Annotated in this window: 41 protein-coding genes and 1 riboswitch; of the genes, 19 read left to right on the top strand and 22 right to left on the bottom strand. The window is 66.4% G+C overall.

The window, feature by feature from the left end; genetic code table 11:
• Positions 1–109 precede the first annotated feature (109 nt).
• The 7 genes from ABIB45_RS20775 to ABIB45_RS20805 form a co-directional block, all read right to left on the bottom strand.
• The gene (locus ABIB45_RS20775) at positions 110–1522 is read right to left on the bottom strand and encodes an L-serine ammonia-lyase (protein WP_354217745.1); all 1413 of its coding nucleotides are present in this window, start codon (positions 1520–1522) and stop codon (positions 110–112) included.
• A gap of 101 nt (positions 1523–1623) precedes the next feature.
• Positions 1624–2949, bottom strand: coding sequence for a serine hydroxymethyltransferase (glyA, locus tag ABIB45_RS20780; RefSeq protein ID WP_354217746.1), 1326 nt, complete (start codon positions 2947–2949; stop codon positions 1624–1626).
• The gene (gene gcvH, locus ABIB45_RS20785) at positions 2946–3329 is read right to left on the bottom strand and encodes a glycine cleavage system protein GcvH (RefSeq protein ID WP_354217747.1); all 384 of its coding nucleotides are present in this window, start codon (positions 3327–3329) and stop codon (positions 2946–2948) included. The genes glyA and gcvH overlap by 4 nt, the downstream gene beginning before the upstream one ends.
• 83 nt (positions 3330–3412) lie before the next feature.
• Complete coding sequence (gene gcvT, locus ABIB45_RS20790) at positions 3413–4540, bottom strand: glycine cleavage system aminomethyltransferase GcvT (RefSeq protein ID WP_354217748.1); 1128 nt, start codon at positions 4538–4540, stop codon at positions 3413–3415.
• A gap of 12 nt (positions 4541–4552) precedes the next feature.
• Positions 4553–7417 (bottom strand): aminomethyl-transferring glycine dehydrogenase, encoded by a 2865-nt coding sequence (gene gcvP, locus ABIB45_RS20795; RefSeq protein WP_354217749.1) that lies wholly within the window; start codon positions 7415–7417, stop codon positions 4553–4555.
• Positions 7418–7576: 159 nt separating this feature from the next.
• Positions 7577–7674, bottom strand: a riboswitch (glycine riboswitch).
• A gap of 195 nt (positions 7675–7869) precedes the next feature.
• A complete protein-coding gene (locus ABIB45_RS20800; protein WP_354217750.1) occupies positions 7870–8454 on the bottom strand; it encodes a histidine phosphatase family protein in 585 nt (194 codons plus the stop codon).
• A gap of 66 nt (positions 8455–8520) precedes the next feature.
• Positions 8521–9264: a PAS and ANTAR domain-containing protein gene (locus tag ABIB45_RS20805; protein WP_354217751.1), complete on the bottom strand. Its 744-nt coding sequence runs from the start codon at positions 9262–9264 to the stop codon at positions 8521–8523.
• Positions 9265–9532: 268 nt separating this feature from the next.
• Between ABIB45_RS20805 and ABIB45_RS20810 the strand changes: the two genes are divergently transcribed.
• From ABIB45_RS20810 to ABIB45_RS20825, 4 genes are all read left to right on the top strand, one after another.
• The gene (locus tag ABIB45_RS20810) at positions 9533–9715 is read left to right on the top strand and encodes a hypothetical protein (protein ID WP_354217752.1); all 183 of its coding nucleotides are present in this window, start codon (positions 9533–9535) and stop codon (positions 9713–9715) included.
• 56 nt (positions 9716–9771) lie between these two features.
• Positions 9772–11922 (top strand): copper-translocating P-type ATPase, encoded by a 2151-nt coding sequence (locus tag ABIB45_RS20815; RefSeq protein WP_354217753.1) that lies wholly within the window; start codon positions 9772–9774, stop codon positions 11920–11922.
• Positions 11923–12106: 184 nt separating this feature from the next.
• Positions 12107–12481, top strand: coding sequence for a hypothetical protein (locus ABIB45_RS20820; RefSeq protein ID WP_354217754.1), 375 nt, complete (start codon positions 12107–12109; stop codon positions 12479–12481).
• Positions 12482–12548: 67 nt separating this feature from the next.
• Complete coding sequence (locus ABIB45_RS20825) at positions 12549–13181, top strand: DUF305 domain-containing protein (protein WP_354217755.1); 633 nt, start codon at positions 12549–12551, stop codon at positions 13179–13181.
• 127 nt (positions 13182–13308) lie between these two features.
• Here ABIB45_RS20825 and ABIB45_RS22670 read toward each other — a convergent pair whose 3' ends face one another.
• Complete coding sequence (locus tag ABIB45_RS22670) at positions 13309–13563, bottom strand: hypothetical protein (protein ID WP_502909263.1); 255 nt, start codon at positions 13561–13563, stop codon at positions 13309–13311.
• Between the two features lie 151 nt (positions 13564–13714).
• Between ABIB45_RS22670 and ABIB45_RS20835 the strand changes: the two genes are divergently transcribed.
• From ABIB45_RS20835 to ABIB45_RS20845, 3 genes are all read left to right on the top strand, one after another.
• Positions 13715–14356: an arsenate reductase/protein-tyrosine-phosphatase family protein gene (locus ABIB45_RS20835; RefSeq protein WP_354217756.1), complete on the top strand. Its 642-nt coding sequence runs from the start codon at positions 13715–13717 to the stop codon at positions 14354–14356.
• Positions 14357–14593: 237 nt separating this feature from the next.
• Positions 14594–15598 (top strand): LCP family protein, encoded by a 1005-nt coding sequence (locus ABIB45_RS20840; RefSeq protein WP_354217757.1) that lies wholly within the window; start codon positions 14594–14596, stop codon positions 15596–15598.
• 117 nt (positions 15599–15715) lie between these two features.
• The gene (locus ABIB45_RS20845; protein ID WP_354217758.1) at positions 15716–17401 is read left to right on the top strand and encodes an alkaline phosphatase D family protein; all 1686 of its coding nucleotides are present in this window, start codon (positions 15716–15718) and stop codon (positions 17399–17401) included.
• A 12-nt stretch (positions 17402–17413) separates the two neighbouring features.
• On the opposite strand, the gene ABIB45_RS20850 is transcribed toward ABIB45_RS20845, so the two are convergent.
• Together ABIB45_RS20850 and ABIB45_RS20855 are read right to left on the bottom strand one after the other, a co-directional pair.
• A complete protein-coding gene (locus ABIB45_RS20850; protein WP_354217759.1) occupies positions 17414–17620 on the bottom strand; it encodes a hypothetical protein in 207 nt (68 codons plus the stop codon).
• Positions 17621–17709: 89 nt separating this feature from the next.
• Positions 17710–18123, bottom strand: coding sequence for a hypothetical protein (locus tag ABIB45_RS20855; protein ID WP_354217760.1), 414 nt, complete (start codon positions 18121–18123; stop codon positions 17710–17712).
• Between the two features lie 604 nt (positions 18124–18727).
• On the opposite strand from ABIB45_RS20855, the gene ABIB45_RS20860 reads away from it, so the two are divergent.
• From ABIB45_RS20860 to ABIB45_RS20875, 4 genes are all read left to right on the top strand, one after another.
• A complete protein-coding gene (locus ABIB45_RS20860; RefSeq protein WP_354217761.1) occupies positions 18728–21001 on the top strand; it encodes a S9 family peptidase in 2274 nt (757 codons plus the stop codon).
• 108 nt (positions 21002–21109) lie between these two features.
• Entirely contained in the window at positions 21110–22006 is an 897-nt protein-coding gene (locus tag ABIB45_RS20865; RefSeq protein ID WP_354217762.1) for a hypothetical protein, read from the top strand.
• 223 nt (positions 22007–22229) lie between these two features.
• A complete protein-coding gene (locus ABIB45_RS20870) occupies positions 22230–22436 on the top strand; it encodes a hypervirulence associated TUDOR domain-containing protein (protein WP_354217763.1) in 207 nt (68 codons plus the stop codon).
• Positions 22437–22439: 3 nt separating this feature from the next.
• On the top strand, positions 22440–23639 hold the full coding sequence (locus ABIB45_RS20875) for an NAD(P)/FAD-dependent oxidoreductase (RefSeq protein WP_354217764.1): 1200 nt from the start codon (positions 22440–22442) through the stop codon (positions 23637–23639).
• Positions 23640–23687: 48 nt separating this feature from the next.
• On the opposite strand, the gene ABIB45_RS20880 is transcribed toward ABIB45_RS20875, so the two are convergent.
• Positions 23688–24851 carry an acetate kinase gene (locus ABIB45_RS20880; RefSeq protein ID WP_354217765.1) on the bottom strand — a complete coding sequence of 388 codons (1164 nt, stop codon included), beginning with the start codon at positions 24849–24851 and terminating at the stop codon, positions 23688–23690.
• Between the two features lie 115 nt (positions 24852–24966).
• Between ABIB45_RS20880 and ABIB45_RS20885 the strand changes: the two genes are divergently transcribed.
• A complete protein-coding gene (locus ABIB45_RS20885) occupies positions 24967–25236 on the top strand; it encodes a hypothetical protein (protein ID WP_354217766.1) in 270 nt (89 codons plus the stop codon).
• Positions 25237–25327: 91 nt separating this feature from the next.
• Here ABIB45_RS20885 and ABIB45_RS20890 read toward each other — a convergent pair whose 3' ends face one another.
• Together ABIB45_RS20890 and ABIB45_RS20895 are read right to left on the bottom strand one after the other, a co-directional pair.
• Positions 25328–25588, bottom strand: a complete 261-nt coding sequence (locus tag ABIB45_RS20890; RefSeq protein WP_354217767.1) for a DUF8691 family protein — start codon at positions 25586–25588, stop codon at positions 25328–25330.
• On the bottom strand, positions 25585–26259 hold the full coding sequence (locus ABIB45_RS20895; protein ID WP_354217768.1) for a hypothetical protein: 675 nt from the start codon (positions 26257–26259) through the stop codon (positions 25585–25587). The genes ABIB45_RS20890 and ABIB45_RS20895 overlap by 4 nt, the downstream gene beginning before the upstream one ends.
• Before the next feature lie 396 nt (positions 26260–26655).
• On the opposite strand from ABIB45_RS20895, the gene ABIB45_RS20900 reads away from it, so the two are divergent.
• Both ABIB45_RS20900 and ABIB45_RS20905 read left to right on the top strand, forming a co-directional pair.
• Positions 26656–27564 carry an ABC transporter ATP-binding protein gene (locus ABIB45_RS20900; RefSeq protein WP_354217769.1) on the top strand — a complete coding sequence of 303 codons (909 nt, stop codon included), beginning with the start codon at positions 26656–26658 and terminating at the stop codon, positions 27562–27564.
• Complete coding sequence (locus ABIB45_RS20905) at positions 27564–29183, top strand: efflux permease Rv1217c-related protein (RefSeq protein ID WP_354217770.1); 1620 nt, start codon at positions 27564–27566, stop codon at positions 29181–29183. The genes ABIB45_RS20900 and ABIB45_RS20905 overlap by 1 nt, the downstream gene beginning before the upstream one ends.
• A gap of 137 nt (positions 29184–29320) precedes the next feature.
• On the opposite strand, the gene ABIB45_RS20910 is transcribed toward ABIB45_RS20905, so the two are convergent.
• The 3 genes from ABIB45_RS20910 to ABIB45_RS20920 form a co-directional block, all read right to left on the bottom strand.
• Positions 29321–32134 (bottom strand): winged helix-turn-helix domain-containing protein, encoded by a 2814-nt coding sequence (locus ABIB45_RS20910; protein ID WP_354217771.1) that lies wholly within the window; start codon positions 32132–32134, stop codon positions 29321–29323.
• 194 nt (positions 32135–32328) lie between these two features.
• On the bottom strand, positions 32329–34398 hold the full coding sequence (gene pta / locus ABIB45_RS20915) for a phosphate acetyltransferase (RefSeq protein ID WP_354217772.1): 2070 nt from the start codon (positions 34396–34398) through the stop codon (positions 32329–32331).
• A gap of 49 nt (positions 34399–34447) precedes the next feature.
• Positions 34448–34696: a hotdog family protein gene (locus ABIB45_RS20920; RefSeq protein WP_354217773.1), complete on the bottom strand. Its 249-nt coding sequence runs from the start codon at positions 34694–34696 to the stop codon at positions 34448–34450.
• A gap of 186 nt (positions 34697–34882) precedes the next feature.
• Between ABIB45_RS20920 and ABIB45_RS20925 the strand changes: the two genes are divergently transcribed.
• The gene (locus tag ABIB45_RS20925; RefSeq protein ID WP_354217774.1) at positions 34883–36235 is read left to right on the top strand and encodes an MFS transporter; all 1353 of its coding nucleotides are present in this window, start codon (positions 34883–34885) and stop codon (positions 36233–36235) included.
• An 89-nt stretch (positions 36236–36324) separates the two neighbouring features.
• Here the strand turns inward: ABIB45_RS20925 and ABIB45_RS20930 are convergent, their stop codons facing one another.
• From ABIB45_RS20930 to ABIB45_RS20940, 3 genes are all read right to left on the bottom strand, one after another.
• The gene (locus ABIB45_RS20930; RefSeq protein WP_354217775.1) at positions 36325–36732 is read right to left on the bottom strand and encodes a VOC family protein; all 408 of its coding nucleotides are present in this window, start codon (positions 36730–36732) and stop codon (positions 36325–36327) included.
• 169 nt (positions 36733–36901) lie between these two features.
• Positions 36902–39052, bottom strand: coding sequence for a S1 family peptidase (locus ABIB45_RS20935; protein WP_354217776.1), 2151 nt, complete (start codon positions 39050–39052; stop codon positions 36902–36904).
• Between the two features lie 94 nt (positions 39053–39146).
• A complete protein-coding gene (locus ABIB45_RS20940; protein ID WP_354217777.1) occupies positions 39147–39863 on the bottom strand; it encodes a tyrosine-protein phosphatase in 717 nt (238 codons plus the stop codon).
• A gap of 177 nt (positions 39864–40040) precedes the next feature.
• On the opposite strand from ABIB45_RS20940, the gene ABIB45_RS20945 reads away from it, so the two are divergent.
• Positions 40041–40901: an SGNH/GDSL hydrolase family protein gene (locus ABIB45_RS20945; RefSeq protein ID WP_354217778.1), complete on the top strand. Its 861-nt coding sequence runs from the start codon at positions 40041–40043 to the stop codon at positions 40899–40901.
• Here the strand turns inward: ABIB45_RS20945 and ABIB45_RS20950 are convergent.
• The gene (locus tag ABIB45_RS20950; protein ID WP_354217779.1) at positions 40888–41376 is read right to left on the bottom strand and encodes a GNAT family N-acetyltransferase; all 489 of its coding nucleotides are present in this window, start codon (positions 41374–41376) and stop codon (positions 40888–40890) included. The genes ABIB45_RS20945 and ABIB45_RS20950 overlap by 14 nt on opposite strands.
• 76 nt (positions 41377–41452) lie before the next feature.
• On the opposite strand from ABIB45_RS20950, the gene ABIB45_RS20955 reads away from it, so the two are divergent.
• The gene (locus tag ABIB45_RS20955) at positions 41453–41686 is read left to right on the top strand and encodes a DUF6480 family protein (RefSeq protein ID WP_354217780.1); all 234 of its coding nucleotides are present in this window, start codon (positions 41453–41455) and stop codon (positions 41684–41686) included.
• Between the two features lie 16 nt (positions 41687–41702).
• Here the strand turns inward: ABIB45_RS20955 and ABIB45_RS20960 are convergent, their stop codons facing one another.
• Both ABIB45_RS20960 and ABIB45_RS20965 read right to left on the bottom strand, forming a co-directional pair.
• Positions 41703–42365, bottom strand: coding sequence for a pentapeptide repeat-containing protein (locus ABIB45_RS20960; protein ID WP_354217781.1), 663 nt, complete (start codon positions 42363–42365; stop codon positions 41703–41705).
• On the bottom strand, positions 42365–42823 hold the full coding sequence (locus tag ABIB45_RS20965) for an SRPBCC family protein (RefSeq protein WP_354217782.1): 459 nt from the start codon (positions 42821–42823) through the stop codon (positions 42365–42367). The genes ABIB45_RS20960 and ABIB45_RS20965 overlap by 1 nt, the downstream gene beginning before the upstream one ends.
• 134 nt (positions 42824–42957) lie before the next feature.
• On the opposite strand from ABIB45_RS20965, the gene ABIB45_RS20970 reads away from it, so the two are divergent.
• Positions 42958–43134, top strand: coding sequence for a CsbD family protein (locus ABIB45_RS20970; protein WP_354217783.1), 177 nt, complete (start codon positions 42958–42960; stop codon positions 43132–43134).
• A 101-nt stretch (positions 43135–43235) separates the two neighbouring features.
• Complete coding sequence (locus ABIB45_RS20975; RefSeq protein WP_354217784.1) at positions 43236–43961, top strand: dienelactone hydrolase family protein; 726 nt, start codon at positions 43236–43238, stop codon at positions 43959–43961.
• Positions 43962–44212 lie beyond the last annotated feature (251 nt).

A 44212-nucleotide genomic window follows, 5' to 3' on the forward strand; every position in this document is an offset into this window, starting at 1 on the left:
CTTGGCCTTGATCCACTCCGGCTTCCGCTCCACGGGTACAGCCGCGTTACGCTGCTCAACGCGCAGCAGCTTCCGGCCTTCTGGTGCCAATGTCATCAGTACTCTTTCCTTAGCATTCCACGACGTTGACGGCGAGGCCGCCCATGGCTGTTTCCTTGTACTTGGAGCTCATGTCCCTGCCGGTTTCCCGCATCGTCACAATCACCTCGTCCAGCGACACCCGGTGGGTACCGTCCCCCCAGAGCGCCATCTTTGCCGCGTTGATGGCTTTCGCCGCCGCGATGGCGTTCCGCTCGATGCAGGGAACCTGCACCAGGCCGCCGATCGGATCGCACGTCAGGCCCAGGTTGTGTTCCATCGCGATTTCCGCGGCGTTCTCCACCTGCTGGGGTGTGCCGCCCATGACCTCCGCGAGCCCTGCCGCCGCCATCGACGATGCCGAGCCCACCTCGCCCTGGCAGCCCACCTCGGCGCCCGAAATGGACGCCTGTTCCTTGTAAAGCACCCCGATGGCACCCGCCGTGAGGAGGAACTTGACCACAACGTCGTCGCGGTCTTCCTGCGTGGCTTTGTCCATCCCGGGTGCGAAATGCAGTGCGTAATACAGGACCGCGGGGATGATCCCGGCGGCGCCGTTCGTGGGGGCGGTGACCACCCGGCCGCCGGACGCGTTCTCCTCGTTGACCGCCAGGGCGATCAGGTTCACCCATTCCTGCCAGTACTTGGGGTCCCGGTCCTTGTCCTCCTTGAGGAGGCGTTCGTGCCAGTCAGGCGCACGACGGCGGACCTTCAGTCCGCCGGGCAGCAGCCCCTCGCGCTTGAGGCTGACTTCCACGCACTCCTCCATGACGGAGTAGATGTGCAGCAGCCCTTCGCGGATCTCTTCCTCCCTGCGGGAGGCGCGTTCGTTGACGAACATGATCTCGCCGATGGACAGGCCCTTGGACTGGCAGCGGCCCAGGAGTTCAGCGGCCGTACGGAACGGCAGCGGGAGTTCCTTTTTGGACTCGTCGAGTTCCTTCAGGGCAGCGTCTTCCTCGCCTTCGCGGATAATGAAGCCGCCGCCCACGGAGAAGAACGTGGCTTGGTGCAGGGCCTCGCCATTTTTGTCCGAGACCGTGAAGGTCATGCCGTTGGTGTGCCGCGGCAGGACGGTCAGCGGGCGCAGGATCATGTCCGTCACGCCGTAGGGAAGCTGCACGCCTCCCCCTTCACCGGCGCCGGCGAGCTGCAGCATCCCGGTTTCGGCAATCGCGGCGAGCCGCTCCTCCACCTCGGCCGGCAGGATCATTTCGGGGTGGAACCCCTCCAGGCCCAGCAGGATGGCCGTCATGGTGCCATGGCCGTGGCCTGTTGCGGCGAGCGACCCGTACAGGTCCACCCGCAGTCCCGCCACCTTCTCCAGGACACCGGCGCCCCGAAGTTCTTCGGCGAACACAGCAGCAGCCCGCATGGGCCCAACAGTGTGCGAGCTCGACGGTCCGATCCCGACGGAGAACAAATCAAAGACGCCAACGGCCATGTGCGTTTCCTAACTAAAAAATCGCGTACAAATCAGGAGTTTTTGTCCAGATAACAGGCCTAAATCAGCTGAAAAGACCCATTATCTGGACAAAAACTGCGTCAGCTGACGTTGGCGACTGACGGGTAAAGCGGGTGGGCGGCGGCGAGTGCCTCGACCCGGTGACGCAGGCCGGAAAGGTCCGCGTCGGCGTCGGCAATCAATGCCTCGGCGATGATGTCCGCAACTTCACGGAACGCAGCCTCGCCGAAGCCACGGGTGGCCAGGGCGGGGGTGCCGATGCGCAGGCCGGAGGTGACCATCGGCGGGCGCGGGTCGAACGGCACGGCGTTGCGGTTGACGGTGATGTCAATCGCGGCCAGGCGGTCCTCGGCCTGCTGGCCGTCGAGCTCGCAGTTGCGCAGGTCAACCAGGACCAGGTGCACGTCGGTGCCGCCGGAGATCACGTTGATGCCCTTGGCGGTGACGTCCGGCTGGACCAGGCGGTCGGCCAGGATGCTGGCGCCCGCCAGGACGCGCTCCTGGCGTTCCTTGAACTCCGGTGATGCGGCGATCTTGAAGGCCACAGCCTTGCCGGCGATGACGTGCTCCAGCGGGCCGCCCTGCTGGCCCGGGAAGACAGCCGAGTTGATCTTCTTGGCGATCGCCGGATCGTTGGAGAGGATAATGCCGCCGCGCGGACCGGCGAGGGTCTTGTGCGTGGTGGTTGTGACGACGTCGGCGTAGGGCACCGGGTTCGGGTGCAGGCCAGCCGCCACCAGGCCGGCGAAGTGGGCCATGTCCACCATCAGGTACGCACCCACCAGATCGGCGATCCGGCGGAACTCGGCGAAGTCGAGCTGGCGGGAGTAGGCGGACCAGCCGGCCACGATCAGTTTGGGTCGGTGTTCCAGGGCCAGCGCTTCGACTTCGGCCATGTCTACCCGGAGGTCGGATTCACGCACGTGGTAGGGGACCACGTTGTAGAGCTTGCCGGAGAAGTTGATGCGCATGCCGTGGGTGAGGTGACCGCCGTGAGCCAGATTCAGGCCCATGATGGTATCGCCCGGCTTGATCAGCGCGTGCATGACTGAAGCATTGGCCTGTGCGCCGGAGTGCGGCTGCACGTTGGCGAACTCGGCACCGAACAGGGCCTTGACGCGGTCGATGGCCAGCTGCTCGATGACGTCCACGTGCTCGCAGCCACCGTAGTAGCGCTTGCCCGGGTAGCCCTCGGCATACTTGTTGGTCAGGACCGAGCCCTGGGCCTGCATGACCGCAACGGCGGTGTGGTTCTCCGAGGCGATCATCTCCAGGCCATCACGCTGGCGGCCCAGTTCGTCGTCGATCTTGACCGCGATTTCCGGGTCCAGGACCGAAAGGTCGACATCCAGGCTGGCGGAGACTACCTGCTCAAAGACTGCGGTGCCTGCTGCAGCGGCGCTCACAGCTCGCCACCGTTTGCTTCCGCGTATTCCTGCGCGGACAGCAGCGGGCCCTCGGACTCGACGGTGACCTTGAACAGCCAGCCGGCACCGTACGGATCGGAGTTGATCAGTGCGGGATCGCTCACGGCGCCATCATTGATTTCCGTGACCTCGCCGGTGACCGGGGAGTACAGGTCAGAAACGGACTTGGTGGACTCGATCTCGCCACACGTCTCGCCAGCAGTGACGGTGGAGCCAACCTCGGGCAGGTCCACGTAGACGATGTCGCCCAGTGCCTCGGCGGCAACGGCGGACACGCCAACAACGGACGGGCCAGAGCCATCAGTGGAAATCCACTCGTGCTCGGCGGAGTACTTCAGTTCAGCGGCAACCTTAGCCATGTGTGTTCCTTACGTTTGAAATCTGTGGGTGGTCGGGTGGGGTGGCTGCAGATCCGGTGGGGCTGGCATCCGGCACCCGAAAACTACTTCTGGCGCTTGTAGAACGGGAGGGCGATGACCTCGAAAGGCTCTACCTTGCCGCGCAGGTCGATGTCCAGGGCGGTGCCCAGTTCGGACTGCTCGACGTCGACATAGGCCATGGCAACCGGGTAGCCCAGGGTGGGTGAGGGCTGGCCGGAGGTGACTTCGCCAACCACGTTGCCGTCCTTCAGGACCGGGTAGCCGCCACGGCCGGCACGGCGGCCAAGGCCCTTCAGGCCGACAAGCTTGCGCTTGGATCCGGCTTCCTTGGCAGCTTCCAGGGCGGAGCGGCCCACGAAGTCGCCTTCCTTGCTCTTGAGCGCCACAACGGGGCCCAGGCCGGCGTCGAACGGTGAACGCTCCAGAGATAGCTCGTTGCCGTACAGCGGCATGCCGGCTTCCAGGCGGAGCGAGTCGCGGGCCGCGAGGCCGCACGGAATGATGCCGAACTCTTCCCCTGCAGCGGCGATGGACGCCCACAGGGAAGCTGCGGCGTCGTTCGGGACAAAGAGTTCGAAGCCGTCTTCGCCGGTGTAGCCGGTGCGGGCCAGGATGACGTTGTGGCCGGCGATGGTGAGCTCGTTGAACGCGTAGTACTTCAGGTCGGTGACCAGTGCGTGCTGGGCCTCGTCGGTCAGCTTGAGCAGGATGGCCTCGGCTTTGGGACCCTGGACCGCGACCAGGGAGGTTGCTGCGGAAGCGTCCTCCACCTTCACGTCGAAGTTCCCCTCTTTGCCGGAACCGGCCCGTTCCTCCATCGCAGCAGCAACGGTGGGTGCGTTGCCCGCGTTGGGGACCACGAGGTACTTCTCGTCACCGAACCGGTAGGTGATGAGGTCATCGATGATGCCGCCGTCGGCGTTGCAGATCAGCGAGTACTTGGCCTTGCCGTCCGCGATGGCGGAGAGCTTGCCCACGAGGGCGTAGTCCAGGAACGCACCGGCGTCGGGGCCGGTGACCCAGACTTCGCCCATGTGGGAGAGGTCGAACAGGCCGGCGGCGTTGCGTACGGCGTGGTGTTCGGCGAGCTCGGAGCTGTACTTCAGGGGCATCTGCCAGCCACCGAAATCGGTGAACGAGGCGCCGAGTTTCTTGTGCTCTTCGTAGAGCGCCGTGTAGTTCTCAGTCATTGTCAGGGATCCTTAGTCTTCGAACTCGGACAGCGGCGGGCAGGAGCAGATCAGGTTGCGGTCTCCGGCGGCGCCGTCGATGCGGCCCACGGGCGGGAAGTACTTGTCCTGCTTGAGGTGGTGGACCGGGAAGACGGCCTGCTCGCGGGTGTATTCCTTTGCCCAGTCGGAACTGACGACGGCGGCCGCAGTGTGCGGTGCGTTGCGCAGCGGGGAGTTTTGCACGGTGAAGTCGCCGTCGGCCACCTGGTCGATTTCCTTGCGGATGGTGATCATCGCGTCGATGAACCGGTCGATCTCGGCCAGGTCCTCGGACTCGGTGGGCTCCACCATTAGGGTGCCAGCTACCGGGAACGCCAGGGTGGGTGCGTGGAAACCGTAGTCGATGAGGCGCTTGGCCACATCTTCCGCGGTCACGCCGGTCTTCGCCGTCAGGTCGCGCAGGTCCAGGATGCACTCGTGCGCCACCAGCCCGCCGGCGCCGGTGTAGAGGACCGGGAAGTACTCGTTCAGGCGTGCCGCCACGTAGTTGGCCGCCAGCAGCGCCGACTTGGTGGCTTCGGTCAGGCCTTCGCCGCCCATGAGCTTCACGTAGGCCCAGGAGATGGGGAGGACACCGGCGGAGCCGTAGTTCGAGGCGCTGATGGCCACGCCTGTTGATCCGGCAGAGCCGGAGTCGTGGGCTGCCTTGTTCGCATCGCCGGGCATGAACGGTGCCAGGTGGGCCTTGGCTGCGACCGGGCCAACGCCGGGTCCGCCGCCGCCGTGCGGGATGCAGAAGGTCTTGTGCAGGTTCAGGTGCGAGACGTCGCCGCCGAACTTGCCCGGCTGCGCCAGGCCCACCAGGGCGTTCAGGTTCGCGCCGTCGACGTAGACCTGGCCGCCCGCGGCGTGGACCGCGTCGCAGATGTCGGTCACGTCGGCGTCGTATACGCCGTGCGTGGAGGGGTAGGTGATCATGATCGCCGAGAGGGCGTCCTTGTTCGCTTCGATCTTCGCGTTCAGATCGGTGTGGTCGATGGTGCCATCGGGTGCGGTGGCGACGACGACAACCTTCATGCCGGCCAGGACCGCGGACGCGGCGTTGGTGCCGTGCGCCGAAGCCGGGATCAGGCAGATGTTGCGCTGCGTGTCACCGTTGGAGCGGTGGTAGCCGCGGATCGCCAGCAGGCCAGCGAGCTCGCCCTGGGAGCCGGCGTTCGGCTGCAGGGAGACCTGGTCGTAGCCGGTGATCTCGGCGAGGTCAGCTTCGAGGCCGCTGATCAGTTCACGCCAGCCCACGGTCTGGGATTCCGGGGCGAACGGGTGGATGGAGGCGAACTCCGGCCAGGACATGGCTTCCATCTCGGCGGTGGCGTTCAGCTTCATGGTGCAGGAGCCCAGCGGGATCATGGTGCGGTCCAGTGCCAGGTCCCGGTCGCTCAGCTTGCGGATGTAACGCAGCAGCTGGGTCTCGGAACGGTGCGTGTTGAACACCGGGTGCTCCATGTAGCCGGAGGTGCGGAGCGCTGATTCGGGCAGTTCAAAGCCCTTCGTGTCCCCCACCGGGCCGGCGCCGAAGGCGACAGCGATCGAGGACAAAATATCCGGCGTCGTGGTTTCATCCACGGAGACGCCGATGGTGTCATCGTCGATGTGGCGCAGGTTGATCCCGCGTGCTTCGGCGGCGGCGATGACCTTGGCGGCCTTGCCCGGGACGCTGACCGTGACGGTGTCGAAGAAGGTCTCGGTGGCCAGTTCGCGGCCGGCGGCCTTCAGCGTGGTGGCGAGGGTCCGGGCGTGCGTGTTGACGCGCTCGGCGATCGCCTTCAGGCCGTCCGGGCCGTGGTAGACGGCGTAGAACGAGGAGACGATGGCCAGCAGAGCCTGCGCGGTGCAGATGTTGGACGTGGCCTTCTCGCGGCGGATGTGCTGCTCGCGGGTCTGGAGGGCCAGGCGGTAGGCGGGGAGGCCGGCGTCGTCCTTGGACACGCCCACGAGGCGGCCGGGCATGGAACGCTCCAGGCCCTTCGCGACGGCCATGTACGCGGCGTGCGGGCCGCCGAAGAACAGCGGCACACCGAAGCGCTGGGTCGAGCCGACGGCGATGTCCGCGCCCTGCTCGCCCGGAGGGGTGATCAGGGTCAGCGCCAGCAGGTCAGCGGCGACGGTCACCAGCGCGCCGCGTTCCTTGGCGGCGGCGATGACTGCGGCGTGGCCGTACACGCGGCCGGACGCGCCGGGCTGCTGCAGGACGATGCCGTTGATGTCACCCTCGGGCAGGCCCTGGGACAGGTCAGCGACCTCCACCTCGAAGCCGAGGGCTTCGGCGCGGCCCCTGACGATGGCGATGGTCTGCGGGAGAACGTCCGCGTCCAGGACGGTCTTGCCGTCGTGGGCGGCCTTGTTCTTGTTCGCGCGGCGCATCATCAGCACGGCCTCGGCAACGGCGGTGGCTTCGTCCAGCAGGGAGGCGTTGGCGATGGGCAGGCCCACGAGGTCCTGGACCATGGTCTGGAAGTTCAGGAGTGCTTCGAGGCGGCCCTGGGAGATCTCTGGCTGGTACGGCGTGTACGCGGTGTACCAGGCCGGAGCTTCGAGGATGTTGCGGCGGATCACGGCGGGCGTGACGGTGTCGTAGTAGCCCTGGCCGATCATCTGCACAGCCATCTGGTTCTTGGCAGCGAGCGTCCGCAGCTCAGCCAGCACTTCAACCTCGCTCAGGGCGTCCTTGAGGGCCAGCGGCTTGGCCTGGCGGATGGAATCGGGGACGGCAACGTCAACGAGGCCATCAACGTTGTCATAGCCAACCGCCTTGAGCATGGTGTCGATATCGGCCTGGCGGCGCGCACCAATATGCCGGTCGGCGAAGACGGTGGGGGACGACTGAATGGTCATGAAGGAACTCCATAATTCAGGTGGCGCGCTGGGTACGCCACATTGATTCGGGTTCCTCCCCGCTCTGTATGGGACCTGAGAGTTTCCGCGCCGCCTGCCTTTACAGAATGACGCTTGCACCGTCGGTGAGCCCGTTGCCGGACTGCTTTCCAGAGTTGCCTAACCGCGGCGGTACGTGGGCCTGAGAGATTCCCGGAGAGGATTTGCTCCTACGGCGCCTGCTAAACGTACTGGCAGGACTCTCCCGCCGCAGATCAAAAGCTGTGCCACCTCGTCAGTGACACGGCCCACAGCTTACTCGGATTCCGAATCATGCGCAAACGTTGCGAGTCGACGCAGGTCAGCCCTGGGACAGGCATCACATCCCGCGCCCCCACCACAACGCGGGGTCACTTCCGGCCCAATTCCGGCGGCTGATTGGGCGTGAAGTGACCCCGCGTGGCTCTGTCGGGTCAGGCCCGGACGTCAGCCGCCAGCCGCTCGCCGTTGTAGTACTCCAGCTGCCAGCCCTCGTGGACGTGGTGGTGGGCCAGGTTGAGCACGGCGTTGTCAATGCCGTGCAGGGTCCGGCCGATGGCGCGGCTGAGGCTTACCCGCAGGAGGGTGCCATGGGCGACCACCAGAACCCGGCGGCCGCGGAACTCCTCCGCCAGAGCTTCCAGCGCCGTCAGCCCGCGGCTGGCGGCCTCATCTTCGCTTTCGGCGCCCCGGAAACCGCCGGGGATGCGCAGCGCCTCCAGCTCGGGGCCGGCCTGCAGGCCTTCCGCTTGTCCGAAGCTGCGCTCGGTGAGCTCCGGAACGTGCCGGGCCACGCTGAGCCCGAGCCCCGCGGAAATCAGACTGGCGGTTTCCGCGGCACGGCTCAGCGGCGAGGACACCACGGCGTCCCATTCGAGACCGTCAAGGGCGGCGACGGCGTCGCGCGCCTGGTCGCGGCCGACGTCGTTCAGGGGAATGTCAGTAGCTCCTTGGAGCCGGCGCTGCGCATTCCAGTCAGTCTGGCCATGGCGGACGAGGGCGAACGTCGTGAGGGTCATGCCTTCCATTGTCCCCGACGGCGGGAAGGCCACGCGGCCACCGGCAGCGCCACGGTGAGCAGATCCTCAGCTGAGGCCACCGGCTGGACCGCTTCCCGCCACTGGAACCACGGTCATCGAGCCAAGGTTGCCCCAGAGGCCGCGGGCCTTGAGCTTTTCGGAAGACGTTTCCGCCACGGCGTGCATTGCCTGCAGGGCCGCATCCAGCGCAACCGTTCCTTCCGGGCGTTCGGCCAGGCGCAAAATCTCGGCGGCCAACGCCGCAAGCTTGATGTTGCGGTGGCTGCTGGTGGTGACCAGCAGCTCGAAGGCAGTCTCGGAACCGATCAACAGCCGGCCCATCAGAATGCCGCGGGCCTGGTCAATGATGCTGCGCGTTGCCGTGGCTGCAATTACCGCGTCACGGGCCACCTGCTCTGTCTCGCGCCGCAAAGTGGAGGACAGGTCCAGCATGAGGCCCGCCAGTGCTGTCACCTTGCCCTCGCCATCCTGGATTGCGTCGCCGGAGGTCAGCACATGGCGGATACGCCCCTGGGCGTCGATGATCCGGTGGTATATGCAGAAGTAGCCGCCGCTTTGGGAAACCGTCGCCACGATGTCCTGGCACCCCTCCCTGTCCTCGGGATGCTTGTGCGAAAACAGCAGATCCAGCGTCGGCACCACCTCGCCGCGCCGGTACCCGTGCACCTGGTACATCCCGTCGGACCACTCCACTGTTTGCGCCGGAAGCTTCACGTGGAAAGTACCGGCGAGGCACGCACCTTCCCCGAGAGCACTGGAATACGTGATAGGACTGCCAAGCCTGGCCATGAGGGCACCTCCACGCACCGTCCGGCATCCCGTCACCTTTGAGGGATGCAGCAATATCCAAGTATGGACGGAAAGCGCCTCAATGGGGAAGGCAGCACATCCTCAATTATGGCTTCCAACACACCCCGCAGGCCTTGACTTGCATACCCCCTGGGGGTATGTTGAGGATGTTGTCAGTGAACTGGTATGTCCAAGCCGGTGCCCCGCACCGCCATCACAGCCGTTCAACCCCAGCCCCATCACTTCTTCGTCAAGAAATGGAACTGACATGCGTGAAGCCGAGAACCGGCCCCAACTTCCTTTGATCCCCGCTGCCTCAGGCTGCAGCTGCTGCTCACCGGCTGCCGCAGCCCCCGCCGCCGTCGTAATGGCCGACGGCGGGGCGCGCGACGGCGTTGCACGCATCAGCGCTGCACCCAACACTGCCGCGGACGCCGCAGAACGCCGCTGACCGCACCACGCCAGCCCCCGGCGTTCCCGCGTCAGGGGTATCCCGCAGGAGGAATCATGGAAGACCACAATCACCACCATTCGGGTGGGCAGGTGGGTGTAGAGGGTCAGGACGTGCCGAGCCAACACAGCGCTCCGGGCCACGGCACCCCTGAGCATACGGCCCACACCCACCACCCCGCGCAGAACCACACGGACGATGACCACACCGTCCACGCCCATGGCCAGCACGCGGGCCACAGCACGGCCATGTTCAAGAACCGCTTCTGGCTGACACTGGCCCTCTCGGTTCCGGTGGTCTACTTCAGCCCCATGGTGGGGCACCTGCTCGGTTACATGCCGCCGATGTTTCCCGGTTCGGCCTGGATTGCGCCCGTGCTGGGAACCGTCATCTTCCTCTACGGAGGCCAGCCGTTCCTTAAGGGCGGAGTCCAGGAGCTGAAGAACCGGCAGCCGGGAATGATGCTGCTGATCGGCATGGCCATCACGGTGGCGTTCGCGGCATCCTGGGTCACGAGCCTGGGAATCGGCGGCTTCGATCTGGACTTCTGGTGGGAGCTTGCCCTGCTGGTGGCCATCATGCTGCTGGGCCACTGGATCGAAATGCGGGCCCTCGGGTCGGCGCAGGGCGCGCTGGATGCCCTCGCTGCGCTGCTGCCCGACGAAGCCGAACGCGTCACCGCTGAAGGCACTGAAACCGTCCCTGTGTCCGAACTCCGTGAAGGCGATACCGTCCTGGTCCGCTCCGGGGCCAGGATGCCGGCCGACGGGACGGTGGTGGACGGTCAGGCCGAATTCGACGAGTCCATGATCACCGGCGAATCCAAAACTGTCCCCCGGACGGTGGGTGACGCCGTGGTGGCAGGAACCGTGGCCACTGACAACAGCGTCCGCGTCCAGGTCACCGCCGTCGGCGAAAATACCGCCCTCGCCGGGATCCAGCGGCTGGTGGCCGAAGCCCAGGCCTCATCCTCGAAGGCCCAGGCCCTGGCCGACCGTGCTGCCGCTTGCCTGTTCTACTTTGCCGCCGGGGCCGGCGTCATCACCTTCATTGTGTGGAGCCTGCTGGGCAGCGTGCCGGAGGCCGTCACGCGCACCGTCACCGTGCTGGTCATCGCCTGCCCGCATGCCCTGGGCCTGGCCATTCCGCTGGTGATCGCGATTTCCACGGAACAGGCAGCACGGGCGGGCGTCCTGATCAAGAACCGGATGGCGCTGGAACGCATGCGGACCATCAACGTTGTCCTGTTCGACAAGACCGGCACCCTGACCACCGGGGAACCTGACCTGAAGGATGTTGCCGCCGCGCCGGGCGTGGACGCTGACAGCCTGCTGGCACTGGCCGCCGCCGTCGAATCCGACAGCGAACATCCCGTTGCCCGCGCTATCGTCCGTGCCGCCCGCGGGCGGAACCTGACGCTGCCGCGGGCCACCGGTTTCAGCTCGCTGATGGGCCGCGGCGTTCAGGCGACCGTGGGCGGCCGGACCATCCACGTCGGCGGCCCCGCACTCCTGCGCGAACTCGGCGCCGTCGAGCCTGAAGAGCTGATGCGTTCCACCCGGGGGTGGATGGACCGCGGCGCGGCCGTGCTGCACGTGCTCGACGGCGGCACCGTCCTCGGGGCGGTCAGCCTCGAGGATTCGGTGCGGGCGGAGTCGCGGCAAGCCGTGGCCGCCCTTCAGAACCGGGGAATCAAGGTGGCCATGATCACCGGCGATGCCCACCAGGTGGCCCAGGCCGTCGCGGCGGACCTGCATATCGACGAGGTGTTCGCCGAGGTCCTGCCCGCTGACAAGGACAAGAAAGTGGCCGAACTCCAGGCCCGCGGCCTGAAGGTGGCCATGGTGGGCGACGGCGTCAACGACTCCCCTGCGCTTGCCCGCGCTGAGGTGGGAATCGCCATCGGCGCCGGAACCGACGTTGCCATGGAATCAGCGGGCGTGGTCCTGGCCGGGAACGATCCGCGCGCAGTACTGTCCATGCTGGATCTGTCCCGCGCCAGCTACCGGAAAATGTGGCAGAACCTGGTGTGGGCCACCGGCTATAACGTCCTGTCCGTGCCGCTGGCCGCGGGCGTCCTGGCCTTCGCCGGCGTGGTGCTTTCCCCCGCTGCGGGTGCAGTGCTGATGTCCGTTTCCACCATAGTGGTGGCCCTCAACGCCCAGCTGCTCCGGCGAGTGAAACTGAACCCGTCCGAGGTTCGTTGAATCAAGGAACGCTGGTTAGCGGCGCGATGAGAGGAGGCAGCACCATGACGGCAACCGCACGCACGGTGTCCGCCGCCCTCCTGCGCGCCGCCCTGGCAGCGGCCGTGCTGGCACTCATCGCCGGGCTCTTTGGCATGCACGTGATGACCGGAACCATGCCGCCCACGGGAATCACACGGCGGCGGTGCAGGCGACTGGGGGGCACGCTGTTGAGGGGCACACTGTTGAGGGGTACACTGCGGGCAGTCACGCAGGGGCTGGCCATGGCGTTACCGGCCACGATGCCAGCGGGCACGAAGCCGCCAGAGACTCCGGGCAGCCCGTCGCCGGTGCTCCCGCCGCCGCCATCACCTCCTGCTCAGGCTCGTGTCACGAGATGATGCAGGCCGGGACGTCCTGCATCCCCTCCGCCAAAGCCGGCGCGCTGACCGTCTACCCACCCCACGAAACCGGCGTCGCCGTCCACCCAGGACCGGCAGCCCGCACCGGGCCGGTCATCGAGCACTCCCACACTCCCGCGAGCCCCACGCCCTGCGACCTGTCCATCAGCCGGACGTAAACCGGACTGCGCCACGCACACAAATCACCCACGGCACAGCCCCCCTACGTTTAGAAGGACCTTTCCCATGAACACGAAGATTCGAAACATCTCTATGGCCGCCGCCCTGGCGGCTTCCCTGGGCCTGGCAGGCTGCGCAGCCTCGTCCACCCCCGCCGACGGAAACACCATGTCCGGCATGCACAACGGCAGCTCAAGTCCCATGGCCAGCATGATGCCGGACGCCAACGCAGCCCATAACCAGTCGGACATCATGTTCGCCCAAATGATGATGCCGCACCACTCCCAGGCCGTGGAGATGAGCCACATCATCCTGGCGAAGCAGGGCATCCCCGCCGAAGTCACCGCCCTCGCCACCAAAATCAAGGCAGCCCAGGCGCCGGAAATTGAGACAATGACCGGCTGGCTGAAAACCTGGAACCAGCCCACAGGAATGATGACCGGCACCACCATGCCCGCCCACTCGATGGACGGAATGGTGGATGAAGAGGGAATCAACAAGCTCAAGGCAGCCCAGGGGGCCGACGCCGCCCGGCTGTTCCTCGAGCAAATGATCGGTCATCATGAGGGCGCCATCGAAATGGCCCAGCAGGAGGTCGGCGCCGGAAAGTACCCGGCTACCATCCAGCTCAGCCGGGACATCGTCACCTCGCAGGAAGCAGAGATGGTGGAGATGAAGGCACTGCTGGCCAAGATGTAGCCAGCAGCCTCGAGGCACCGGCCCGCTGCGGGCCGGTGCCTCCGGCCACCCCGGGCCAGGCTCAGACCTGCCGAATCCGATGGGCCTGATTAAATCCACCGACGGCGGCATGTCCTGGGAGCAACTCTCACGCCAGGGGGAGTCGGACTTCCACGCACTCACGGCGGCCAAGTCCGGCATCGTGGCCTTCGACGGCACCCTGCGCACCAGCCCCGACGGGAAGACCTGGTCCGTGCAGGCCGCCGGTTTCGTCCCTGCAGCCCTGGCCGCGGACCGAGAAGGGACGGATCGACGGGCAGGTCCAGGCCATCGCGGCAGTGGAGGTTCCGGGCGCCGACGCCCGGGTGTGGGCCGCCACCTCCACCGGAATGGTGGTATCCACCGACGGCGGGGCCACATTCCGGCCCCCGGCAGCCGGCTGACCCGGTCGCTGCCGCGGCCCTCACCGTGCTGGGGCGTCGCCGGCACGGTCCCGTGCTACGTTGAAAGACGGGCCGTACCGGTCCGGCGCCCCGCTGGAAAAGAGAAGCTCCTTGGAATCCCCCGCACCTGCCCCTGCACCCGTGAGGATCCTGACCGTCTGCACCGGAAACATCTGCCGCTCCCCCGTGGCCGAGCGGCTGCTGCAGGCCGGGCTGGACCAGGTAATGCCCGGTGCGTTTGAAGTCACCAGTGCAGGGACCCGGGCCATGGTGGGCGACCCCATGCAGCCACTGTCCGGGGACATCGTGCGCACCTTCGGCGGGAACCCTGACGGCTTCGTCTCCAGGCAGCTGACCAGCAAGATCCTGCGCGGCGTGGACCTGGTCCTGACCATGACCTCCGGCCACCGCGGCGAAGTGCTCCAGCTGGACGCCTCGCTGCTCAAGCGCACCTTCACCATCCGCGAGTTCGCCAGGATGCTGGACGTCCTGGACCACCGCGCCGATGCCACCGCAGACCATCCCGGAAGGGCCGACGGCGGCGCTCCCCTGGGCGCCAACACCGCCTTCTGGCGCGGGCTGCCCGCCCGGGCCGCGTCCGTGCGGCACCTGTCACTGCCCGCGGACTCCGCCGAGAACGACATCATCGACCCCTACCGGCGGGGGCCCCAGGTCTACCGCCAGATGGAAGACGAGCTTGCCCCGGCGATCGTCTCCGTCCTGCGCCACGCCCGCCTGAACGTATCCGCTTAACCCGGCGCGCCGGCGTCGTACGCGCACCACCCGGGCACTGACTTCGGCGCCTGTTTTGGGAGGTGCTAAAGCGTTAGGAAAACGACACACACCCCCTATGGCGGGAACTTGGCGCGTGGCGGACACTGAGTCATGGAAAGCACCCCGAGCGGGCATGACAGGATCGGACCAGGCACCTCAGGCCCACAGGCACCCGGACCCACACCGCTGAAACGCCGGCGCTTGATAGCGGTTGTCTTGTCACTCCTGCTGGTGGCCGTGGTGGCCGTGTCGGCACTGGTCTTCAGCCGCCCGGCGGCGGAGGTGGCAGCTCCGCAGCCCACTTCGACGGAAACGCCCACGGCCACCCTCACCCCGTCTGAAACGCCGCCGCCGCCACCGGCACCGGCAGCTCCCCCGCCGCCCGAACCCATCGCCGATCCCCCCGCAGCGGCCATGAACATCCTGGTGGTCGGCAGTGACAGCCGCGGCAACGCGCGCGAACAGGCGGCCCACACGGCGGCCACGGGCGAGTCCCAGGACCACCGCTCCGACGCACTGATGGTGGTCCACGTTGCGGCGGACCGCCGCACCCTCTACGTCATTTCCATCATGCGCGACCTGTGGGTGGACATCCCCGGATACGGCGGCTCGAAGATCAACGCCAGCCTGGAACTCGGTGGGATCGACCTGACGGCGCAGACTGTGGAATCGCTGCTTGGCATCCACGTTGACCACACACTGATGTTGGACTTCAACGGTTTCCGGGCCCTGACGGACGGGCTGGGAGGAATCGACCTGAATGTGCCGTTCGCTTTCCAGGCCACGTTCGATACCGGGCACGCGTTTTCTGCCGGCATGAACCACCTCGACGGCCAGGCCGCGCTGGAGTTCACCCGCGAGCGCTACGCCTTCGTGAACGGCGACTTCCAGCGGGTCCAGAACCAGCGGATCATGCTGCGCGCCATCCTGGCCAGGCTGACGGCCGGCGGCGCGCTGAACGATGTCACCGCCGTCCGCTCGATCGTGGAGTTTGCCGCCTGCTGCCTCACCGTGGACAAGGGCTTCGATCCGGTCCAGACGGCCATCCTCGCCTACAGCCTGCGCAACCTGGACGTGAACGCGGTGGGCACCATGACGCTGCCCACTGCCGGTCCTGGCATGGTGGCCGGGCAGTCCGTGTTGTTTCCGGACTACGGCGGCATCAACGCCGTGGCAGCCGCGCTCCGGGAGGGCAGGATCGGCGAATACGCAGTGCCGTAGGCCCTCACCCCGGGCCAGGCCTCTCCCCGGTTGCGGGTGACAGAAGTTCACCCTGCCGCGTCCTGGTGTTAACCGGCCCGCGCCGGCCGGTTCACGGCGGCGCGCAACTGTGGGTGCATGACTGATATTTCGCGCCGCACCATTGTCAAGGGGTCCGTCCTCGCCGCCGCCGCTGCTGCCGTGCCGGCCGCCGCCCACGCTGCCTCGCCCGCACGCCCCGCCGTCGCCGGGATCGCACTCGTCCGGAACCGCCTCACCCTCCCCAGCGGCATCGCCACCGGCGATGTCACCGCCGATTCCGCCGTGCTGTGGTCCCGTGCCTCAGGGCCTGGCAGGATGCTGGCCACTCTCCGGGCAGTGGACGACGGCGGCGCAGTGCTGAGCGGGAAAGGTGCCTTTGAGCGCACCCTCCGCGGCCCGCGCGCCACCCAGGCATCCGATTTCACCGCCAAGATGCACGCCGGCCACCTTCCCGCCAACACCCGGTTTGCCCTGGAGATCAGTTTCGAGGACGACGACGGCGCCGCGGGTGAAGCCGTCAACGGAACATTCCGGACGGCACCCGACAACGGGAGCTTCAACTCCGGAAACGCCGGCGCCAACGGCAACGGACACGCGGGCGGCGACGGCCCGGCGTCGTCCGTCCAGAGCTTTGTGTGGACCGGCGACACCGCCGGCCAGGGCTGGGGCATTAACGAGGAAATCGGCGGGATGCGCGGCTACCGGGCCATGCACAACACCCGGCCGGACTTCTTCATCCACTCCGGCGACACCATCTACGCCGACGGGCCTATCGCCGAAACGGTCGTGGAACCGGACGGGCAGATCTGGCGGAACGTAGTGACCGAGGAGGTCGCCAAGGTGGCCGAAACCCTCACCGAATTCCGCGGCCGGCACCGCTACAACTCGCTGGACGCCAACATGCGCGCCATGTTCGCCGACGTTCCCGTGATCGCCCAGTGGGACGACCACGAGACCCACAACAACTGGTACCCGGGGCAGGTCATCGACGACGCCCGCTACACCGTGCGCGATGTCAACACCCTCGCCGCGCGCGGTCGGCAGGCGTGGCAGGAGAACATGCCCATCGCCGACAGTTCGGCGCTGTGGCGCCCCGGAACGTTCGACGACGGCGGCCAGTACCAGCCCGCGCGCATCTACCGGAAGATCACCCGCGGCCCGCAGCTGGACGTCTTCTGCCTGGACATGCGCACCTTCAAGTCCCCGAACACGGACGGGAAGGAACCGTACGCCACGTCCATCCTGGGCCAGGAGCAGGTGGACTGGCTGATCCGAGAGGTGTCCAAATCCAAGGCCACCTGGAAGGTCATCGCCGCCGACCTTCCGCTGGGCATCATCGTCCCCGACGGCCCCGTCAACGAAGAAAGCATCTCCAACCGCGACAACGGCGCGCCGCTGGGCCGCGAACTGGAGATCGCCGGCGTGCTGAGCGCGTTCAAGCGCAACGGCGTGAAGAACATCGTCTGGCTGACCGCGGACGTGCATTACTGCGCCGCGCACCACTACTCCCCCGAACGTGCAGCCTTCACGGACTTCGATCCCTTCTGGGAATTTGTGGCAGGCCCCATCGCGGCAGGCTCCTTCGGGCCCAACGCCATGGACGGCACCTTCGGCCCGGAAGTGGTGTTCGCCAAGGCGGGCCGGTTGGCCCAGTCACCGCGCGACGGCGAGAGCCAGTTCTTCGGCCACGTCCAGCTCGGCGAGGACAACACGTTCACGGCCAGCCTCCGCAATGCAAACGGGGCCGTGGTGTTCGCCAAGACCCTGACGCCGGAGCGGTAGGCGTTCAGGCAGTCAGCCGGCACCGCTGCGGGTCGGGTCCGGACGCAGCGGTGCCGGCCCCGGATCCGGGACGGGAAGCGGGCCGGGAGGTTCCGGCGTCGGCATGGGGCTGGGCCTCTCCGGGCCCGGGTGGCCGGGATGGGTGGGATCCGGCGATAGCGGATCCGGTCCGGGTTCCGGCGGGAACGGCTCGGGTTCGTGCACTGGCGGGATGGTCATGGAACTTCCCCTCTCAGGCTGGGCGTCTTCGCATAATCAGGATACGCCCAGCCTGCGTTTCCCCTCTACGGCCGGATTCCATGCCCTCCTTAGGCGGGGCGGCGCAGGCGGTGCGGCTGGTACGCCGAGGCCTGGTCCACATCTTCGGCGCCGCGCATGACCGGGACCGCGAAAGTCACCACCAGGCGGGCTTCGGCGGCGTCGGTGGACCGGATGGTCAGGCTCCTCGTGCCGGGCGGCACGGACGGCGTGAACACCTGAAGGTTCCGCGAACCCACGCTGGCGGTGTCCCGCAGTGTGTAGACAGTGCCCCAATGATCTTCGACGGCAATTTCGGGAACTGTCCTGCCGGCCGCGGACTCCACGTGGATATTGACCACCAGGCAGGTGCTCCAGACTTCCACGGACAGCACCGTGAAGTCTGCGGCCCTGGTCATATGAAGCCCGAACGTGGGCGGCAGGAGCATCTGGCGGAGGGTGCCTTTCGGTATCAGGTTTCTCATTTTCGACCCCAATTTTGCTAAGTGTGCTTTCAATTACCGCGCTACGATGACGCCCTGTCAAGATTCCCCGGGGATCCCGCGCCGCACACTGTGGAAAGCCGCACTGACCGGCGATAACGCGTGCGGTGACGGCCGTCCGGGACTACGCTGCCGCCGTCGGCCGTTAGGCGAAGCCACAAGTGGGTACGCCGCTAGTGATGCTTCTGCACCCGGCAGGCGGCACTCGGCAACGGGGTGATCGGTCTTGGAAACAGCGGGTTGAGGCAGGCGGTACGGGGAGCGGGGCCCACCACGCTGGACGGGCTGACACCCGGCGGCATTGGGATGGCCCCCGGCGGTGCCGGGGGCCATCTTTACCGGGCGGGTCACCCGCAAACTGCCGATACGCTGACTGGCGCTGTGGCGTGCCCAAACGGCTAACCGCCCTAAGAAGGCAGATGAAAAAACAACGCGTCCGGATCCTCCCGGTACTGCCGTTCTAGCACTGTGCCGACGACGGTTCAAGGGTTCCCCGCCGGTAACTTTCCCGACGCAGGACGGGGAGGGGCTACCCCGGTAGCGAACGGGCGGGCCCTTTGTCGGCACGGGTCTATATATTGAAGGAATGACCCAGACTCCGCTGCAGGATTCCGCCAGTTCCTCCCCCGATTCCGACGCCGCCGCCGCTACCGCCGCCACCGCGGGCGCTGTCCGGCCGCCGGTCGCCAAGCAGGTCAGGCACGAGCGGACCCACCACGGCGACACCTTCGTGGACAACTACGAATGGCTGCGCGAGAAGGACTCCCCCGAGGTCGTGGAGCACCTGAAGGCCGAGAACGCCTACCAGGAGGCGGTCACCGCGCACCAGGAGCCACTCCGCGAGGCAATCTTCCAGGAAATCAAGGGCCGCACGCAGGAGACAGACTTATCTGTCCCGAACCGGAAGGACGGCTGGTGGTACTTCAGCCGGTCGGTCGAGGGTAAGGAGTACGGCATCCAATGCCGCGTCCGCGCGCAGGACACCCGCAACCCGGTGACTGACTGGACTCCGCCGGCGGTGCAGGCCGGCGTCGAGATCCCCGGCGAGGAAGTGCTGCTGGACGGCAACGTCGAAGCCGAGGGCAAGCCGTTCTTCTCTGTGGGCGGCTCGGCCGTCACGGTGGACGGGAACCTCTACGCCTACGCTGTGGACAACGCGGGCGACGAACGCTTCACGCTCCGCATCAAGGACCTGCGCACCGGCGAGCTGCTGCCTGACGTCATCGAGAACATCTTCTACGGCGTTAGTTTCTCCCCCGACGGCACCCGCATCTTCTACACCGTGGTGGACGATTCGTGGCGCCCCTACCAGGTCAAATCCCACATCCTGGGCACGCCCGTTACCGACGATGAGGTGATTTACCAGGAGGACGACGTCGCCATGTGGCTGGGCTTTGAGCTCTCCTCGGACAGGCGTCACCTCGTGCTGGGCATCGGCTGCTCCGAGTACAGCGAGACCCGCCTGCTGCGCTTTGATGACCCGACGGCGGCGCTCACCACCGTGATTTCCCGCGACGAACGCGTGCTCTACGAGGCCGAGCCGTTCCTGCTCGAAGGCCCTGACGGCGAAAAGTCCGAGCGGATCCTCATCACGCACAACCGGAACGCCGTGAACTCCATGGTCTCCCTCATTGACCCGGCCGAGCTCGCCAAGCCGCTGGCCGCGCAGCACTGGAGCACCGTCGTCGAACATTCCCACGACGTCCGCGTCAACGGTGCCGGCGTCACCGCCACACACCTGATCGTCTCTGTCCGCAAGGACACCATCGAGCGCGTGCAGGTGATGGGACTTTCCGGTCTGGGGACGCCCGCGCAGGAAGCCCCGGTGGAGCCCGCGTTCGACGAGGAGCTGTACACGGCCGGCGTCGGCGGTTCGGACTATGAGGCGCCGGTCATCCGGCTGGGCTACACCTCCTACTTCACGCCGTCGCGCGTGTACGACTTTGTCCTGCCCACCCCGGCGCAGCCCGCCGGTGAACTGCTGCTCCGCAAGGAAAGCCCGGTCCTGGGCGGCTACTCCGCGAGTGACTACGTGGCCACGCGCGAATGGGCCAACGCCACGGACGGCACGCGGATCCCGCTGTCCGTGCTGCGCCACCGGAGCGTAAAGCAGAATTCGACGGCGGCGGGCCTGGTCTACGGGTACGGCTCCTACGAGATGAGCATGGACCCCGGATTTGGCATCGCGCGGCTGTCCCTGCTGGACCGCGGCGTGGTGTTTGTGATTGCGCACATCCGCGGCGGCGGCGAACTGGGCCGGCACTGGTACGAGGACGGCAAAAAGCTCACCAAGAAGAACACCTTTACCGATTTTGTGGACGCCACCGACTGGCTGGCGGGCTCCGGCTGGGTCTCGCCATCGCGAATCGCCGCGCTGGGCGGCTCCGCAGGCGGGCTGCTGATGGGCGCCATCGCCAACCTGGCGCCGGAAAAGTACGCCGCCGTGGTGGCGCAGGTGCCGTTTGTGGATGCCCTCACCACCATCCTGGATCCGGAGCTTCCACTGTCCGCCCTGGAATGGGAAGAGTGGGGCAACCCCATCACGGACCCGGGCGTATACCAGTACATGAAGTCCTATTCGCCCTATGAAAACGTGCATTCTGTGGCGTACCCGAAGATCGCCGCGGTGACATCCTTCAACGACACGCGTGTCCTCTACGTGGAGCCCGCCAAATGGGTGCAGGCCCTGCGGTCCGCGACGACGGGGTCGGAGCCGATCGTGATGAAGATCGAAATGGACGGCGGCCATGGCGGCGCGTCCGGCCGGTATGTCCAGTGGCGCGAGCGGGCGTGGGACTACGCGTTCATCGCCGATTCCCTCGGCGCCACGGAACTGCTTCCGGGGGCCGGCCTGCGGTAACACTGTGCCCGGCAGGCAGTACCCAAAAAAGCTAGCCATGCTTACTATGGTCTGATGTAGTGCTGTCCGCTGGGGGGCAGATCAAACCGCGTCGGAACTTGAGGTGACGTGAGCATGATTTCCCAGCGCAGCGAGGGCGGTGCCACAACCGGAGCCACGGGCCCGGGCCTGCACTTGATCTGGCCGGCATTGTTTACCGACGCCACCGGTAGGGCGCGGCAATGTGCCGTTGCCCTCCCCGCCATTGCGGCCCTTCTGGCCAGCCTCACGTGGGCATCGTGGCCGGACGGCGGAACGTACCGTCCGGTCCAGGAGTACCAACCCAGCATGGTGCTGGTTCCCGCCGCCAACCCACATGAGCCCGCCATGCGAATTGCACCTGCCGGCTGGCAGAGTCCGGAATCGCACTGGGTATTCCCTTTCGACCCGCCGGATTCCCCGGAAGATGACGGCAACCAGGCCCTGGCGGTGACCACCGCCGACGGTTCAGTGACCTACAGCATGGAGTTCGCACTGGTCCGGGCCGAGGATGGCGAGCCGATGGAAACGAGGAATGAAGCGTACGCCTTCGCCAACTGCACGGGCTGCACGGCGGTGGCCGTGGGATTTCAGGTGGTGCTGCTAGAGGGACAAACCGATGTCATTGCTCCGGAGAACCTATCCGCGGCCGTGAACTATGACTGCGTCGAATGCCTCACCTATGCGCTGGCCAACCAGCTGGTTCTGACCCTAAACGACCCGTTGAGCGACGACGGATGGGCGCAGCTGTCGGCACTGTGGTGCGAAATCGACGAATACGGCGAGGACCTTCCGGACGTCCCCTTGTCCGAGATCCAGTCCCGGCTCGAGGCGTACAAGGGGCAGATCATCGCGATCGTCCAGGCCGACCCTGGTGACCCGGGTGACCCGGGTGACCCGGGTGACCCGGGTGACCCGGACGACGGCATCGCCACGTCCACTGAAACCGCTGCCCCCGCCACCGCAGAACCGACGCTGCCTGCCTAAGGCGCCCGCCGCCGTCGCCCGTTCCCAGCGTGGAGGCACCCGCGGTGCCACGGACCCGTTCCAAGGCGCTGGCCTGTGGTAACGCGTCAAGGATGCAGGGCTCAACAGCGCCGGCTTGGACCGGCCGCCCATAGCTGTGAATGCGTACTACCCAAAAAAACTAATCATGCTTATCATTGTGGCGCTGGGCATGGGAGTCGCCGCCACCAGCTAAGGAGCAGAAATGCCGCTGAGCAAGGGAACCGCCGTGGAATGGAACACGCCCCAGGGACCCACCCGCGGCAAGATTGTGGAGAAGAAGACCAGCGACTTCGAACTGGACGGGAACCAACACCGGGCCAGCGAGGATGAACCCCAGTACGTGGTGGAGTCCGCCAAGACCGGTGCCCGAGCAGCACACAAGGCGTCCGCACTGACCGAGACGAAGTAAGCCGTGGCCGGGCAGCATCACGACGTCCTCATCATCGGCGGCGGCAATGCAGGCATTTCCCTGGCGGCACGCCTGCACCGGTACGGCGTCAAGGATATTGCGGTGGTGGAGCCCAAGGACCACCACCTGTACCAGCCGCTCTTTTCCCACATCGCCGGCGGCAAGGCCAAGGCTGCGGAAGCCATCCGGTCGCAGGCCTCCGTCACTCCCCGGGGTGTGGAGTGGATCCGGGACGGAGCCTTGGTTATCAATGCCGCAGCCAACACGGTCACGCTGGACTCCGGCGAGCAGATCACCTACGGCCACGTGGTGGTCTGCCCGGGCCTGCAGCTGGACTGGGACAAGATTCCGGGGCTCGCCGCCGCGGTCCATTCCCCGTTCGGAGCATCGCACTACGAGTTCGGACTGGCCCCCAAAGCCTGGACCCTGCTCAGCAGCCTCAAGGCCGGCACCGCGGTGTTCACCATGCCATCCGGACCGGCCAAATGCGCCGGGGCCGCCCAGAAACCCATGTACCTGGCCTGCGACTACTGGAAGGAACTCGGGGTCCTCGCTGACATCCGGGTGCTCATGGTCCAGCCCTATCCCACCGTCTACGGCGTGCCCGGGGTGGACGATGAGCTCAACCGGAAAATCGCGGAGTACGGCATCGAGCTGCGCCTCAACAGCGACGTGACAGCCGTTGATCCCGCCGGCCAGACCGTGCTGATCCGCGACACCGCAGCCGGGACCACCGAGGAACTCCGCTACGACGTCCTGAACGCTGTGCCGCCGCAGTCGGCACCGGACTGGCTCAAGGCTACGGATCTGCCGGCCGCCGGCGATGAAGGCGGGTTCGTGGAGGTGGACCCGGAAACCCTCCGGCACCTCCGCTACCCGAACGTCTGGTCCCTGGGCGACGCCGCCGCAACCACCAACTCAAAGTGCGGCGGCGCGCTGCGCAAGCAGAGCAAAGTATTGGCGAAGAACCTCGTGGCTGCCCGGAAAGGTGCACCGCTGAAGGAGAAGTACAACGGCTACGCGGTGTGCCCGTTCACCGTTTCCCGCTCAACCGTCGTGTTTGCCGAGTTCGACGCCGCCTACCGGCCCATGCCCACTATCCCCAAGGTCCCCACGTGGAAAGAGAGCCGTGCGTCCTGGGTGGTGGACCGCGACGTTTTCCCGCAGGTTTACTGGAACCTGATCCTCAAAGGCCGGGCCTAGTGAGAGAGCGTTGGGGAAAAAAGCGCATCAAGTGAGGGAGCGTGTGAATTAGGCGGTCGATGGGCGGACGACGGCGGCAGTCGCCTCCGCGATGGCCTGCTCTTCGTCGGTGGGCACCACCAAAACGGGAATGGCGGACTCCGGTGTGGAAATCACCCTCGGTTCCTTGGAACGCTGGCCGTTCAGGCCGCCGTCGAGCTCTATGCCCAGCGCACCCAGTTTGTCCGCCACCAGGGCCCTGAACTGGTGTGAGTTCTCGCCGATGCCCGCGGTAAACACCAAAGCCTTCGCGCCGCCGACGGCCACGTGGTAGCCGCCGATGTACTTGGCCAGCCGGTAGGACGTGACCGCGAGCGCCATGGACGCTTTGGCATCACCGGCCTCGGAGGCTTCCACCACGGACCGCATGTCGTTGTTACCGGCGAGGCCCTTCAGCCCGGATTCGCGGTTGAGCATGGTGTCGATGTCCTCCGGGGTCCAGCTGGCCCGGCCCAGGAACACGAGGATGGAAGGGTCCAGGTCGCCCGAGCGGGTACCCATCACCAGGCCCTCGAGCGGGGTGAAGCCCATGGACGTGTCCACGGATTTTCCGCCCTGGATGGCCGTGACGGAGGCGCCGTTACCCAGGTGCGCGATGACGCCGTCGAACTCTTCCACCGGCACATCCAGCAGCGCTGCGGCGCGGTGCGTGACGTATTCGTGGGAGGTGCCGTGGAAGCCGTAGCGGCGGATTCCGTGCTCAGTGTAGAGCGAGTCCGGGACGGCGTACCGCCAGGCGTGCTCGGGCAGGCTGCGGTGGAAGGCGGTGTCGAACACGGCAACCTGCGGCAGGTCCGGCCACTTTTTGGTGATGGCGCGGATGCCCAGGACGTTGGCGGGGTTGTGCAGTGGCGCCAACGGGTTGAGGCGCTCGATGGCGCGGGTGATCTCGTTGTCGATCAGGACGGGTTCGGCGAACCGCTCCCCGCCGTGCACTACCCGGTGGCCGACGGCGCCCAGCTCCAGGTCGCCGAGCTCGGCGTGGATGGCCGCGTCCACCTGCTCCAGCGCCTCCGCATGGTCCCGGGGACCGTCAATTTCGCCGTCGCCATCGCCGCCGTTGCCCATACCGATCTTCTCGATCAGCCCCTCGGTGAGCACCCTGCCGGCCGCGACGTCGCGGACCTGGTACTTGAGCGAAGATGAGCCGGAATTGATGACGAGTACAAGCATGGGGCCTCCTGAGCCTCTGTGGCGTGGTTACTGCCACTATATGTACTCGTTGCGTCGGCGGCCGAAGCCTGCATAGAGTCGGCAGACACGTTGCACCACGCAGAGAGGGACTTCCATGCCGAACGACACCACTCAGCCCGATAACACCAACCCGGACACCGACACGCCGGATTCGGCAAACACCGGCGGAACGCAGGACCCCACCGGCGTCGAGGGCGCCAACCCGGCCCTGGACGACACCGGAAAGCCCAAAGCCGGGGAAACGGGCGAGGCCGCGGAACAGCCCGAGGATCCGCAGAACCTGGACCTCACGCCGGAAGGCCTGTCCGATGAGCCGGCCAAGCAGGAGGACCCGGACAGCGTCGCCAAGCCCGAGAACAGCTAACCGCACCAAAATAGCAACGCCGGGTCACTCAATGCCCAATCCGGGCTCCGGAGAGGGCGTTAAGTGACCCAGGGTTGCAGTTGTGCGTCCGTTAGGAAACGGCCGCCGGGCGCACTGCAGTGGCCGGGTCCACGGCCTCCACGGCGATGAGGACTATCCCCAGGTCGCGGACCTTCGCGAGCACCCCGTAGAGCGCCGCCTGGTCCGCGATGCGCCCGCAGAGCTTTGTGGTGCCGTCGGCCTCGTGGGTCACCGTGAGGTCATCGAACCAGGCAGACCAGTGCTGGTCGAGGTGCCCGCCGATACGAATCTCGTACTCGGCGGGCACCTGTTGTTTCGGGGACGCACTCACCGCGTCTTCACCCGGGCCGCCGTCGCACTGCTCCGCGCCGCCGTGGTGCGCAGCCCGCTCCAGAGCGAGTAACCCAGCCCGATCAGGGCGACGCCGGTGGGAATGGCGAACAGCCTTTCGTTGAGCTGCGGCAGCAGCGGGATGGCGAGCGTCGCCACGGACCCGGTGGCAAGCAGCGCCGCTGCCCAGCGTGCCACCACCTTCGCGCGGAACAGTGCGACGCCGAAGACGAGTCCGCCGCCCAGGAACGTGACGGCGGAGGCCAGGTTGAGGACCGGCATCAGGCCGATGTCGCCGTGCACCGGCTCCCCCAGAATCAGGGCAAAGACGTCGTTGACGTAGCCGGGGTTGCTGCGGGCGAGGGTGGGAAAGACAACCGTCCCGATGACTTCGACGCTGGTCATGATCACGTAGCCGGCGCCGAACAGGAGGTAGCCAACCAAACCTAGCACTCCGGCCTGCGTCACCTGGCGCAGGTACATGCCGGTGATGCCGAGGAGCGCCAGCCCGGCCATCAGGATCTTCAGGCTTTGGCGGACCGTGTACTCGGTGGTGGTGGCGAACCCGGCGTCCAGGTGTGGGTGATTGATCTGGACGCCGATGAACAGCAGGCCTGCGGCGGCTGCGGACAAGCCGGCCCAGCGGGTGAGTTGGGTGGTGGTGACGGACATGGTGTGGCTCCCTGGGTTTGCTGCGGCGGCGGTGCGCTGCCGGTTAACTCCAAGGTAGGGACCGGAGGGGTGAGCGGGCGTCACCCCATGATGTGACTGAAAGGGTGAAACCTGGGCGGTGCGACTGCGGCGTGCTACGGGATTATGTCCCTCTGGAGTCGTTTGAGCTTTCCAGCGATCCATCCAATGAGGAGGAGCATCGTCTCGTTACGGTGATTGCTCAACGCACAGGCATGACGGGCCTGTGCTGGTGACTCTTCCACTGCGGACTGACCGGACGTAGGCTGTGGATCGGAGAGCCGGGAAGCCTGGTCGGCCCGAGGGTCAGCGTGCCCGCGGAACGCCGTGGCGACCGCCTCGGTCGTTGTCACAGGACCGAGGGAAACGGGACCCGCCATGACATCAGCAGCAGATCCGGTCATTGACGCCACACGGCTCGTGAAGACTTTCGGCAGGACGCGCGCCTTGGACGGCCTTGATCTGCACGTCGGTCCGGGCGAGGTCCACGGATTTCTTGGCCCCAACGGGGCCGGCAAATCAACAACCGTGCGGGTGCTCCTCGGGCTCATCCGCCCAACCTCGGGAGCGGTGCGGGTGTTCGGGCTGGATCCCTGGCGGGACCCGGTCCGCACCCACCGGGACATCGCCTATGTTCCCGGGGATGTGAGCCTGTGGCCGAACCTGTCGGGCGGGGAAGTCATTGATCTGCTCACCGGATTGCGCGGCGGCTCCGAGGAGCGGCTGCGCCGGGACCTGATCGCTGAGTTTGAGTTTGATCCGCGGCGCAAGGCCCGGACGTATTCGAAGGGCAACCGGCAGAAGGTGGCACTCATCGCGGCGTTCGCTCGCCCGGCCCGGCTCTATTTGCTCGATGAGCCCAGTGCCGGACTGGACCCGGTGATGGATTCGGTGTTCCGCCGGCAGGTCCAGCGCGTCAGCGCTGACGGTGCGACTGTTCTGCTCTCCAGCCATATCCTCAGCGAAGTCGAACAGCTGTGTGGCCGGGTGACGATCATCCGTTCGGGCCGGGCCGTGGAATCGGGGACCTTGGCGGAGCTGAGGCATCTGAAACTCACCCATTTCCGCGTCGAGGGGGCTGATGCTGGCACGCTGGCAGCCCTGCCCTGGTTGCAGGGAGTCCGGACCGAAGGGGATGTTGTCGAGTTTGACGTGGACGCTGCCGACCTCAAAGCTGTGTTGGAAGCGGTCTCGGCGGCTAGGATCAGCGGCCTGAATGTTTCCCCACCATCGTTGGAGTCCCTGTTCCTGAGCCATTACAGCGACTCCAGCGGCAAGGTGCTCTGATGGCCGCGATCATGAGCCTTGTGCTGGTCCAGGCACGCAGGGACCGGATGGTCCTGACCGCCGGGATCCTGGGCATCGCCTTTCTGGGATTCGCCGTGGCAGGTGGGGTGGCCACAGAATTCGCGGACCAGGCCGACAGGGCGGCGATCATCAGTGTGGCGGCGGTGAGCCCGGCGTTCCTGTTCGTCCGCGGCCTGCCCGACGGGACCGGTATCGGTGCGGTGGTCTTCTTCCAGGGCTACGCCTTCACCGCCGTGCTCGCAGGACTAATGAGCACGTTTCTGGTCATCCGACATACCCGTACCGATGAAGAGCTCGGCCGCGCGGAGCTCATCGGGTCCGTGCCGATCCCGCGGGCCGCGTCAATGACAGCAACCCTTCTTCTGGGGACAGCCGCGAACGTGGTGCTGGCTCTGTGCGTGGCCGCAGGTTTCGCCGCAGCCGGGCTGCCCGGACCCGGGGCGCTTACGGCCGGGGCCGCCGTCGGCGCTGTCGGGGCCTTTTTCGTGGCCGTCGCCGCGGCCATCGCGCAGGTCATGCCCTCAGGGCGGGCCGCCAACGGCGCAGCAGCGGGCCTGGTCGGGGCAACATATTTCCTTCGCGGTATCGGCGACGCGTTCGGCACCCCGAGCGCCGACCTGACCCAGGTCACCAGCGGATGGGTCTCGCTGCTCTCGCCCATCGGCTGGGGCCAACGCTCCCGGCCGTTCTCAGCCGCCGATCCCGCGCCGCTGCTGGTCTTGATGGGGGCGGCCGCCGCCCTGGCCGTGACCGTACTCGTGATCAGAAGCGGCAGGGATCTGGGCGCCAGCCTGCTGCCTGAACGTGCGGGCCGAGAGCGTGCCGGCGCCGGGGGCGGCTCGTTCCTGGGCTTGGCTTGGCGACAGCAGCGGCCCACCCTGATGGGCTGGTGCTTCGCCGCGGCCCTGCTGGGAGGCATCGCCGGTGGGCTCGGGCCCGTGGTCACAGACGTGATTGGCGGCAATGAATCGCTCCGGGAGCTGATCGCACGGCTTGTCCCGGGCAGCCGGGCGGAGATCATCGATGTGTTCACCGCTGCCCTGCTGGGCATCGCCGGTGTCCTGGCCGCAGCCGCCGGCATCCAGGCGGTGCTGCGGCTCCGCGCAGAAGAAGCTGAGGGCCGGGCCGAACTTCTCCTGGCCACGCCCCGCTCCCGGGCACGGTGGCTTGGCGCAAACCTGGTCCTCGCGGCGGCCTCGGTGGCGGTCGTGGCCGTCGTCGCCGGGACCGCAGCGACCATCGGCCTTAGTCTCTCCGGCATGGCGAACGGCCCGCCGGGCCTGCTGGTGGCTGCCGCCTTGGCGCACGCCCCGGCCGCCGCTGTGTTCGTCGCGGCAACGGCGGTCCTCTTCGCAGCCGCGCCCAGGTTGAGTATTCCGCTGGGGTGGGGCATATTGGCTGGCGGCCTGGTCCTGGGTCAGCTCGGTGAACTGCTGCGCCTGCCCGCCTGGCTGCAGGACATGAGCCCGTTCCGGCACTCCGCGGCGATGCCCGTCGAGCCATTCGACCCCGCAGCCGCCCTGATCATGACCGCTATCGCCCTCGCCGGGGCGGGGATTGCCGCATACCTGCTCCGGCGGCGCGACCTCACCGCATGAGGCCAAGTCTCGGACAAGTGGTGCCCGTAAGGTGAACCAACGCGAACGTACCTCGTCAGGGGTAGATATTGCGTGCGTTCCGCGACGACCCTAGTTCAAAACCTACATCGCTGAAACCCCATGCCAGGGCCGATAAGTCACAGCAGGCCGCGGTCGTGCGCCCGGCCGACCGCCGACCGGCGGCTGGTAACGCCGAGTTTGGTGAAGATGTGCTTGGTATGAGTGCGCAGGGTGTTGTGCGAAATGAACAGCGCGCGGGCGATCTCCGGCCCGCTCAGCTCGCTGCCGAGGAGCCTGAGCACCTGCAGTTCCCGCTCGCTCAGCGGGTCAACGTACGACGGCGGCCGCTCCCCTGATTGCGAAGGTTCCGGTCGCGGGGATTGCGACTGCCGGGGTTCCGTTTGCGGACCGGCACCCGCGGTGAGCACGCGCTGAGCCCTGGCGGCAGCCCCGCCGTCGTGCGTTCCCACACTGTTTGCCTCACCGGCTGCACCACGCAGCAGCTCCAGCATGGGCGCCCCTTCGTCGAGGAACAGCCGCACGTATTGATCCGGTTCGGGGGATCCCGTCAATGCAGCGCCGAGCGCTTCCTGTGCCTCGCGGCGATGGCCCAGGACGTGGTGTGCCAGAGCCTGGAGCATGTGGATCTCCACCACGCTGCCCGCACGGCCGGATGCCGCGGCGCTCGCGAGCAACCGGTCCAGCAGGTCGATGACTCCCCCGGCGGCTCCGCTCTCCGGCTCGGCCCGCTCCTGCGCCATCAGCAGGCGAACCAGGGTGAGGTGGCTGTACTCCTGCATGTAGCTAACGCTGTCGGCGGCAGCAACCCCGGCCGCTCGTGCCCATGTGGCGGCCGTGGAGAACTTGCCTTGCCGTATCCAGACCCGGGCTTTGATGGCCGGGATGGGGCGCACATCCGGAAAGAACCCCGGCCGGAACAGCTGCTCCGCCTGGTCCAGGTAGCTGATGGCGCCGTCCGGGTTGCCCTCGTCCTGGGCCACCAGCGCCGTCGCCACGTACCACCGGTAGCGGCTTTCGGTCATCGGGCCTTTCGCCACAAACGCGGCGGCGGCCTCAAGGTGCTCCAGGGCGGCGCTGAGGTCGCCGGCCTGGCGGCAGATCTCGCTGAGTGCCACGTGCAGCTCAGCGCTCGCGCGCACCAGTGATTCTCCCTGGGTTTCGGCCTGCTGCAGCGCGAGCTCGCAGATTCGGTGCGCCTCACCGGACCGGCCTGCCACCTGCCACATGTCGGCAAGGATGACGGTGCTGCTGAGCTCGTCCAGCAGGTTTCCAGCCGCGCGCAGGCTGGTAACAGCCAGCGTGAAGGTCTCCAGCGCCCCCGGCACATCGCCCTGCGCCCACGCAGCCAGTCCAAGGAAGGCGCCCGCCGCGCCACGGGCAAAGTTGTGGTTGGGGCCGGCCAAATCAAGGGCCTTCCGGGCGTGGGCCGTCGTGCCGGCCACGTCCCCCATGGCCTGCGCCAGCGAGGCCCGGTACATGGCGATGGTCGCCGGCAGCATCCCGAGCTCCTCGGGATCAACGGAGGGATCAACGGAGGGATCAACGCCGGCAGGCTCGGTGCTGGCGGGCTCCCTGCCCGGCAGTGAGCGCTCCGCGCCTGCCAAGGCCCTCTCGGCGTCGTCGAACCGCTGTTCCACCCCCGACAGCTCACCGGCCGCCATCAGCATCCCGCCGTAGAACACGCTCAGCACGGCGCTGCGCCGGATGGCAGCATCCGGCAGTGCCTTCAGCCAGCCGAACAGCACTGCGTCCTGGCGGCTGCGCCGGAGCACCGGCACGGCCAGCTCCACCAGACGGGCAGCGCGGTCAAAGTCCCGGCCGGCCAGGGCGTGCCGGACGGCATCTTCAAGGTGTCCCTGGGACTCGTGCCAGTGGCTGGCGCGCTGATGCAACAGCGGAATCCGCCCTGGCTCCTCGCTGAGCAGGCGGCCCCGCAGGACGTCGGCAAAGAGGTGGTGGTAGCGGTACCACTCGCGGTGATCGTCGAGCGGGATGACAAAAAGGTTGGCGCGCTCCAGGGTCACCAGCATGCCGCCGCCGCCAGAGCGGCCGGTCACGGCATCACAGAGCGGGCCGGTCAGCTTATCGAGGACCGCGGTGTGCAGCAGGAAACTGCGGACGGCGTCCGGCTGCCGCTCCAGCACTTCCTCCACCAGGTAGTCCACGATGTAGCGGTCGTTCCCGGCGAAGCGCTCAATAAAACCCTCGACGTCGTCACGGCCCCGGAGCGAGAGGGCGGCGAGCTGGAGCGCGGCAATCCATCCCTCCGTCCGCTCATCCAGCGTGGACACCTGCCCTGCACCCAGGTCCAGTCCGGCCACGTCATTGAGGTAGGCGGCCGTCTCGTCCGGGGTGAACCGCAGGTCGGCGGCGCGGATCTCCACCAGCTCTCCGCTGACCCGCCAACGGGACAGCGGCAGGTCAGGGTCCGAACGGGTACTGAGCACAACATGGACCTGCGGCGAAAGGTGTTCCAGGAAGGACGCCATGCCGGTACCTACGTCGTGGCCGTCCACAGCGTGGTAATCGTCCAGCACCAGCCACACGTCCCGGGGCACTGCCGCGAGGTCGTTCACGAGCGAAGTGAGGACAAGTTCGGTTGCCAACGGCGTGGACGCGATAAGCTCCAGCGCCGCGGAACCAACGCCGGGCACCGCGCTTCGGAGCGAGGTGGCAACGCAACTCCAGAACGCGGCCGGCTCGCTGTCCGCCGGATCCAGCGAGAGCCAGGCAACGCAGCGGTCCGGGCCGGCTGCCTCAGCCAGCCAGTCGGCCAGGAGGGCGGTCTTCCCGAACCCGGCCGGCGCGGACACCAGCGTCAGCACGGATTCCGCGCCGAGGCGCAATTTCTCCCGCAGCCGTGGGCGTGCCACAAAACCCCGGCGCGGCGCGGGGACATAAAACTTGGTGGCAGCAATCGAGCGTTTCATCTGCTCCTTCTCCCGCCCATGCGGCGGCGACACAGAAGCTCAGCCAGCTGCCGCCGTCGAACGTTAACCCCTAAACGGCCGCCGGGCCGCCCCCAACGCGGGGTCACTAAATGCCCCATTTGGGCTCCGGAAAGGGCATTAAGTGACCCCGCGTTGCTGTCTGCTATGGCTCACGAGGACTGCGCCCCATGGCTCTAGGCCTGCGCCTGGATGGCCGTGATGGCCACCGTGTTCACGATGTCCTCCACGGTGCAGCCGCGGGAAAGATCGTTGACCGGCTTGCGGAGCCCCTGCAGGACGGGCCCGACGGCGACCGCCCCCGAGCTCTGCTGCACCGCCTTGTACGTGTTGTTGCCGGTGTTCAGGTCGGGGAAGATGAACACCGTCGCCTGCCCGGCCACCGATGAACCCGGCATTTTGGACTCGGCAATGGACGCGTCCACGGCGGCGTCGTACTGGATGGGACCTTCGACGGCGAGATCCGGGCGGCGTGCACGCACCAGTTCGGTGGCCTGCCGGACTTCGTCCACCGCCCCGCCGGAGCCTGAGGCGCCGGTGGAGTAGGACAGCATGGCCACGCGTGGCTCCACCCCGAACTGCGCGGCGGTTTCCGCCGACGCCTGGGCGATGTCCGCCAGCTGCTCCACGTTCGGGTCCGGGTTCACGGCGCAGTCACCGTAAACCAGCACCCGGTCCGGCATGAGCATCAGGAACACCGAGGACACGATTTTCACGCCGTCGCGGGTCTTCACGAACTCCAGCGCGGGGCGGATGGTGTGCGCGGTGGTGTGCGCGGCGCCGGACACCATGCCGTCCACCACGCCCAGCTGGACCATCATGGTGCCGAAGTAGCTGCCGTCCTGCATGGTTTCGAGTGCTTTGGCCAGATCCACGCCTTTGTGCGCGCGGAGTTCGGCGTACTTTTCGGCGAATTTTTGGCGCAGCTCCGAGGTGGCCGGGTCCACGATGTTGATCCCGGAGAGGTCGATGCCGTTGGCCGCGGCAAGCTCGCGCACGTCTGATTCGGGCCCGAGCAAGGTGAGGTCGCAGACGTCGCGGCGGTGCAGGATTTCGGCGGCCCGCAGGATCCGCACGTCCGTCCCCTCCGGCAGCACCACATGCCGGCGCTGCCCGCGGGCCCGCTCGATGAGGTCGTGCAGGAACCGCAGCGGGGTCATCCGTTCCGGACGTGGCAGGTGGAGCCGTTCCACCAGCTCGGCCTCATCCACACGTTTGGACCAGAGGCCCAGGGCGGAGGCCACCTTGCGGCGGTGCCCGGACCAGATCTCACTCCTGACCTCGGAAACGCGTTTGGCAGTCAGGTAGGTGTCCTCGGAAGCGGCAAACACCGGGAACGGGGCCTGCGCCAGGAGCGGGTAGATGTTGGCATCCGGCGCCAGGCCGCCGGTGAGGATCAGTGCCGATGGCACGGGGAACTCGGGCGAGAACGACGACGCCAGGCAGGCCACCATCACGTCCGCCCGGTCACCGGGAACGATCACCAGGGCACCCTCTTCGAGCACGTTCAGGAAGTTGCCCACGTTCATGGCCGCGACCTTGATGTCCCGCACGTCGCGTTCCATGTCCGCGCGGCCGGCGATCTGCCGCACACCCAGGGCGGCGGCCACCTCGCCGGTGGTGGGCCGGGCGATCTCGTCCAGCTCAGGCAGGATGTAGACAGGCCGGCCGGAGGCGCCCACCGTCACCTCGGCGGCGATCCGCTCCACGAGCGCGGGATCGGCGCGGTTCACCATGATGGCCAGCAGCGAGCATTTCTCCGCGATCAGCTCCTTGCGGGCAACCTCGACGGCGGCCGCGGCTTCGGCAACGCTGAGCCCCTTTGCGCCCACCACGGCAACCACCGGCGCGGCCAGGTTATTGGCCAGCCGGGCGTTGAGGTCAAACTCGACGGCGGCGTCCTGGCCGGTCAGGTCAGTCCCCTCCACAATCACCACGTCGCAGTCCTTGGCGATGTCAGCGAAGATTTCCACGCAGCGGGCGTCGATCTCGGCCCGCTTTCCGTCTGCGAGGAGGGCACGCACCTCGGCGGACGTCAGGCCGCCGCGGCACCGGTCGTCGTCGAGCCCGAAGCGTGCCTTCATCAGCGCCACCATGGGGTCATCCGCCGTATCCGGGCCATGGACCACCGGTTTGAAGAAGCCGATCCGGTCCGCGTGCCGGTGGAGCGTGTCCGCGAGGCCCAAGGCTATAAGGGATTTGCCCGAGCCCGGAGTGGTTGCGCTGACATAAATGCCTTTGGCCATGGTCCGCCCTTTGCTGTGCTGGTGCAGGTCTCCTCCCATCCTTGCACCTTCAGGGGTTGAGCCCGTCGAAACCCCGCCCGGCCCTGCGTGCGCGGCACAGCAAGGGGGGGAGCTGCCTTGCTTCGGAACCGCCTGCGGCGAGGCCGACAAACCGGGCTACCTCCCGGCGCGCCCTAAGCCTTGTGTCCGGGCGCGACTTCGATTCGCGTTTGTCCAGTGCCTCGCCCTCCACGCGGAGGGTGTCGCCGATGAACACCGGCTTGGGGAACTCGATGTCCCGGAAACCCAGGTTGCCCAAGGTGGTGCCCAGGGTGGTCTGACGCTAACCTCGGCCAGCGGCGGCTCACCGCACGGCCGCTTCGGTGGCAATGCCTGGCAACTTGTTGCCAGTTTTTGGCAATCGATTGCATATGCGATGCTTAACCGCTTATTGTGGTAGAGCGCCGACGCAGTGGTGGGCGCTTTCTCCAGAAAAGGAACAGCAATGACGCACAGCCCTTTGCCTACGGGAACCCCCACGCATGGTGCACTCCAACCACCGGCGGTCAACAAAACCGAGCTGCGCCGCGCTGGCTGGGCCGGCTTTATCGGCACCGTCCTGGAAAACTACGACATGGTGGTTTACGGCGTCGGCACGGCCATCATCTTCAATACCCTGTTCTTCCCCAACGTCTCCCCCGCGGTGGGCTTCATCGCCAGCTTCGGCGCATACGCCGTCGGCTTCATCGCCCGGCCCATGGGTGGCCTGTTCTTCTCCCGCTACGGTGACAAAATCGGCCGCAAGTTTGTCCTGGTGGCCACGCTGGCCCTGATGGGCACTGCAACCTTCGCCATGGGCCTGCTCCCCACCTACGAATCCGTGGGTATCCTGGCCCCCATCCTGCTGACCGTCCTGCGGTTCATTCAGGGCTTCGGCGCCGGAGCGGAAATGGCCAGCGCCGTGGTGCTGCTGACCGAGTTTGCCCCCAAGGGCAAGCGCGGAGCCATGACGTCGCTCGTCTGGGCGGGTGCGGCCGTCGGCTCCGTCTTCGGGTCCGCCGCCTGGATCCTGGTCCAGATGATGCCGCGCGAAGACCTCGAGTCCTGGGGCTGGCGCCTGGTGTTCCTCTCCAGCGCAGTGGTGACGGTAGCCGCCTACCTGATCCGCCGCAACATGAAGGAATCGCCGGTCTTCGCCGAGCTGAAGAAGGAACAAGTCGAGGCCGCTTCCCCGGTCTCGGAGGTGCTCAAGAAGGGCCGCCGGCCGCTGCGCCAGGTCTTCCTCATCAACATGGGCACGCATGCCCACTCCTACATTTACCAGGCGTTCCTGGGCACCTTCCTGATCTCCGTGGTCAACATCGACAAGGCCCTTATCCCCCAGATGCTGGCCATGGGCGGCCTCTTCGCCATCCCCGCCGCGCTCATCGCAGGACGCGCAACCGACCGCTGGGGCCGCAAGCCCGTCAACGTCTGCATCCTGGGCTTCCTCTTCCTGTTCTCCTTCCCGGCATTCTGGCTCAGCAGCACCGGTAATATCTGGCTGATTGCCCTCGTGTACGCGGTGGGCTTCACCTTTGCCGTTGAGGGCGGCATCGCAGCCCAGTCGGCCATGTACGCCGAACTGTTCGGTTCCAAGTACCGCTACGCCGGCGTGGCCATCGCCCGGGAATTCTCGGCGATCTTCGGCGGCGGCATTGCCCCGATCATCTGCTCCGCCCTGCTGGTGTGGGCCACCAATTCGTACTGGCCCATCGCCGTCTACATGATGATCGTCGTGGGCATCTCCCTGTTCCAGGCCATCAAGACTCCCGAGACCAAGGACCGCGACCTCACGCTGGAAGAAAACGCCAGCTAAATCCGCGCCTTAGCAAAAGCGGTGGCCCACGAACCGTGGGCCACCGCTTTTGTCGATCGGCGCATGGCAGAAGCCGAGCGGCGGCTGGCTCAGAGCTGGTAATCAGCCAGGCCACCCAACGTCTCGTGGACGCAGAGGATGTTGTGTTCGCTATCCATGAACCAGGCGCACTTCTCGGAGTCCGTGGTACAGATATGGTTTTCGGTCCTCCGGTTGGGCAGGTCGTAGTCCTGGAACCGGACGCCTTTGGCCTCCATGTCCTGCACAGTCCGCTCAATATCGCGCACCTCGAAGCTGAGGGCGGTGTGCTCGGAATGCTTTCCATCCGAAACCGGCTTCAACTGCAGCCTCGGACCGCCGTCGGTACCGAGCAATTCGCTGCCATCGTCTGTCATTCCGCGGTGCGGGAGGCCCAGTTTCTCGGTATAGAAACTGCGGGCGCGCGCTGCGTCATCAACGGGCAGGATGGTTGTGGCTGAGTTCAGGGCTAGGTTCATTTGGCCACCTCCTACGAGAGAAATTTTACGCCCGCACAGCTCCAAACGCTCTCTCACTTCCTGCATGTTTCCGGCCCGCGATACTCCGACGTGGACCGGCGTGGGTGACAAGAAGTGAGAGAGGATCGGTCAGAACCCGCATTAAGTGAGAGAGCGTTCTGGGGGCGGGTTACCTAAGCTGCCGCTTGCGCCGCCGGACCAGCGCCAGGAACACACCGCCGACGGCGAGCGCTCCGGCTGCGATGCCAGCGGCCAGGAGGAGTCCGGACACACCGGTGTTGGCCAGGTTCACGGACCGGTCATCCCCCAGCGGAAGTACGACGGCGGCGCTGTTGCCTAAGGGAGCCGACGCACCGTTTGCCGCGGGCACCGCCGCCGGAGTTTCGACCGGCGCGGGCGTAACCGCCAGCTGGGCCGGCGGGGCCGGCTGGGCCGACGGGGCCGGCGGGGCCGGCGGGGCCGGCTGGACAGCTTCGGGCGTGGGAGCCGCTGCAGCGAACTCAAACGCGGTGGGCCCCGATGTACTGAACCCATTGACTGTTTCGGCAGTAAAGCGCAGGGGCCCGGACACGGCAGGGGCCGTAAACGACCACGCGCCGGCCAAATCCGCGGGGACTTCAATCGGCGTCTCACCGGCCACGGTGATCCTGACCTTCGAACCTGCTGCGACTGCCGACGCCGGCGCCGCGGGCACCCGTCCCGTGACGGTCTGGCCGGCGTCGAACGCTGCACCCGGGGCGTGCGAGGTCACCGTCGGCTTGTTGAGGAACAGTTGGAGCTGGACTCCTCCTGGGATGCTGGTGACCGAGTCCTCAAGAGTGGCGGCAATGGCTCTCGTCTGTACGCCTTCGAGCGATTCGGCCCCCGTGTGCGTGCCGACGGCATAGTTGCCGCTGATCCAGGGGCCGCCGGAATCACCGCCTGCCGACTTTACGGATGCTGAGTCGAAGGCACGAACTGGGCGCAGGTCATTGTCGTAATCCGGCGGCACGCTCTTTGACCCAGGCATCATCACGATCGCAATCGAATCGATGGCGCCACACTTCCACCCCGTTGTCCGCCCCGATCGGCAGACGGGTTCGCCCTGCAAGGGCGCCGTGGTCCCCACGATCTTGACCGGATCCGGAGTTTTTACAGTGCCCCACGTGGTGGCAGCCGGCTGAAGATTGAGGTCGCGGGTGATGTCCCGGAGGACGGCGATATCCGTGCCGACGACGGCGCCGTCCACTGTTGCCGCCGCATTGTTCGGGCCGCCAAACTGGCTGAACCCGAAACTACCGAGCGGCGCCAGCGAAGGTAGCGTCGAGGGAGCGGGAGCAGTGGTCCGGGCTGCTGGAGCCCAACTGAGCGGCTCAAGACTGGCAGCCTTGGCCAAACCGTCTTTAGTGCAGTGCCCGGCAGTGAGTACAAGCGGCAGCCCAGTGGGGCCAAACGCGCTGAAGCCCGTCGAGCACGTGGCCAAATTGTCGACGAAGTATCCTTGGCCGCCGAAAATATCGTCCTCGGTTTTGACGGCTGCCCCCTTCTCCAGCTGGACGTTCGTGTAGCGGGACACGAACTGGGCAGGGGTCAACTTTTGGCCCGTCGCCGATCCATTCGCGGACGCCTGCGGTGGGCCCACACCGGTTAGGTTGCCCGGGATGTCGGACTCCGAAGTATTCGCAGAACCGGTGCGGATCACGAAGTGCCCGTCGGTGTAGGCCACTGCCTGAAGACCTCGGGTTCCAACGTCCCGGACATAGGCCTGGAACAGCTGATCTATGTTCTGCGCCAACACCTCCGGTTCAGAAGAAGAGGGAGTGGGCGAGGCAGCCTTGGATGCGGGCGTTGGAGGCTGTGCTGGCGGTTCAGGGGTTGACGGCGCCACCAGCACAAAGCTTGCAGGGCCGGGGTGGTTCAGCTCATCCACTTTGGATTGGAGGGCCGGGCCCGCACCCTGAACCAGGATCTTGCTATTCTTCAGACTGACGCCCACAAAGCCTTGGACTACTTGTAAGGACTTCATGGCTCCGGCTGCCCGCCGCCCAAGTTCCCCGGCGGCGTTGAATTCCGGCAAGTTCATGCCCAGATCACGAAGGACCGCCTCGGAAAGGCCTGCCTCAGAGGGACCGGCCGACGGAAGGCCAGCAGTTGGTACGTTGCCAGCCAGACTGGTGGCACCGCCGGCGCTGGGATCATTCGTACCCGAACTACCCGGGGTTGAGCTTTCCGTAGTGACCACTCCCGGGAAGGCCCCAGCCGGGACGGCGCCGAAGCCCAAGGCCAAGGCCAGGGCCAGGGCCATTCCAGCAAGTGTTCCTGCGGCGAAAATTCGTTTCATTCGGGTAGCCGTTCGCTCAAGTACGTCCATTCCGCCCGTGAGCCGTAACCCCTTCTCACGTGCCCGTTACCAGCTGTCACACTGGCCACATACATCACAAGGGTAACCGGCCGCCAACGAGGCGTTCAACGGCGGCGACTTCTTCAGGAGACAGGCCGTTCTGCAGCAGGAATGTCCGGGTATCCAGGTCCCGGACAAATTTCACCACGGTCCGGCCGCGTTGCTCCAGCAGGGGCGTCAGTTCGGCGTCGTGGAGATAGCGTTCCCGCGCGTGGGGAGGCCCGTGCGTCCGGTAGCGCTGGTTGATGCCGCGGGCCGCTTTCGCGTAGCCGTCAGCGATGAGTTGGTCGGAGTGGCCGGCGAGATCCTGCAGCATCGATGCAACCATCCCGCTGCGGTCCCGGCCGGCCGCGCAGTGGATGACCACGGCACCGCTTGCGACCGCGGCCACGGTGCGGAAGACTTCCACGAACTTCTCCGGGTAAAGCCTGACGTTGTGCAGGTAATGGGAGGGATCGTTCAGGTAGGGCCCGCACAAGGCAGTGAATCGCGGATCGTCGGGCTCCTCCGTGGGGGCGATGACGATGTTCACTCCAGACCACGCGTTGTCAGTTACAGCCGGGTCCGTTTCCCGGCGCAGCGCCTCGCGGGGGTGACGCAGATCCACCACGGTGCGGACGCCGTCGTCGTATGCCTCCTGCCACCCGGTTTCGGTGAGCCATTCGCGCCGCCCCATGCGGTAGACGCCGCCCGCGACGTGCCAGGCATTAACGGCCCCGTCCCAGCCCACGGCCCCGCCTCGTTTGTCCACCCGCAAAGCTAAGCACAAACCCGTTCCCGGCTCCATGCGCGGATGCCAGTATTCACACGTAGCCGAGCATACGGAAAGTCGAGTACACCCACTCAGTGACGGGTGCGGGCATGGGGCGTACGGTAATCATTACCCGTTTGTGTCTCTCGTCCAATTGAACAATCTGAGGGGAATCCGATGGCAACGACAACAGTACGACGGCGGCGCTCGGCATTTGCAGCTGGACTCGCCACCCTGGCAATGGTTCTCGGTCTCGCAGCGGCCCCTGCCCAGGCCGTGGCTAAAATCGACTATTACGTTGCTCTGGGCGACTCGTACGCCGCCGGGCAGGGGGCCGGACCCTACCTGGACGCTTGTTTTCGCAGTGAGAATGCCTATTCCGAACTCGCGGATAACCTAAAAACCGTTAAGAAGGTCACAAATGCGGCGTGCGGCGGCAGGACGACCCAGGGCGTGGTGAACGAACAGCTTGGCCAACTGAACAGGAAGACTGAACTCGTTACCATCACCGCCGGCGGCAACAACCTCGGGTTTGCGAATATCGTCACCTATTGCGGGGCAGTCGCCTTTGGGGATACCACCGCAGGTCCGGCGTGTGGGGTTGCCAGCGCCTACGCGGAGGCCCAGTTCACCACCGGGCAACTGTACGTCGACGTGCTTTCGATGATTCAGAGCGTGCACGCCGCCGCGCCCAACGCCAGGATTGTGGTGACCGGATACCCCTACCTCTTTGATCCCATAGCCGATGGGCGGACCGATTCCTTGGCCCTATTCACCTACCAAGCCACCAAACTGGCCGACAACCTAGACGGAACTATCGCGCTCGCTGCCACCAAGGCGGCCCTAGGCGGAATCGACGTGAATTACGTCGACGTCAGGATGGCATTCGCCGGTCACGGCATTATGACTCCTGATCCGTGGATAAATTTCGGCAGCCCCGCGGTGGCTGATAACTTCCATCCGAACGCTCAGGGTTATCAAGCGTACTTCGCAGCACTGAGCGCCGCCGGGGCCTATTTGGCTTCTAAGCGCGCTTAGCGAGCCTGTGTTCGAGCCCGTTCCGGACCATGGGCCACTCGTGTTCCAGGATGGAGAACACCATCTTGTCGCGCAGCACGCCGTCGGACGTCCGGCGGTGGCTTCGCAGCACGCCGTCCTGCTTGGCGCCGAGCCTGGCAATGGCCTCCCGCGACTGCCAGGTGTAGCCGATCTCCACGCGGGGCGTGGCGGCGTCGACATTGCAGTATGTGGTCATGCCGATGATCCGGCCCGGCCCACCCGTGGCCGGATCGATCAGCCGGGTGGTGAACGGCAGCATGGACCTCTGCTCCTGCATCGCCAGCCTGCGGTGGATCTCCGCGGCCATCTCCTCCGGCCGGGGAACGGCCGCGTACCAAAGCTTCCAGAGCTCGCCGTCCCGGGCTGCCGCCATCAGGCCATCGTGGTGCCCAGGCGTCAGCTGCTCAAGGATGACGTGCCGGCCGGTCAGCGTAACTGGTTCAAGAAAATTCACTGCACCAGCCTAGGTCCATCAACGGCTGCCGGTTACTCTGGGGACACCACCAGGACGCCGAGACGAGGGAGTTATCGTGTCAGGACCTAACCCCGATCCGCAGGAGGACAAGATCACAGGCCTGGAACCGGGCGGTGGTGTTCCTCCCGGCGAAACACCGCCCGGCGAGGGTTCCGTGGCAGGCACTCACGAGCCAACGCAACGTGGTTCCGGAAAGGGCCAGCAGGTTTTTTGGATCGCAGCCATCTCAGGCGGAGTGCTGCTGTTCCTGCTCTTTTTCATCGGCTACATCGTGGGGTTCTTCGTCTGACCACCCGCCGCCCCGGTCAGGCGACCACTACGCCCAGGTGACCTGCCAGAAGCGGTGCCATCAGGCTCAGCTGGTACTCATCGATCACCAGTCCGGCCAGACTGCCGAGCCCGCTGAGGGTCCGGACATCCGTGCCGCGGAGATCGAAATCCTTCACTCTGGCGCCGGTCAGGTCCAACGTCCCGATGGTGCAGTTCTTTAGCGCCACCCTGGTCCCGGCGGCGGAACCCAGGTCGAGTTCGTTGATGATGCAGTCGGTGATGAGCACGTCCGTCAGTCTGGCGCCCCGCAGGTTCAGGAAGTCCAGTTTCCCGCCGTCGATCCGCACCGATTGCCAGCCGCTCTCGTAGAGCTCGGCGGACCCCAGCCGGGGGTTGTTCAGCTGCACATCGCGCCACGTGGAGCGGGCTGCCGTGAAAACGGGGGCGTACAACCCGGACAGGACACAATCGCGGAAACCAGCCCCCCGAAGTTGGGTGTCGTTAAAGGAGGCGCCCTGGAAATCACACTCAGCGAACTCCGTGCCGCTCAACTCCAGCCCGTCGGCGGCCACACGGCTGTACCGGACGCCGTCGTACTTTTCACCACGCCGGAAGTCCGGCGCAGGATCGTCGGAGAGGTCCTCCAGCCGGACCCCGCTGACGCGGGGACCGGTGACCTTGGGCGGCTTGACCGCCACTACAGCGATTCCGCTTTGGCCGCGATTTCCGCCAGATCCTTGGCCAGAGCCTTGCGCGTGATGCTCATGCCGATTTTTCCGAACAGCGCCATGGTGATCTTGCTGAGCACGGTGGGCTTGACCACGTCGGCGCCGAACGTCAGCGTGAGGTCTGTGCCGCCGTCGCGCTCGGCCAGGCTAAAGCGGGTGGTGTAATCGGCGCGGCCCTGGAGTGCCTTGACTGTGGTGCCGCGGGGCGGGTCAGCCTGGGCCACCCACATTTCCACCGTTTCCGCCCGGCCCATCATGGTCCGCGTTTCCTTCCAGCGCGTTCCTTCGCCATAGGGCCCGTCGTTCAGCATCTGCACGGAATCGATGCCGGACAGGGTGGCGGCGGAGCCCGGGATGTCCGAGATGACGGCCCAGACCTTGTCCGGACTGGCATGGATGTGCTGGGTCAGGGTTGTTTCGTGGTCCATGCATCGAGCCTAGCGGGGCCCGCTGACATTTAGCAGACAACGGTGGTGCCAGGCACTTGAAATGGTAAGCATGCTTTGTGTTATGGTGAAAATGCACTGTTCGATCCAAAGGAAGCGAAAGGTGGCCGGAAACCATGGGCCTCGGAGACAAGATCAGCAACGAAGCAGAAAACCTCGGCGGCAAGGCAAAGGAAGCGACCGGCAAAGCCACCGACAACGACCGACTCAAAGCAGAAGGCCAGACCGACCAGGTCAAGGCTGGCGCCAAAAAGGTCGGCGAAGATGTCAAGGACACCTTCAAGAAGGACTAATTCGTCTTGAACCGGACGGCGGTGGGTTCCCCTGGGGATCCGCCGCCGTTCTTTTTGCCCCTCCCCCATCGGCTGCAATGAAGAGCGGCTACCCTAGGCCCATGACCCACGTCGACCTGAGCGCCGAAAGTGCCGCTGCCGGAGGTTCGCCCTCCCTGGGCGGTTACCTCGCTACACCTTCCGGAGCCGGCCCGTTTCCAGCCGTCCTGATGATCCACGAAGCCTTCGGCCTGACCGACCTCATGCGCGGGCACGCAGACCGGCTGGCCCGGGCAGGCTACCTGACGCTGGCGGTGGACCTGTTCAGCGACGGCGGTACCCGGGGCTGCCTGGTCAGCACCATGCGGAGCATGATGGCCGGGAGCGGCCGGGCCTTCACCGACCTTGCCACCGCCCGGACCTGGCTGGCCATTTCGCCGCTGTCCACGGGCAAAACCGGGGTGATCGGGTTCTGCATGGGCGGCGGCTTTGCGCTGCTGGTGGCCCGCGACGGCTTCGACGCGGCCTCGGTTAACTACGGGCGTCTGCCGGGGAATCTTGAGGACGCCCTCCGCGGCGCCTGCCCCATCGTGGCCAACTTCGGCGGCCGCGACATCACCCTCAAGGGGGCAGCCGGCAAGCTCGAATCAGCACTGGACAACCTCGGCATCGAAAACAGTGTCAAGGAATTCCCCACCGCCGGCCATTCGTTCCTGAATGATGCAGACGTGGGCCCGGCGGTGTTGCGTCCGCTGATGCGCGTCATGGGCATCGGCCCGGATCCGGAATCCTCCCCCGAGGCATGGCAGCGGATCGAGGACCACTTCGCCAGGTACCTCAAGGAATAATTGCCCCTCCACGGCGAAGTTTCGACAGGCTCAACCACCGGTGACCCGCCCAACCACCGAGCGGCGAGCTCAACCACCGACGACGACGGCGGGCCGCCCCCGAGAGGGTGACCCGCCGACGTCGTACTTCTTTGCGTCCTGCACAGACGCGGAAAGCCCTAGGTGCGTGGGTCAGAAATGACAGGCCCTAATTCTTAAAACGCCGACAGAATAACCATGTCCTCGTAGGGGCGGCTGGGAGAATCGTGGGC

Source organism: Arthrobacter sp. UYCo732 (genome assembly GCF_040547265.1).
Classification (GTDB): domain Bacteria; phylum Actinomycetota; class Actinomycetes; order Actinomycetales; family Micrococcaceae; genus Arthrobacter.

What these genes read in the sequence shown, in the direction of transcription:
- ABIB45_RS20930 (WP_354217775.1), bottom strand. Translation starts at nt 36,732, where the DNA reads ATGAACCTAGCCCTGAACTCAGCCACAACCATCCTGCCCGTTGATGAC.
- pta (WP_354217772.1), bottom strand. Translation starts at nt 34,398, where the DNA reads ATGGCCAAAGGCATTTATGTCAGCGCAACCACTCCGGGCTCGGGCAAA.
- ABIB45_RS20965 (WP_354217782.1), bottom strand. Translation starts at nt 42,823, where the DNA reads ATGGACCACGAAACAACCCTGACCCAGCACATCCATGCCAGTCCGGAC.
- ABIB45_RS20800 (WP_354217750.1), bottom strand. Translation starts at nt 8,454, where the DNA reads ATGACCCTCACGACGTTCGCCCTCGTCCGCCATGGCCAGACTGACTGG.
- ABIB45_RS20775 (WP_354217745.1), bottom strand. Translation starts at nt 1,522, where the DNA reads ATGGCCGTTGGCGTCTTTGATTTGTTCTCCGTCGGGATCGGACCGTCG.
- ABIB45_RS20855 (WP_354217760.1), bottom strand. Translation starts at nt 18,123, where the DNA reads ATGAGAAACCTGATACCGAAAGGCACCCTCCGCCAGATGCTCCTGCCG.
- ABIB45_RS20900 (WP_354217769.1), top strand. Translation starts at nt 26,656, where the DNA reads ATGACATCAGCAGCAGATCCGGTCATTGACGCCACACGGCTCGTGAAG.
- ABIB45_RS20805 (WP_354217751.1), bottom strand. Translation starts at nt 9,264, where the DNA reads ATGGCCAGGCTTGGCAGTCCTATCACGTATTCCAGTGCTCTCGGGGAA.
- ABIB45_RS20935 (WP_354217776.1), bottom strand. Translation starts at nt 39,052, where the DNA reads ATGAAACGAATTTTCGCCGCAGGAACACTTGCTGGAATGGCCCTGGCC.
- ABIB45_RS20895 (WP_354217768.1), bottom strand. Translation starts at nt 26,259, where the DNA reads ATGTCCGTCACCACCACCCAACTCACCCGCTGGGCCGGCTTGTCCGCA.
- ABIB45_RS20905 (WP_354217770.1), top strand. Translation starts at nt 27,564, where the DNA reads ATGGCCGCGATCATGAGCCTTGTGCTGGTCCAGGCACGCAGGGACCGG.
- ABIB45_RS20975 (WP_354217784.1), top strand. Translation starts at nt 43,236, where the DNA reads ATGACCCACGTCGACCTGAGCGCCGAAAGTGCCGCTGCCGGAGGTTCG.
- ABIB45_RS20825 (WP_354217755.1), top strand. Translation starts at nt 12,549, where the DNA reads ATGAACACGAAGATTCGAAACATCTCTATGGCCGCCGCCCTGGCGGCT.
- ABIB45_RS20885 (WP_354217766.1), top strand. Translation starts at nt 24,967, where the DNA reads ATGCCGAACGACACCACTCAGCCCGATAACACCAACCCGGACACCGAC.
- ABIB45_RS20810 (WP_354217752.1), top strand. Translation starts at nt 9,533, where the DNA reads ATGCGTGAAGCCGAGAACCGGCCCCAACTTCCTTTGATCCCCGCTGCC.
- gcvT (WP_354217748.1), bottom strand. Translation starts at nt 4,540, where the DNA reads ATGACTGAGAACTACACGGCGCTCTACGAAGAGCACAAGAAACTCGGC.
- ABIB45_RS20870 (WP_354217763.1), top strand. Translation starts at nt 22,230, where the DNA reads ATGCCGCTGAGCAAGGGAACCGCCGTGGAATGGAACACGCCCCAGGGA.
- ABIB45_RS20815 (WP_354217753.1), top strand. Translation starts at nt 9,772, where the DNA reads ATGGAAGACCACAATCACCACCATTCGGGTGGGCAGGTGGGTGTAGAG.
- ABIB45_RS20880 (WP_354217765.1), bottom strand. Translation starts at nt 24,851, where the DNA reads ATGCTTGTACTCGTCATCAATTCCGGCTCATCTTCGCTCAAGTACCAG.
- gcvH (WP_354217747.1), bottom strand. Translation starts at nt 3,329, where the DNA reads ATGGCTAAGGTTGCCGCTGAACTGAAGTACTCCGCCGAGCACGAGTGG.
- ABIB45_RS20910 (WP_354217771.1), bottom strand. Translation starts at nt 32,134, where the DNA reads ATGAAACGCTCGATTGCTGCCACCAAGTTTTATGTCCCCGCGCCGCGC.
- ABIB45_RS20945 (WP_354217778.1), top strand. Translation starts at nt 40,041, where the DNA reads ATGGCAACGACAACAGTACGACGGCGGCGCTCGGCATTTGCAGCTGGA.
- ABIB45_RS20850 (WP_354217759.1), bottom strand. Translation starts at nt 17,620, where the DNA reads ATGACCATCCCGCCAGTGCACGAACCCGAGCCGTTCCCGCCGGAACCC.
- ABIB45_RS20845 (WP_354217758.1), top strand. Translation starts at nt 15,716, where the DNA reads ATGACTGATATTTCGCGCCGCACCATTGTCAAGGGGTCCGTCCTCGCC.
- ABIB45_RS20925 (WP_354217774.1), top strand. Translation starts at nt 34,883, where the DNA reads ATGACGCACAGCCCTTTGCCTACGGGAACCCCCACGCATGGTGCACTC.
- ABIB45_RS20970 (WP_354217783.1), top strand. Translation starts at nt 42,958, where the DNA reads ATGGGCCTCGGAGACAAGATCAGCAACGAAGCAGAAAACCTCGGCGGC.
- ABIB45_RS20860 (WP_354217761.1), top strand. Translation starts at nt 18,728, where the DNA reads ATGACCCAGACTCCGCTGCAGGATTCCGCCAGTTCCTCCCCCGATTCC.
- gcvP (WP_354217749.1), bottom strand. Translation starts at nt 7,417, where the DNA reads ATGACCATTCAGTCGTCCCCCACCGTCTTCGCCGACCGGCATATTGGT.